Source organism: Pseudomonas sp. 05N36 (assembly GCF_056397385.1).
Genome location: NZ_JBFTNH010000008.1, coordinates 111,749 through 169,261, shown reverse-complemented (window position 1 = coordinate 169,261; position 57,513 = coordinate 111,749). Strand labels below are relative to the sequence as shown.

The 57,513-nt window shown below is 59.8% G+C and carries 47 protein-coding genes and 1 tRNA gene (1 of these 48 running past the window's edge); 24 read left to right on the top strand and 24 right to left on the bottom strand.

All coding sequences use genetic code 11. The features are described from left to right. Positions 1–124 precede the first annotated feature (124 nt). Positions 125–568, bottom strand: coding sequence for an SRPBCC family protein (locus tag AC1DIH_RS13385; RefSeq protein WP_477772021.1), 444 nt, complete (start codon positions 566–568; stop codon positions 125–127). A gap of 272 nt (positions 569–840) precedes the next feature. Between AC1DIH_RS13385 and AC1DIH_RS13380 the strand changes: the two genes are divergently transcribed. Then, a complete protein-coding gene (locus AC1DIH_RS13380; protein ID WP_477772020.1) occupies positions 841–2,247 on the top strand; it encodes a DUF1254 domain-containing protein in 1,407 nt (468 codons plus the stop codon). A gap of 92 nt (positions 2,248–2,339) precedes the next feature. On the opposite strand, the gene AC1DIH_RS13375 is transcribed toward AC1DIH_RS13380, so the two are convergent. Beyond that, complete coding sequence (locus AC1DIH_RS13375; RefSeq protein WP_477772019.1) at positions 2,340–2,834, bottom strand: DUF934 domain-containing protein; 495 nt, start codon at positions 2,832–2,834, stop codon at positions 2,340–2,342. Beyond that, the gene (locus AC1DIH_RS13370; RefSeq protein ID WP_477772018.1) at positions 2,831–4,504 is read right to left on the bottom strand and encodes a nitrite/sulfite reductase; all 1,674 of its coding nucleotides are present in this window, start codon (positions 4,502–4,504) and stop codon (positions 2,831–2,833) included. The genes AC1DIH_RS13375 and AC1DIH_RS13370 overlap by 4 nt, the downstream gene beginning before the upstream one ends. A 446-nt stretch (positions 4,505–4,950) precedes the next feature. Between AC1DIH_RS13370 and ccoN the strand changes: the two genes are divergently transcribed. Both ccoN and AC1DIH_RS13360 read left to right on the top strand, forming a co-directional pair. Next, positions 4,951–6,378, top strand: a complete 1,428-nt coding sequence (gene ccoN, locus AC1DIH_RS13365) for a cytochrome-c oxidase, cbb3-type subunit I (RefSeq protein ID WP_477772017.1) — start codon at positions 4,951–4,953, stop codon at positions 6,376–6,378. 58 nt (positions 6,379–6,436) lie between these two features. Further along, positions 6,437–6,658 carry a cbb3-type cytochrome c oxidase subunit 3 gene (locus tag AC1DIH_RS13360; RefSeq protein WP_477772016.1) on the top strand — a complete coding sequence of 74 codons (222 nt, stop codon included), beginning with the start codon at positions 6,437–6,439 and terminating at the stop codon, positions 6,656–6,658. A 102-nt stretch (positions 6,659–6,760) separates the two neighbouring features. On the opposite strand, the gene AC1DIH_RS13355 is transcribed toward AC1DIH_RS13360, so the two are convergent. Both AC1DIH_RS13355 and AC1DIH_RS13350 read right to left on the bottom strand, forming a co-directional pair. Next, a complete protein-coding gene (locus AC1DIH_RS13355; protein WP_477772015.1) occupies positions 6,761–7,255 on the bottom strand; it encodes a hypothetical protein in 495 nt (164 codons plus the stop codon). A gap of 70 nt (positions 7,256–7,325) precedes the next feature. After that, a complete protein-coding gene (locus AC1DIH_RS13350; RefSeq protein ID WP_477772014.1) occupies positions 7,326–8,096 on the bottom strand; it encodes a helix-turn-helix domain-containing protein in 771 nt (256 codons plus the stop codon). 78 nt (positions 8,097–8,174) lie between these two features. On the opposite strand from AC1DIH_RS13350, the gene AC1DIH_RS13345 reads away from it, so the two are divergent. Continuing rightward, positions 8,175–8,867: an aspartate/glutamate racemase family protein gene (locus AC1DIH_RS13345; protein WP_477772013.1), complete on the top strand. Its 693-nt coding sequence runs from the start codon at positions 8,175–8,177 to the stop codon at positions 8,865–8,867. A 1-nt stretch (position 8,868) separates the two neighbouring features. Here the strand turns inward: AC1DIH_RS13345 and AC1DIH_RS13340 are convergent, their stop codons facing one another. Continuing rightward, entirely contained in the window at positions 8,869–9,390 is a 522-nt protein-coding gene (locus tag AC1DIH_RS13340) for a GNAT family N-acetyltransferase (RefSeq protein ID WP_477772012.1), read from the bottom strand. Positions 9,391–9,577: 187 nt separating this feature from the next. Between AC1DIH_RS13340 and pdxR the strand changes: the two genes are divergently transcribed. From pdxR to AC1DIH_RS13325, 3 genes are all read left to right on the top strand, one after another. Next, positions 9,578–11,011 carry a MocR-like pyridoxine biosynthesis transcription factor PdxR gene (pdxR, locus tag AC1DIH_RS13335; RefSeq protein ID WP_477772011.1) on the top strand — a complete coding sequence of 478 codons (1,434 nt, stop codon included), beginning with the start codon at positions 9,578–9,580 and terminating at the stop codon, positions 11,009–11,011. A 125-nt stretch (positions 11,012–11,136) separates the two neighbouring features. Then, complete coding sequence (locus tag AC1DIH_RS13330; protein ID WP_477768997.1) at positions 11,137–11,430, top strand: putative quinol monooxygenase; 294 nt, start codon at positions 11,137–11,139, stop codon at positions 11,428–11,430. Between the two features lie 268 nt (positions 11,431–11,698). Next, complete coding sequence (locus tag AC1DIH_RS13325; RefSeq protein WP_477772010.1) at positions 11,699–12,406, top strand: ATPase; 708 nt, start codon at positions 11,699–11,701, stop codon at positions 12,404–12,406. A 181-nt stretch (positions 12,407–12,587) separates the two neighbouring features. Here the strand turns inward: AC1DIH_RS13325 and AC1DIH_RS13320 are convergent, their stop codons facing one another. Then, positions 12,588–17,489 (bottom strand): NAD-glutamate dehydrogenase, encoded by a 4,902-nt coding sequence (locus AC1DIH_RS13320; protein ID WP_477772009.1) that lies wholly within the window; start codon positions 17,487–17,489, stop codon positions 12,588–12,590. 504 nt (positions 17,490–17,993) lie between these two features. Between AC1DIH_RS13320 and AC1DIH_RS13315 the strand changes: the two genes are divergently transcribed. Together AC1DIH_RS13315 and AC1DIH_RS13310 are read left to right on the top strand one after the other, a co-directional pair. Further along, on the top strand, positions 17,994–18,350 hold the full coding sequence (locus AC1DIH_RS13315; RefSeq protein WP_145014584.1) for a hypothetical protein: 357 nt from the start codon (positions 17,994–17,996) through the stop codon (positions 18,348–18,350). Positions 18,351–18,424: 74 nt separating this feature from the next. After that, entirely contained in the window at positions 18,425–18,643 is a 219-nt protein-coding gene (locus tag AC1DIH_RS13310; protein ID WP_477772008.1) for a DUF2970 domain-containing protein, read from the top strand. Positions 18,644–18,650: 7 nt separating this feature from the next. Here the strand turns inward: AC1DIH_RS13310 and AC1DIH_RS13305 are convergent, their stop codons facing one another. After that, positions 18,651–19,736: an ABC transporter substrate-binding protein gene (locus AC1DIH_RS13305; RefSeq protein WP_477772007.1), complete on the bottom strand. Its 1,086-nt coding sequence runs from the start codon at positions 19,734–19,736 to the stop codon at positions 18,651–18,653. 521 nt (positions 19,737–20,257) lie between these two features. Here AC1DIH_RS13305 and AC1DIH_RS13300 point away from each other — a divergent pair. Together AC1DIH_RS13300 and AC1DIH_RS13295 are read left to right on the top strand one after the other, a co-directional pair. Continuing rightward, positions 20,258–21,916 (top strand): nitrite/sulfite reductase, encoded by a 1,659-nt coding sequence (locus AC1DIH_RS13300; RefSeq protein ID WP_477772006.1) that lies wholly within the window; start codon positions 20,258–20,260, stop codon positions 21,914–21,916. Beyond that, positions 21,900–22,394 (top strand): DUF934 domain-containing protein, encoded by a 495-nt coding sequence (locus AC1DIH_RS13295; protein WP_019690775.1) that lies wholly within the window; start codon positions 21,900–21,902, stop codon positions 22,392–22,394. Before AC1DIH_RS13300 ends, AC1DIH_RS13295 begins: the two co-directional genes overlap by 17 nt. A gap of 76 nt (positions 22,395–22,470) precedes the next feature. Here AC1DIH_RS13295 and AC1DIH_RS13290 read toward each other — a convergent pair whose 3' ends face one another. Then, the gene (locus AC1DIH_RS13290; RefSeq protein ID WP_477772005.1) at positions 22,471–26,304 is read right to left on the bottom strand and encodes a dermonecrotic toxin domain-containing protein; all 3,834 of its coding nucleotides are present in this window, start codon (positions 26,302–26,304) and stop codon (positions 22,471–22,473) included. A 203-nt stretch (positions 26,305–26,507) separates the two neighbouring features. Continuing rightward, a complete protein-coding gene (gene sohB, locus AC1DIH_RS13285) occupies positions 26,508–27,530 on the bottom strand; it encodes a protease SohB (protein ID WP_477772004.1) in 1,023 nt (340 codons plus the stop codon). Between the two features lie 205 nt (positions 27,531–27,735). Here sohB and AC1DIH_RS13280 point away from each other — a divergent pair, with 205 nt between their 5' ends. The 4 genes from AC1DIH_RS13280 to AC1DIH_RS13265 all read left to right on the top strand — a co-directional run bounded on the left by AC1DIH_RS13280 (position 27,736) and on the right by AC1DIH_RS13265 (position 33,095). Continuing rightward, positions 27,736–28,446: a histidine phosphatase family protein gene (locus AC1DIH_RS13280; RefSeq protein ID WP_477772003.1), complete on the top strand. Its 711-nt coding sequence runs from the start codon at positions 27,736–27,738 to the stop codon at positions 28,444–28,446. Between the two features lie 50 nt (positions 28,447–28,496). Then, on the top strand, positions 28,497–28,811 hold the full coding sequence (locus AC1DIH_RS13275) for an SCP2 sterol-binding domain-containing protein (RefSeq protein WP_008015934.1): 315 nt from the start codon (positions 28,497–28,499) through the stop codon (positions 28,809–28,811). Positions 28,812–29,118: 307 nt separating this feature from the next. Beyond that, positions 29,119–30,966, top strand: coding sequence for an amidohydrolase (locus AC1DIH_RS13270; RefSeq protein ID WP_477772043.1), 1,848 nt, complete (start codon positions 29,119–29,121; stop codon positions 30,964–30,966). 410 nt (positions 30,967–31,376) lie between these two features. Next, positions 31,377–33,095: a hydrogenase maturation protein gene (locus AC1DIH_RS13265; RefSeq protein WP_477772002.1), complete on the top strand. Its 1,719-nt coding sequence runs from the start codon at positions 31,377–31,379 to the stop codon at positions 33,093–33,095. 174 nt (positions 33,096–33,269) lie between these two features. On the opposite strand, the gene AC1DIH_RS13260 is transcribed toward AC1DIH_RS13265, so the two are convergent. Beyond that, positions 33,270–35,894, bottom strand: coding sequence for an MGH1-like glycoside hydrolase domain-containing protein (locus AC1DIH_RS13260; protein WP_477772001.1), 2,625 nt, complete (start codon positions 35,892–35,894; stop codon positions 33,270–33,272). Positions 35,895–36,033: 139 nt separating this feature from the next. Here AC1DIH_RS13260 and AC1DIH_RS13255 point away from each other — a divergent pair, with 139 nt between their 5' ends. Further along, on the top strand, positions 36,034–36,897 hold the full coding sequence (locus tag AC1DIH_RS13255) for a LysR family transcriptional regulator (protein WP_477772000.1): 864 nt from the start codon (positions 36,034–36,036) through the stop codon (positions 36,895–36,897). A 112-nt stretch (positions 36,898–37,009) separates the two neighbouring features. Beyond that, the gene (locus AC1DIH_RS13250; RefSeq protein WP_477771999.1) at positions 37,010–38,164 is read left to right on the top strand and encodes a sterol desaturase/SRPBCC family protein; all 1,155 of its coding nucleotides are present in this window, start codon (positions 37,010–37,012) and stop codon (positions 38,162–38,164) included. Between the two features lie 81 nt (positions 38,165–38,245). Here the strand turns inward: AC1DIH_RS13250 and AC1DIH_RS13245 are convergent, their stop codons facing one another. From AC1DIH_RS13245 to AC1DIH_RS13205, 9 genes are all read right to left on the bottom strand, one after another. Continuing rightward, positions 38,246–38,485 carry an HP1242/YdcH family protein gene (locus AC1DIH_RS13245; protein WP_216742265.1) on the bottom strand — a complete coding sequence of 80 codons (240 nt, stop codon included), beginning with the start codon at positions 38,483–38,485 and terminating at the stop codon, positions 38,246–38,248. 221 nt (positions 38,486–38,706) lie between these two features. Then, on the bottom strand, positions 38,707–39,366 hold the full coding sequence (locus tag AC1DIH_RS13240) for a DUF799 domain-containing protein (RefSeq protein ID WP_427545703.1): 660 nt from the start codon (positions 39,364–39,366) through the stop codon (positions 38,707–38,709). Further along, positions 39,363–39,719: a DUF4810 domain-containing protein gene (locus AC1DIH_RS13235; RefSeq protein ID WP_371917649.1), complete on the bottom strand. Its 357-nt coding sequence runs from the start codon at positions 39,717–39,719 to the stop codon at positions 39,363–39,365. The genes AC1DIH_RS13240 and AC1DIH_RS13235 overlap by 4 nt, the downstream gene beginning before the upstream one ends. A 45-nt stretch (positions 39,720–39,764) precedes the next feature. Further along, complete coding sequence (locus AC1DIH_RS13230) at positions 39,765–40,439, bottom strand: CsgG/HfaB family protein (protein ID WP_162491272.1); 675 nt, start codon at positions 40,437–40,439, stop codon at positions 39,765–39,767. A 203-nt stretch (positions 40,440–40,642) separates the two neighbouring features. Further along, positions 40,643–43,741: an error-prone DNA polymerase gene (locus AC1DIH_RS13225; RefSeq protein ID WP_477771998.1), complete on the bottom strand. Its 3,099-nt coding sequence runs from the start codon at positions 43,739–43,741 to the stop codon at positions 40,643–40,645. Further along, positions 43,717–45,132, bottom strand: a complete 1,416-nt coding sequence (locus AC1DIH_RS13220; protein ID WP_477771997.1) for a Y-family DNA polymerase — start codon at positions 45,130–45,132, stop codon at positions 43,717–43,719. The genes AC1DIH_RS13225 and AC1DIH_RS13220 overlap by 25 nt, the downstream gene beginning before the upstream one ends. Before the next feature lie 7 nt (positions 45,133–45,139). Beyond that, positions 45,140–45,757 carry a translesion DNA synthesis-associated protein ImuA gene (gene imuA / locus AC1DIH_RS13215; RefSeq protein WP_477771996.1) on the bottom strand — a complete coding sequence of 206 codons (618 nt, stop codon included), beginning with the start codon at positions 45,755–45,757 and terminating at the stop codon, positions 45,140–45,142. After that, the gene (gene lexA, locus AC1DIH_RS13210; protein WP_477771995.1) at positions 45,757–46,374 is read right to left on the bottom strand and encodes a transcriptional repressor LexA; all 618 of its coding nucleotides are present in this window, start codon (positions 46,372–46,374) and stop codon (positions 45,757–45,759) included. The genes imuA and lexA overlap by 1 nt, the downstream gene beginning before the upstream one ends. Before the next feature lie 47 nt (positions 46,375–46,421). After that, entirely contained in the window at positions 46,422–47,339 is a 918-nt protein-coding gene (locus AC1DIH_RS13205; RefSeq protein ID WP_477771994.1) for a LysR family transcriptional regulator, read from the bottom strand. Between the two features lie 104 nt (positions 47,340–47,443). Here AC1DIH_RS13205 and AC1DIH_RS13200 point away from each other — a divergent pair, with 104 nt between their 5' ends. Next, positions 47,444–49,189 carry an amidohydrolase gene (locus tag AC1DIH_RS13200; RefSeq protein ID WP_477771993.1) on the top strand — a complete coding sequence of 582 codons (1,746 nt, stop codon included), beginning with the start codon at positions 47,444–47,446 and terminating at the stop codon, positions 49,187–49,189. Between the two features lie 123 nt (positions 49,190–49,312). On the opposite strand, the gene AC1DIH_RS13195 is transcribed toward AC1DIH_RS13200, so the two are convergent. Next, the gene (locus tag AC1DIH_RS13195; protein ID WP_477771992.1) at positions 49,313–50,200 is read right to left on the bottom strand and encodes a Dyp-type peroxidase; all 888 of its coding nucleotides are present in this window, start codon (positions 50,198–50,200) and stop codon (positions 49,313–49,315) included. Positions 50,201–50,519: 319 nt separating this feature from the next. Between AC1DIH_RS13195 and AC1DIH_RS13190 the strand changes: the two genes are divergently transcribed. Together AC1DIH_RS13190 and AC1DIH_RS13185 are read left to right on the top strand one after the other, a co-directional pair. Further along, positions 50,520–52,145 carry an NADP-dependent glyceraldehyde-3-phosphate dehydrogenase gene (locus AC1DIH_RS13190; protein WP_427545677.1) on the top strand — a complete coding sequence of 542 codons (1,626 nt, stop codon included), beginning with the start codon at positions 50,520–50,522 and terminating at the stop codon, positions 52,143–52,145. 30 nt (positions 52,146–52,175) lie between these two features. After that, entirely contained in the window at positions 52,176–53,255 is a 1,080-nt protein-coding gene (locus AC1DIH_RS13185; RefSeq protein WP_477771991.1) for an FUSC family protein, read from the top strand. A 7-nt stretch (positions 53,256–53,262) separates the two neighbouring features. Here AC1DIH_RS13185 and AC1DIH_RS13180 read toward each other — a convergent pair whose 3' ends face one another. Beyond that, positions 53,263–54,156, bottom strand: a complete 894-nt coding sequence (locus AC1DIH_RS13180) for a DMT family transporter (protein ID WP_477771990.1) — start codon at positions 54,154–54,156, stop codon at positions 53,263–53,265. Between the two features lie 133 nt (positions 54,157–54,289). Here AC1DIH_RS13180 and AC1DIH_RS13175 point away from each other — a divergent pair, with 133 nt between their 5' ends. Continuing rightward, positions 54,290–54,727, top strand: coding sequence for an Lrp/AsnC family transcriptional regulator (locus tag AC1DIH_RS13175; RefSeq protein WP_019690796.1), 438 nt, complete (start codon positions 54,290–54,292; stop codon positions 54,725–54,727). 57 nt (positions 54,728–54,784) lie between these two features. Then, positions 54,785–55,114, top strand: a complete 330-nt coding sequence (locus AC1DIH_RS13170; RefSeq protein ID WP_477771989.1) for a YceK/YidQ family lipoprotein — start codon at positions 54,785–54,787, stop codon at positions 55,112–55,114. A gap of 64 nt (positions 55,115–55,178) precedes the next feature. On the opposite strand, the gene AC1DIH_RS13165 is transcribed toward AC1DIH_RS13170, so the two are convergent. Next, the gene (locus AC1DIH_RS13165) at positions 55,179–55,850 is read right to left on the bottom strand and encodes a Bax inhibitor-1/YccA family protein (protein WP_054596977.1); all 672 of its coding nucleotides are present in this window, start codon (positions 55,848–55,850) and stop codon (positions 55,179–55,181) included. Positions 55,851–55,974: 124 nt separating this feature from the next. Between AC1DIH_RS13165 and AC1DIH_RS13160 the strand changes: the two genes are divergently transcribed. Further along, positions 55,975–56,062: transfer RNA gene (locus tag AC1DIH_RS13160), tRNA-Ser, on the top strand. 215 nt (positions 56,063–56,277) lie between these two features. After that, entirely contained in the window at positions 56,278–56,487 is a 210-nt protein-coding gene (locus AC1DIH_RS13155; RefSeq protein WP_477771988.1) for a hypothetical protein, read from the top strand. A 579-nt stretch (positions 56,488–57,066) separates the two neighbouring features. Here AC1DIH_RS13155 and AC1DIH_RS13150 read toward each other — a convergent pair. Continuing rightward, positions 57,067–57,513 carry the 3' portion of a hypothetical protein gene (locus tag AC1DIH_RS13150; RefSeq protein ID WP_477771987.1) on the bottom strand. It continues 285 nt past the right edge of the window, so 447 of the gene's 732 nt are visible here — the last part of the coding sequence; the start codon falls outside the window, past its right edge — the gene reads right to left on this strand; its stop codon occupies positions 57,067–57,069.

The window sequence follows — 57,513 nt, the reverse complement described above, 5'->3', positions numbered from 1 at the left end:
AACCAACACAACACCCTGTGGGAGCGGGCTTGCTCGCGAAGAACGATGACGCGGAAAACCTGATCCACCGCGACGCTCCCTTCGCGAGCAAGCCCGCTCCCACATGGACTGGATATACGCTGCACTATCCCAATAATCGAAGCATATTGCGGTGCCGCGCCTCGAAAATCCGCCGCATGTAGGCATTGACCATCAACCACTCGAAAAGTGCACCGCCAATGGCCGCATAGGTGACGCGATCGGTGTACAGCGTCCCGCCCTCCACCGCCGCGACCCGGTGCTCATGACGAAATGCCGCCATCGGCCCCTTGAGCATTTCGTCGATGAAATGGCTGTCGCTGACCTCGCGAATCGTCACGGTCCAGGTCGCCGGAATACAGCCGAACATCCAATGACGAAAACTGAACTCCCGACCGGCAGCAATGCGCAAGTCGTTCACGTCGATGTTGCCTAATGGCGTCACCCGTTCCGGGAAGATTTTCGGGAAGTTGCTGCCTTCAAGGCAAAAATCGAGAACCTGTGCGGGTGTTTGCCCTCTGATCAGGGTGGAGAGTTCCAGAACAGGCATTGTCAGTGTCCTTCCTTTGAGCACGAATACTGGCAGATTAGCATTCCCCCTTTAACGCATTACAACGCTTTTTACATGCAAGCCTGTGAATAGGCTTATTATTTTGGCGCACGAAATTCAGGTGACTTTATGTACAAAGTGACCAGGTAACGACCCGCAATGACGTGCACCTTTGTTCAGTAACGGAAACTTGTTTCGACAAAAACCGCAAACTCGACGACATTACGCCCGTGAAATAACACCTGAATCGCGCTTATCCATAGGACTGTGCAATGACCATCGAAAAACCGACCCGCCTGTTGCTCGCCGGCCTCTCTTTGCTACTGAGCGCCAGCGCCTGGGCAGATTTCAGCGCCAGCCCCGAAGAAGCCCGGGGGATCGCCAAAGACGCGTATCTCTACGGCTTCCCGGTGGTGGAGATGTACAAGACCCTGTACACCCAGGCGGTGGACAAGAACGGTCCGAACTTCAAGGCACCGCTCAACCACATCGGCAATACGGCCAGGGCATTCACCCCCAAGGACACCGCGGTCGTCACCCCAAACCCGGACACTTCCAGCTCATTCCTCTGGATGGACCTGCGCGCGGAGCCTGTGGTTGTCACCCTGCCGCAAATCGCCGAAGAGCGTTACTACTCGGTACAACTGGTCGACCTCTATACCCAGAACTTTGCTTACCTGGGCACCCGCAGCACGGGGAACAAGGGCGGGACCTTCATGATTGCCGGTCCCAATTGGCAAGGTCAGCAACCGCTGAAGATCGATCGCCTGGTACGTAGCGAAACCAATATTGCCTATGCGCTGTACCGTACCCAGCTGTTTGACGAAAAGGACCTGGAGAAGGTCAAGAAAATCCAGCACGGCTACAAGGTTCAGACGCTGAGCCAATACCTGGGGCAACCGGCACCGGCCGCGGCACCAAAAATTGACTGGCCAAAGCCAACTCCGACCATGAGCGACAGCCCGGAGCTGTTCCGCTACCTGAACTTCATGCTCGGCTTCGCCCCGGCGCAAGACGTTGAAAAAGACCAACTGGCACGCTTCGCGAAAATCGGCATTGTTGCCGGCCAGCCGTACGACCTCAAAACCCTCACCGCCGAACAGCGCAAAGCCCTCGACGACGGGATTGCCGATGCCAAGGCCGAGTACGCAGCGTTCAAGAAAGACAAGATCGATACCCATCAGGTCAGCAACGGTGACTTGTTCGGTACCCGCGACCACTTGAACAACAATTATCTGTACCGCTATGCCGGCGCCAACCAGGGGATCTTTGGCAACTCGGCCGATGAAGCGGCCAAATTCAGCTATTCCGTCGACAGCCTGGGCAAACCGGCCAACGGCGCGCGACACAGCTACACCGTGCACTTTGACAAGGATCAACTGCCACCGGCCGACGCGTTCTGGTCGCTGACCATGTACGACGGCAAGACCAAACTGCTGGTACCCAACCACAAGAAACGTTACCTGCTCAACTCGCGCATGCTGTCCACCTTCAAGCGCGACCCGGACGGCGGCCTGACGCTTTACCTGCAGCACTCCGAGCCGCTCAAGGATCAGCGCAGCAACTGGCTGCCGGCGCCGCACGGCCCGTTCTACGCGGTATTGCGCCTGTACCTGCCGCAGCCTCAAGTCGGTAACGGCCAATGGAAACTGCCGCCGCTGACGCCGATCAACCCGTAAACCCGGGGACCTGCCGTAGAAGTGATACACAAACCGTGTGCACCCACGTAACCGTGGGTGCACACGTCACTCGAAGCCGTCGAACGCGAGGCTCAGCGCCGGCGAAACAACGGCCGTGGCTCGATCGCCGAGCGACCGTAATGCACGCTCATCCCCACCAGCCCCTTGAGGGCATCTTCTGCGCATTTGTCTTCACGCACCGCGAACGCATCGAAACCGCATTGGCGCATATGGCTGAGCTGGTCGCGCAGCACATCGCCAATCGCCCGCAACTCCCCCGCCCAGCCCAAACGCGTGCGCAACAGGTAAGCCTGGCTGTAAGCCCGGCCATCGCGAAAACTCGGAAACTCCAGCGCGATCATGGGGATCAGCTTGAGCCACGGTTTGAGACTTTCGACCTCGTCATCCGGCCCCAGCCACACCGCGTCTCGTGACGGATGATGTTCAATACGGCGCGTCAGCCACAAGGCCAGCGGCAAGATCAGCGGCCCCGTTGGCGGTTCGCTTTCCAGGTCCCTGACCAGCGTCCACGGATCGTCGTCGACCTTAAGCGCAACACCTTCCTCCAACCGCAGCAGATTATTCATGCGACGACCTCCAGGCTCTTGGGATACACGCGCTCCTTGAACGGCTCCAGACCGATGCGCTGCAAGGTGTCGACAAACAGTTCTTCACTCTCGCGATAACGGACAAAGGTCGCGATGATCCGCTCGATCACCTGCGGCACTTCGGCGGCGCTGAACGACGGGCCGATGACCTTGCCCAACGCGCTGTTCTTGCCCTGTGATCCACCGAGGGTGATCTGGTACCACTCGCTGCCATTCTTATCGACGCCAAGGATACCGATATTGCCGATGTGGTGATGACCACAGGCGTTCATGCAGCCAGAGATATTCAGGCTGATATCGCCCAGGTCGTGAAGGTAATCCAGGTCATCGAAGCGTGCCTGGATCGCTTGGGCGATGGGGATCGACTTGGCATTGGCCAGCGCGCAAAAATCGCCGCCGGGGCAGGCAATGATGTCGGTCAGCAAACCGATGTTGGCGCAACCCAGTCCGTGCTCGCAGGCCAGGCACCACAACGTGTACAGGTCAGCCTTGGGCACGTCCGGCAGGACTATGTTCTGTTCATGGGCAATGCGGATTTCTCCGAAACCGAACTGCTCGGACCAGTCGGCCACCGCATCCATCTGCGCGCCTGTGACATCACCTGGAGGAGAGGCCATGCCGGGTTTGGTCGACAGCACCACGCTGGCGTAGCCCGGTACTTTGTGCGGCTGCACGTTACGCGCAACCCAACGTGCGAACGCCGGGTTCTCGGTCAGGCGAGTACCAAAGTCCAGGTCGGTGTCGGCCAGAGGCTCATAGGCAGGCGGCACGAACGCGCTGGCGACACGCTGGTATTCGCCGTCGGTCAACTGCGCCGGGCCGTCCTTGAGGTGTTGCCACTCCTGTTCGACTTCCTGGGCGAAGGCCTCGATGCCCAGCGCCTTGACCAGAATCTTGATCCGCGCCTTGTACTTGTTGTCACGCCGACCGTGGCGGTTGTAGACCCGCAACACCGCCTCGACGTAGGACAGCAAATGCTGCCACGGCAAGCCTTCACGGATCTGCAAGCCGAGGATCGGCGTGCGCCCCAGACCGCCGCCAACGATCACCCGCAGCAACATCTGCCCCGCCGCGTCGCGGTAAAGGTAGAGGCCGATGTCATGCATCATGATCGCCGCACGGTCCTGTTCCGCCGAGCAGATGGCGATCTTGAATTTGCGTGGCAAAAACAGGAATTCGGGGTTGATGGTCGACCACTGCCGGAGGATTTCCGCCAGGGGGCGCGGATCGATCAGCTCATCGGCCGCCACCCCGGCAAACGCTTCGGTGGTGATGTTGCGCACGCAGTTGCCGGAGGTCTGGATCGCATGCATTTCGACCTGGGCCAGGCGTTCGAGGATGTCCGGCACCTGGGCCAGTTCGATCCAGTTGAATTGCATGTTTTGTCGGGTGGTGAAGTGCCCGTAACCCCGATCGTAATCCCGGGCGATGCTCGCCAGCGTACGCATCTGCCGGGCGCTCAGGGTGCCGTAGGGAATGGCCACCCGCAGCATGTAGGCGTGCTTTTGCATGTACAGGCCGTTTTGCAGGCGCAACGGCAAGAACTCTTCCTCACTCAAGGCTCCAGCCATGAACCGCTCGACCTGATCGCGAAACTGCGCAACCCGTTCAAAGACCAGGGCCCGGTCATAGTCATCGTATTGATACATGGTCCTACCTCATCAGTGCTGACCCCAAACCCACAGAACACGTAGCAGCTGCCGAGCCCGCGAGGCTGCGTTCGAGGACGAAGTCCTCGCAAATCCTGTGCACGCGGTTTTCCTGGAAAAAAGCGTTGCCCGACTTTGCGACTGCTTCGCCCGAGCGCGGACCGAGCCGAACGCAGCCTCGCGGGCTCGGCAGCTGCTACGTGTTCTGTGGGTTTGGGGCTCTTGTGTGGTGGTGACTATGCAGTAGCGGCTCAGGTGGTTACAGATTCAGCTAAAGACTAAAAAACCATATCAGGGCGCGGCAGATCACCGCAGGCAGGCCCTGCATCTGATCCGTATTAATGCAGTTTTTCTGAGTCTGTTTTGTTTCGACCAGGGTTCCTACAGTTGAGCGCATGCCAGACCGGGTGGCCTGGCAAGACTTTGCAACCGTGGAAGCATTGACCATGAGCACAGCAGCAATCGGACAGGCCTATAACTACAAGGTCGTTCGCCAATTCGTCGTGGCAACAGTGGTATGGGGTGTTATCGGGATGGCGATGGGCGTGTGGATCGCCTCACAACTGGTGTGGCCGGAGGCGAACCTCGATTTGCCCTGGACCACCTTTGGTCGCTTGCGTCCGCTGCACACCAGCCTGGTGATTTTCGGCTTTGCCGGCAGCGCGCAGTTTGCCGCCAGTTACTACGCGGTGCAGCGCACCTGCCAGGTGCGACTGTACAGCGACAAACTCGCCGCGTTCACCTTCTGGGGCTGGCAATCGGTAATCGTCAGCATGCTGATCACCCTGCCGCTGGGCTACACCACCACCAAGGAATACGCCGAGATCGAATTCTCCGGCGCGGTGTGGATGACGGTGGTCTGGGTCGCCTACGCCATCGTGTTCTTCACCACCGTGGTGCAGCGCAAGACCAAGCACATCTATGTCGGCAACTGGTTCTTCGGTGCGTTCATTGTGGTGATCGCCATGCTGCACGTGGTCAATCACCTGTCGATTCCGGTGGACTGGTTCAAGTCCTATCCGGTGTACTCCGGGGCCACCGATGCGATGGTGCAGTGGTGGTATGGGCACAACGCGGTGGGCTTCTTCCTGACCACCGGCTTCCTCGGGATGATGTACTACTTCGTGCCGAAACAGGTCGGCCGGCCGGTGTATTCCTATCGGTTGTCGATCGTGCATTTCTGGGCGCTGATCACCCTGTACATCTGGGCCGGCCCGCACCACTTGCACTACACCGCACTGCCGGACTGGGCGCAATCACTGGGCATGGCGATGTCGCTGATCCTGCTGGCGCCGAGCTGGGGCGGGATGATCAACGGGATGATGACGCTCTCGGGCGCCTGGCATAAGTTGCGCACTGACCCGATCCTGCGGTTTTTGGTGCTGTCGCTGGCGTTCTACGGCATGTCGACCTTCGAAGGGCCGATGATGGCGATCAAAACCGTCAACGCCCTCTCCCACTACACCGACTGGACCATCGGCCACGTACACGCCGGCGCACTCGGCTGGGTGGCGATGATCACCTTCGGTTCGCTGTACCACATGATCCCGAAAGTCTTCGGCCGCGAGCAGATGTACAGCATCGGCCTGATCAACACGCACTTCTGGCTCGCGACCATCGGCACCGTGCTGTACATCGCCTCGATGTGGGTCAACGGCATCACCCAGGGCCTGATGTGGCGCGCCATCAACGACGACGGCACGCTGACCTATTCCTTCGTCGAAACCCTGGTGGCCAGCCATCCGGGCTTCATCGTGCGTTTCGTCGGCGGTGTGTTCTTCCTCAGCGGCATGTTGCTGATGGCTTACAACACCTGGCGCACCGTGCGGGTCGCCGACCTGAAGATTGCCGAAAGCGAAGCACGGATCGCGTGATCCGGCCCATGACGCAAGCCGCACCGGCTTGCGTCCCTCACCTCAGGAAATGTTCGTCATGATCGAAGTCATGCTGGATCTGTTGGGCGTGGCGTGCCTGTATTTATCGGTGGAGTACTGCTTGCAGCATCAGTCGGCCGAGAGTCTGGACGATGCCAGCCTGATCCCGTTTGCCGATGACCCGGAAGTGGCACGGCGGGTGGAACTGGCGACGGGCAAGACTGTGAAAGCCGTTGCGCCTGAAGAGGCCAGGCCAGGCTGGGGGAACCTGGAGATTTGACGCAGTCCCGTGTGGGAGCGAGCCTGCTCGCGATGGCGGCGTTACATCCGACATTGATGCTGAATGTTATGGCCCCTTCGCGAGCAGGCTCGCACACAGGGTTTAGCTGCGATCGCGCGGTATCAGGCTCTGCAACTGCTGCGCCAGAAAATTCGCGTCGAAAGCAAAGGTGTCCGGGTCTTTCAGGCCGTTGGTCTTGCGCCACTGCCAGTCAGTCGAAGGCGGCTGGCACACCAGCGAGACACTGCCGTAACGCGCGGCGGTCAAACCCATGACTGCCAGCGAAATCAGCCCACCGGCGCCCATCACTTCGGGCACGATTTCCACCGGCTTGCCGGCAATCAGAATGCTCAGTTTTTCGGTCTTGAAGGTCGAGTGCTCGACCGGCACATTCGCCCCGAACGCCACATAGGCTTCGCGGCTCACCTCCAGCAAATGCGGGGCCTTGACCGGCTCCAGCCACTGTTCGATCTGCCCGAACAACTCGCCAATACGCGTCGCCCACACCGCTGATTGGCTTTCAAACAGCTGTTTCTTGTGCGCTTCGCTTTCTGCGTAGTGGCGAAGCATCTCACCCAATTGCTGTACGTCGTCCATTGCTGTGTTCCTTTGGCTGAAGCAGTACTGCGGACATTGAGCATGGCAGATGCACGCTGCCGACGTACGACTAAAAGCGCGAGCGGTATTGGCTCGGGGTCATTCCCAACAGTTTGCGAAAGGCACTGCCCATGTGCGACTGGTGAGCGAACCCACTGTCCTGAGCGATTGCGGCCAATGGCAGCGAGCTGCGCTCGATCAGCCGCCGCGCTGCCTGCACCCGGACTTCGACCAGGTACGCGTGAGGCGTGAGGCCGATGACCCGGGTGAAGTCACGCAGCAAACGCAGTTCAGTCTGGCCACTGGTGGTCGCCAAATGCGCAAGGGTCAACGGTTGATCGAACTGCTCGGCGATCTGCTCCAGCACCCGCGAGAATGTATGGGGTGCCTGGCGTTGAGGTTTATCGATGATCGGCAAACCGACGAAGGCCAAGGCGCACTCCTCCAGTGCAAACCGGTCAGGCTGAGGATCGAGCAGCAAACGCCGGGCTTCACGCCCCAGTGTCAACGCCTGAGCATGGCCGCCAGACTGAACCCGATGAGTGAACAGGGAGCTCGGCTCATCAGCCAACGGTTCGCTCCAGCGCGCCAACAGGTATTCGCCGCCCGTTGCCGACTCGGAAAACACTTCAACACCCGCCGGGGTGTAGGCCAGCACGCCGGGCCAGGTGTCAAAATCCACCCGCCGATCCGAATCGATAGCGTGTACACCCTGCTGACGCTCCAGCGTCACACCGAGGGTTTGCCCGGTTGCCGGATCGCGAGCACTGTAGGCCGCACGCGGCAGGAGCTGGAGGCAGAGTTTTCCTCCCAGCAGCCTCTGACTCAGCGGGCCAGGCATGTGAAATTTCCTGATAGATCGAGCCAATGCGCCACGGGAAACTCGCTTGTACAAAGTCAGCCATCACAGGAGCACACCATGCGCACCATCGGTCTTATTGGCGGCATGAGCTGGGAATCCAGCGCCGAGTACTACCGCCTCATCAACCAGCAGGTTCGTGACCGCCTCGGACCGCTGCGTTCGGCGAAATTGCTAATGTACAGCGTCGACTTCGGGCCTGTCGAACAGGCCCAGCATGCTGGACGCTGGGACGACGCGGCGCTGATTCTGGTGGATGCCGCGCGCAGGCTTGAAGCTGGCGGCGCCGAATGCGTGGTGCTGTGTACCAACACCATGCACAAGGTGGCCGAACAGATTCAGGCGGCGATAACCGTGCCGTTTCTGCACATTGCCGACCCGGCAGGCCAAGCCGCCCTGGATGCCGGAGCGATGACCGTTGGCTTGCTCGGCACAGCCTTCACCATGGAACAGGACTTCCTCAAGGATCGGCTCAAGGCCAAGGGTTTGACGGTTCTGGTCCCGGATGCCGCCGAACGGCAGGCCGTGCACCGGGTCATCTATGACGAACTCTGTGTCGGGGTGATCAGCGACGCCTCACGCAAGATTTACCAGCAGATCATTGACGGGCTGGCAGCGCGCGGCGCCCAGGCGATCATCCTTGGCTGCACGGAAATCAGCCTGCTGATCAAACCCGAACACAGCGAGTTGCCACTGCTCGACACCACCGGGCTGCATGCGCAAGCAGCGGTGGCGTTCGCCCTGGGCGACTGACTCAGCCAGCCTTGAGCAGACGGCGCAAGCGCGCCATGCTCAGGGCATCCACCAGCGCGCCATCGCGCACTGCATACTCGCGAAACAAGCCTTCTGTGTCGAAACCAAACTTGCGATACAGCGCTATCGCCGCTTCGTTATCCGCATACACCGACAGTTCGACTCGCTGCACGTTCATCCAGTTGTCGGCAAGGTCGAGCACCGCCGCGAGCAGCCGGGAGCCAACGCCCTGGCCTTGCCACGCGACCGCCACGCCCATGCCGATGTTGGCGCAATGGCTACGACGAATGCGTGAAACCTGCTCCAGGCCGACGTTGCCAATCACCTGCCCCTGGTGCAGCGCCACCAATTGCACGACGCGCTCGTTCTCCGGTGCCAGGCGCTTGCGCCAGACTTCAGTGGACTGAAACGGCATTTGCAGCACTTGGCGGGCGACCGCCGGATCGTTGTAAAGCGCGGTGATGCCCTCGATATGGGCTTCGCTCATACGCTCAAGGGTGATAACAGGATCGATGGCTGACATGGTGATTCCTCCTTGAAAGTGACATGGCCATCGAGTCTAAACGGATCTTCACCCGAGTGACGACAGCCATAGTGCGGCGAGGCGCGAAGATGGATGCGGCGCAACTTCTTCCCAACACCGCAATACGGGTAATCTGGCGCCATGCACGTCTTCCCAAAACACCAACTGCCGCAGGAGCCTCGCGGGTATGGAACTTCATGTTGTGATCAACGGCCGCAAGGACCTCGCCGGTCAGCTGTATCAGCAACTGCGCAGCGCCATCGAGTCGGGTCGCCTGGCCGCCGGGACACAGCTACCGCCGAGCCGCTTGCTTGCCGAACAATTGGGTATCTCACGCAAGACCATTTCCGATACCTACGCGCAGTTGACCTACGAGAATTTCCTCACCGGGAGGATCGGCAAAGGCACCTACGTCAATGCCCGCCCCTCGGCAATCGTCCGCAAACAGAGCCACTCTGAACTCGCGAGCGCCGACACCCTCGAGCGTTGGCGCAACATGCCGTCGCTCCTGCGCCACCCTACCCTGGAGGGTTCGCTGCGTTACGAGTTCATTGGCGGCGCCACCAGCAAGGGCCAGTTTCCTCAGGATGACTGGCGCCGCTGCACCGCCCATGCGCTGCGACAGATTGCCGGCTCCAAGGGTTTTTACAGCCAGCCGGAAGGCCTACCGGCGCTGCGCAACGCGATCGCCCGGCATATCGCCTTTTCTCGTGGGGTTAACTGCCAGGATGATGACGTGGTGGTGTGCAACGGTGCGCAACAAGCACTCGACCTGATCTCCCGCGTACTGACCGAGCCCGCCAGCCTCGTCGCGATGGAAGATCCCGGCTATCCGCCAGCGCGCCTGTTGTTCGCCTCCCACGGCGCCGAGGTGGTCGGGGTGCCGGTGGATGAACAAGGCATTCAGGTCGAGCTGATTCCCGATGGAACCCGGCTGATCTATGTCACGCCCTCGCACCAGTTCCCGCTCGGCATGCCGATGAGCCAGGCACGGCGTGAAGCCTTGCTGGCAAGGGCGCATGAGCTGGGCGCGATCATTATCGAGGACGACTACGACAGTGAGTTTCGCTACGAGGGCCGACCCACCGACTCCCTGCAGAGCATGGATGAGCGCGGGATCGTTGCCTATGTCGGGACTTTTTCGAAAACCCTGCTGCCGGAATTGCGCCTGGGTTACGCGATTCTGCCGCCGGCCATTCTCGAAGCAGTGATCCGTGCCAAGCAACTGACCGACGTGCACACCTCGACCCTGCCGCAATGGGCGCTGGCCAAATTCATTGCCGAAGGCTGCCTGCTAAAGCACATCCGCCGCTGCCATACGGTCTACGCCGGGCGGCGCGAGCGCATCCTGGCACGCGTTGCCGGGGATTTGTCGCCCTGGCTCAAAGAGGTGCCGACCACTGCCGGCTTTCACATGGCGTTGCTGTGCAAAGTCGAGGTGGATATCCCGCAGGTCATCGCACTGGCGAAAAAACTCGACGTCGGGCTGTATGGCCTGAACGACTTTTACTATCAGCAAACACCGCGAGCTGGACTGTTCATGGGCTTCGGCGCCATCGAAACCCTGGACATCGATGTAGCCCTGGACCGCTTGCGCGAGATTTTCCAGCAAGTCTGTTGAGGTCTATTGGTATGGCGCTTTTACTGCCAATTGGCTGTTGGCCGCTACCCGACACCGGCCTATCCTGCACATGCCTTATCCCACCATGAGCGAGCCTCGTCCGGCTTGATACAGGAGCGTGTGCGATGCCCAACGAAATAATCAATACGGTCCAGGTAAAGGCCGCCGCTGGCCGCTCGGATGAACTGGGCAAGCAATTGCAGAAGATCGTCGAAACATTGCGTGAACTCCCGGGTTGCGACTCCTACATGGTCGACCGCTGCCCGGAGGACGACAATCGATGGACGGTCAGTGCCCGCTGGCAGTCCGAAACCGCCATGCAATCACACTTCTACTGCCCGCAAGTTCAAGGCTTCATCAGCCTGATCGACAGCCGACTGGCCAGCAGCGTCGACTTCAACAGTTTTCCCATCGTTTAATGCGGCGACACGATGAACTACTGACGCTATTGAAAAACTAATACCCGCGCTTCCAGCCATAAGCAACAGGGCCTGAACTTTATATTCAGGCCCTGTTTATTTCCTTAGGAAATCAACTACGCACTTTTAAATCCCTAATAAATCAACTCTCCGACCGGTGGAACTATTGGCTATTTAATTTCCAGCCCACAGGTTTAGTCTGGAACTACGTCGACACGGTTCGACCCCTTAAACTTCCCGACTGAACGTGTTTCACTGGAGACACACCATGAAACTGATTCTGGCAACCAGCGTAAGCCTCACTGCCTTATTAACCGGTTGTTCGGTGCCCACCGCGCCAGAAGAACAAGCCACACTGAGCAACTACTTCACTGCACCGGTCATGCACTCCAGCACCACCCATGTCACCAGCGGTCCGAACGTGTCACTGGGCATTGTCTACAGTCAGAATACCCAGAACAGCCGTGCCTACCTCAAGGACTACCAGGCCAACGCCGGCACCGGTTTCGGCCAGAGCCTGCTGGTGCAACCGATCCACGACGCCTATGTTTCCACCTCCCAACCGGACATGGCGGTGGATTGGGTCAAGGCCTCACTGCAACGGCAGTTCGGCTCGGTGACGGTTTACCCGGACATGCAAAGTCTTAAAGCCGCAAAACCGGATGTCGTGGCGGTCATCGATACCCATAGTCAGCTCATCACTTCCCGCAGTTCCAATGTGCAAGCCGACGTCAGCGCGGCCTTCTATGACGCCAGTCTCAATTACATCGGGACTGCTCAGGGCCATGAGGCAAAAAGTCTGAGCCCGGTGTGGGCCGACTTCAAACCGACAAGCGAGATAGTTTCCGATATCAATGAACAGCAACACATTCAAGTTCGCGCCTTGCAAAAGTTTGACCAGTCGCTCAGCAATTTACTAAGCAGACCATCAGATAAACTTTCGGTGAATAACGACACGACCGTCATCGTTCGGTAGGCAATACCGCAGGCCACGATTATTTGATCTTGCTATTTAAACTAATGTTGCAGAGCAGTTGACGCTGAAAGAACGCAGGCTCCTACATCGACTTGCCCTGTCGGAGCCCGCAATTTTTAACGTCTAAATTGAAAAAGCCCCATCTCTCTCGAGACGGGGCTTTTTATTCAGCGCCTGATGATCAGGCAGCCGGCTCCAGTTCAGCGATTGCAGCAGTCGTGACAGGCACTACCGCTTGACCGCTCAACGCCAGGTCCAGCAGTTCGCGGTTGGCGACCGCGTACATGGCGTAGTCGGTGCCGCTGGCGGCACGGATGTCCACCAGCATGGCGCGCCAGCGCTCGACCATGTTCTCGTTCTGGCCCATCCACAAGGCCAGACGCGTTTCCACATCCAGATCGCCGTTGCCCATTTGCAGGACCGAGATGGTGATCGCCCGTTGCTGCCAGTCGATGTCGTCACGGAACGCTTCACGGGCCAGCGCTTGCCAGTTGTTTTCCACTGGCAGAGCACTGATCTGTTGCAGGTACCAGGTCAGGTCCAGTGCGCTGCCCACGGCGAAGTAGGCCTTGGCCACGTCCGCTGCGTTCTGGCCGGTCACATCCGCCGCTTCGATGATCGGCAGCAAGGTGTACAGGTGAGTAGTGCCTGCAACCATGCGTGCCAGCAACTCAGGTACGCCAGCTGCGACGTAGGCCTGATAGCGGGTCTGCCAGCCTTCGCGGGTCGGGCCTTCCAGCAGTTCGTCGAGCTTGAGACCCAGCGCTGCCAGATGTGGACCGAAGTGTGCGACGTCCCGCGCTGCATTCTGCTCGTTGCGACGGCTGCGCAGGAACCAGCGAGTGGCACGACGGCCCAGACGCATCAGCTCATCCATCAGCTCCAGCTGTACGTCGGCCGACACCTGGTAATCCAGCGCCTCTATCTGCCGGAACCAGTGCGGGAGGTGGAAGATATCCCTCACTATTACATAAGCCCCAGCAACATTCGCCGGGCTCATGCCGGTCGACTCTTTGAGTCGTTGAACGAAAGTGATACCCATGTGGTTGACCAGGTCGTTGGCGATCTGGGTGCTGACGATCTCACGCTTCAGACGGTGACGACGCATGGCCTCGGAGAACTTGCTGACCAGCATCGGCGGGAAAGCGGTTTCCATGTCGCGGGTCAGGTAGTCATCGTCCGGCACCAGGGAGTTGAGCAACTGCTCCTTGAGGTCGATCTTGCTGTAGGAGATCAATACCGACAGCTCGGCACGGGTCAGGCCCTGGCCTGCCGCAACGCGCTCGTTCAGTTGATCTTCCGTCGGCAGGAACTCGATGGCACGGTCCAGCTTGCCACGGCCTTCCAGGTCGTTCATCAGGCGCTTGTACTCTGCAATCCGCACGTAGGCACGACGGGCTGCCAGGGACAGGGCCTGGGTCTGCTTGTAGTTGTTGCCGAGAACCAGACCGCCGACTTCATCCGTCATGCTGCCGAGCAACTGGTTACGTTGCTTCTCGGTCATGTCGCCAGCCTGCACCACTTCGTTGAGCAGGATCTTGATGTTCACTTCGTGGTCGGAGCAGTCCACGCCACCGGCGTTGTCGATGAAGTCGGTGTTGGAACCGCCACCATTGAGACCGAATTCGACACGACCCAGTTGGGTCATACCGAGGTTACCGCCCTCGCCCACGACTTTGCAGCGCAGTTCGTTGCCGTTCACGCGCAGTGCATCGTTGGCCTTGTCGCCGACATCGGCATGGCTTTCGCTGCTGGCTTTGACGTACGTACCGATACCGCCGTTCCACAGCAGATCCACTGGCGCCTTGAGCAAGGCATTCAGCAGTTCGGTCGGGGTCAGCTTGTCGGCCTGAATGTCGAAGCGCTCTTTCATCTGCGGGGAAATCGCGATGCTTTTCGCGCTACGGGAGAAGATCCCGCCGCCTTCGGACATGATGCTGGTGTCGTAATCCGACCACGCAGAACGCGGCAGGTCGAACAGACGCTGACGCTCGGCGAAGCTGTTGGCAGGCTCAGGATTCGGGTCGATGAAAATGTGCAGGTGGTTGAACGCGGCAACCAGTTGCAGCTTGTCGGACATCAGCAAGCCGTTACCGAACACGTCACCGGCCATGTCGCCGACGCCGACCACAGTGATGCTGTCTTCCTGGACATTGATGCCGCGCTCGCGGAAGTGACGTTGTACGCCAACCCACGCGCCTTTGGCGGTGATGCCCATTTTCTTGTGGTCGTAACCGGCCGAGCCACCCGACGCGAAAGCGTCACCGAGCCAGAAGCCGTAGTCGATCGCAATACCGTTGGCGATGTCGGAGAAGGTCGCAGTGCCCTTGTCCGCGGCCACTACCAGGTACGGGTCATCGTCGTCATGACGCACGACGTTGGCCGGCGGTACCAGTGCGCCGTCTTTCAGGTTGTCGGTGATGTCCAACAGACCGGAAATGAAGATGCGGTAGCAGGCGATGCCTTCTGCTGCGATCTCATCACGGCTGCCGCCCAGTGGCAGGCGACGCGGCAGGAAGCCGCCTTTGGCGCCCACGGGCACGATGACCGAGTTCTTCACTTGCTGGGCTTTTACCAGGCCCAGGACTTCGGTACGGAAGTCTTCTTCACGGTCGGACCAGCGCAGACCACCGCGAGCTACGTTACCGAAGCGCAGGTGCACGCCTTCCACACGTGGCGAGTAAACGAAGATTTCGAACTTCGGTACCGGCTTCGGCAGCTCTGGAATAGCGTGCGGGTTGAACTTGAAGCTGAAGTAGGACTTGTTCTGACCGTTGGCGTCGGTCTGGTAGAAGTTGGTCCGCAGGGTTGCCTTGATCAGGTCCAGGTAGCGACGCAGGATCCGGTCTTCGTTCAACACTTGAACGTCGTCCAGAGCGCTCAGAATCGCTTGCTCCAGGCGCAGTTGCTTGTCGTCGAGGTCTTCGCTGGTCAGCTTGCGCGCCAGGTAGAAACGGGTCTTGAACAACCGGGTCAACTCGCGAGCGATGTCGGTGTGGTTGTTCAGGGTGCTGGCGATGTAGCCCAGGTCGAAGCCCAGACGAATCTGCTTCAGGTAACGGGCGTAAGCGCGCAGCAGCGCCACGTCGCGCCATGGCAGGCCGGCGGTCAGTACCAGGCGGTTGAACGCATCGTTTTCGGCGTCGCCGCGAACGATGTGGACGAACGCGTCCTGCAGGGTGTCGTTGAGCTGCTGGATATCGAGTTCCAGACCTTCAGCCGCGGTGAACGCGAAGTCATGAATCCAGAACTCGCGACCGTTGCTGTGGCGCAGGCGATACGGGAACTCGCCCAACACGCGCAGGCCGAGGTTTTCCAGAATTGGCAAGACGTCGGACAAGGCCAGCGGGGTATCGGCGTGGTACAGCTTGCAGTGCAGCTCGCGCTGACCGGACACCTGACCCAACGGCTGATAGAAGCTCATCACCAGCGGATTTTTCTCGCTCAGGCTCAGCAGGTGCTGCATGTCGACCACGGCCGAATGCGCGGCGAAACGCTCGCGATAGCCGGCCGGGAAGCCTTTCGGGAAGTCGGACAGCACATTGGTGCCCTGGGCTTCACCGAAGCTTTCAACCACCAGGCTTGCGTAGTCGTCCTGCCAGCTGCGGCAGGCCTGCACCACTTCTTTTTCCAGCAGCAGTGGATCGATGTCCAGGCGATTCTTCGGGTCGACCCGCAGAATCAGTTGTACACGGGCCAGCACGGACTCGGAGAAGAAGGTCCAGAATTCGCAATCGGTCGCTTTCAGGCGATCCATCAGCACTTGCTGGATCTTCTGACGCACTTCGGTGGAATAGATGTCGCGTGGCACGTAGGCCAGGCAGTAGCAGAAGCGACCGTACGGGTCTTTGCGCAGGAATACGCGAATCTTGTTGCGTTCCTGGATCTGCACGATCGACATCACGGTGCTGAACAGCTCGTCGACCGGAGTCTGGAACAGATCGTCACGCGGCAGTACTTCGAGTACCTGGGCCAGTTCCTTGCCCAGGTGCGCCTTGGCCTGGAAGCCGGAGCGCTGCTCGATGACATCGACCTTGCGACGGATGTACGGAATGACCCGCACGCTTTCGCCATACACCGACGAGGTGTACAGGCCCATGAAACGGCATTCCTTGATGACTTTGCCGTTGGCATCGATCTGGCGGATCGACACATAGTCAGGGTAAGCCGGACGGTGCACACGGCTTGGGTGCGCAGCCTTGGCGAACGACAGCGGCGTCGGTTCGCGCAGGTAGTTCACGGCATAGTCTTCGATACGCAGGTCGTCAGCCGTCAGGCCGGCGCGCAGCAATCGGGTCAGGCCCAGGAACGAGCTCTGGTCGTACTCGATATGGCCGCCATCCTTGTCGTCGCGAACCACGAACTCTTCGTAACCGAGGAACGTGAAGTGGTTGCCCACCAGCCACTCGAGGAAGCCCTTGATCTCGCTCTTTTCTTCGGCATCGACGGCAAACTTGCTTTTGTCGATACCTTCGATCAGCTCCTGGACCTTGGCTTTCATCGGTTCGAAATCGGCGACCGCAACGCGGACTTCACCGAGAACCTGCTCCAGCTCCTTGCTCAATACATTGAGTTCGGCGGTATGGGCGCAACGGTCGATCTCAAGGTACATCAGCGATTCTTGCTGAATGCCTTCGCCCTGGGTGCCTTTAGGCAGGATTTCCAGCAGCTCGCCCTTGGCGCCGCGACGCACGCTCAGCACCGTGGTTTGCAAGGTATGGATGCTGTAACCACGACGGTTCAGCTCGGTGCGCACCGAGTCCACGAGAAATGGCAAGTCGTGGTGCAGCACTTCGACTGCCGTGTGGGTCGACTGCCAGCCGTGACGTTCGTAATCGGGGTTGTAAACGCGCACTTGTGGTTGCGCGTGATCAAAGCGCTCAAGCAGGCGCCAGGCAGAAAGGGTGCAGCCGGCGAGGTCGGACAACCGGCGTTGGGTCAGCTCATCGAGGGAAATAATGCCGAAGAATTGTTCAGCGAACAGCGCCACTTGTGGCAGTGACTGTTCACTGATGTGCTGCGCCAGTGCCGCTTGCAGTTGTTGCTGGAAGTCGGCTTTGCTGGCTGCGGTGAAGAACGCCATCTGTGGTACTCCGCTTGGGCTTGTTATTGATGGAAGCGTCGCGTGCAAAACCCCTGTCGGGGCAATCCGTCACCCAGTTCCTGAATCTCGGGCAGAGGTTAACAGGGTGACAGATGGGTGAAGCTGGACGAGACACTCAGGTCACATTCACCTTCCATGAATGGGCATCTGTAAAAACGACTACCGGGTAGACAAGCAATATCTTTAGAGGTGCCCATTGGTTGCGCAGCTTATCGGGTGCGACAACCTGCCTGCTTGCGATGCTGCGACATATTCGGTCATCGGCACGTAACTCATCGGCAGCGCATCGAACAACACTAGCAGTTGCGTGAGAAAAAGACGGTTTTATGCCCGGATTTACGGCACCTGCGTACCGGAAATGACCGATAACCCCTGTAGTGTTCACAACACATTTTCAGACACACAGCCGAGCAGAAATCCGCTCGGGCTGGCAGAATCGCATTTTGTTGTCTTTATAACGCTCGTTGAGCCAGGAATCGCCCCATGCAACTGACCACCGCCCACCTGATCGCCAACCCGTGCGATGACGAAGAAGACAACCTGGCCATGCTCTGCTGCCACAGCAATCAGGGCGAAATGTTTCTGATGACTCGCTACCCGGACGAAGACGAACTGGAGATCACCCTTGATGGTGAACCGTCGACCCTCGATGGCGTGAAAGTCACCCTCAGCCCTACCCGCCTGCTGATCGAAATAGCCGCCGCTGATGCCGATGCGCTGAATGGTGACGATCATCTGGAAATCCACCACAGCACCGCGCCGGCGGATCTGGCTGAAGTGGAAGAAACGTTGCAGAACATTCTCAAGGGCACGGGCACGTATGTGAGCCAGTTGACCTGACCCGAGCGGGTGGCCTCACGGCCCCCGGGAAGATTGACTATGCTTGCCTCATACACTCCGGTGACGAGGGATTTATGGACGATCCAGTCGACAACAAACCACCCAGCTTCTGGCAAATGCTGCACAGCGTGATGGCGGCGGCGTTCGGCGTGCAAAGCGGGAAGAACCGCGCCCGTGACTTCACGCACGGCAAACCCGCTCATTTCGTGATTTTAGGCATTCTGTTCACCGCAGTCTTTGCGCTGACGCTGTTCGGCATCGTGAAACTGGTCCTGCATCTGGCCGGGATTTAGCCCGACGTCAGTGCATCAGTGCTTGCAGGCTGAACGGATAGCGATAGCTCAGCGGACGATCCTTGGCCGAAAAGCTGCGAAAGTTCACGCCGTAGTTCTGCGTGGCGCCGATGGCCAACAAGCGCCTGGCCTGTTCCCGATCAATCAACTGCAACAGCGGGACTTGCCGGTCACGGCCGCCATATCGTTCGACATGGACGCCCTGGTCATAGTCATGCAACTGCACCAGCGCCCAACCGCCCAGGCTGAAGTGCCCGCCCAGCAATACGCTAAGACGACCATCCAGCAGCGCCTGCAAGGCTGGCGGCGAGGTATTGACGGCGCTGAACAGCGCGCCCTTGCCGGGTATGCCGCCCGCTTCTTCGTAAGCCTGCATCGCGCCAAACGCCATTTCATCGTTGGCCGACCAGATCAGCGAGATCTTCGGATAGCGCTTGAATAGCAACGTCGCCTGCTCATGAACGCGCTGACGGTTCCACCCGCCGTACACCAGTTGCTGCAAATGCACCTCGGGGTGCTCGCGCAACGCCCGCATCAAGCCCTGTTCACGCAACTGCGAGGCCGGTGTGATTTTCAGACCGGCAAACGCCAGCAACTCAAGTTTCTGGCCTGGGGCGACCGGAGGATGCAGGCGGATCAACTCCTTGAGCATCAGGTAACCGCCCTCCTCATCGTTGGGCACCAGGCTACCAAGCCAATCGGGGTATTTTTTCTCGCGATTGCCGAGCAACGCCATCTGATCGGCGTTTAGCGCGCTATTGACGATAAACAGCTTCACGCCGCTGCCCTCGGACAGCCGCAAGATTTCCGGCGCAACATATTGCTCGTTGGCGAACACCAGATAGTCAGGCCGATGTGGGCCTTGCAGGGCTTCACGGGCCTGTTTGATCGTGGTTTCAGGCTCGCGTTCGGAATACTGTATCCGCAGGTCCATGCCCAGGTCGCGGGCGGCGGCCTGCATGAATTGCGAATAGCTGAGCCAAAAGGTTTCCGTAGAAGTGCCGGGGCTCAGGAACAGCACCGACGCTGCTTGCGTACCCGACCCATAGGCCGAGCAAACCGATAGCAATACCCCACAGAGAAACTTGAACATTGAATATCCGAGCCCCGGCAATTAGCCGCGCATTATAGCCAGCGAACTGCTGGCAAATCGCGATTAATCGCCGTTTTGTCCGACAATCATCAGAACAGGGCCCGGACACGCTTACCTATTGATGGCTGACCCAGAACACCGCAGTGCCCACTACCAGGATAATCRGGAACAGAATTGCCCATGCATCGACGGTGCTATCACTTTTCCGTGCTTTGGTTGGGTTGCTCATTGCATCGCCTCTTGTCGGTTTTATCGGTGATTGCAGAAAGACTCGAGCACAGTTAAGTAGAGGATTGCCCGCACCACAAATGTGGGTAAGACAATAACCGGTCTCATTAGTCGATTTGGTTCTTTACATATACTCAAACATCACTTTTGCGCATAAACGCAAACTGGTATCTTGCCTCGGCTCCGTGGGGAGTGCGCGGCCGTGCGCGCAGAATTGCCAAGGCAGTATCGGAATCAAGCGAGCGAAAAACGCAGCTGTTCCTGATTGGCCCAAGCCTGAGAACAGGACCTATATGTACGTATACGACGAGTACGATCAGCGGATCATCGAGGACCGCGTCAAGCAGTTCCGTGATCAGACCCGACGCTATCTGGCAGGCGAGCTGAGCGAAGAAGAATTCCGCCCCCTGCGCCTGCAAAATGGCCTTTACATCCAGCGCTTCGCCCCGATGCTGCGGGTTGCCGTGCCTTATGGCCAACTGACTTCGCGCCAGACGCGAATGATGGCCAAGATCGCCCGCGACTACGACAAGGGCTACGCCCACATCAGCACCCGGCAGAACGTGCAGTTCAACTGGCCGGCACTGGAAGACATCCCGGACATCCTGGCAGAGCTTGCGACCGTGCAGATGCACGCGATCCAGACCAGCGGCAACTGCCTGCGCAACGTCACCACCGATCAGTTCGCCGGTGTCGCTGCCGACGAGCTGATCGATCCGCGTCCATGGTGCGAAATCGTCCGTCAGTGGACCACCTTCCACCCGGAATTCGCCTACCTGCCGCGCAAGTTCAAGATCGCCATCAACGGGTCGACCTCGGACCGCGCAGCCATTGAAGTCCATGACATCGGCCTTGAGCCGGTGCACAACGCCGCAGGCGAACTGGGTTTCCGCGTGCTGGTCGGTGGTGGCCTCGGTCGTACGCCGGTCGTTGGCGCGTTCATCAATGAATTCCTGCCGTGGCAAGACCTGTTGAGCTACCTTGACGCCATCCTGCGTGTGTACAACCGCTATGGTCGTCGCGACAACAAGTACAAGGCGCGGATCAAGATTCTGGTCAAGGCCCTGACGCCTGAAGTCTTCGCCCAAAAAGTCGACGCGGAAATGGAACACCTTCGCGGTGGCCAGACCACGCTGACCGAGGCCGAAGTGCATCGCGTCGCCAAGCATTTCGTCGATCCGGACTACAAAGCCCTGAACGACCAGACGGCTGAGCTGGCTGAACTCGACAAGCAATACCCGGGCTTCGCTCGCTGGCGCACCCGCAACACCCTGGCCCACAAGAAGCCGGGTTATGTTGCCGTGACCCTGTCGCTCAAGCCGACCGGCGTTGCGCCGGGCGACCTGACCGACAAGCAGCTCGATGGCGTTGCCGACCTGGCCGACCGCTACAGCTTTGGCCAGCTGCGCACCTCCCACGAGCAGAACATCATTCTGGCTGACGTCGAGCAGAGCCAACTGTTCACCCTGTGGGGTGAATTGCGCGAGCAAGGTTTCGCTACGCCGAACATCGGCCTGCTGACCGACATCATCTGCTGCCCGGGTGGTGACTTCTGCTCCCTGGCCAACGCCAAGTCGATCCCGATCGCCGAAGCCATCCAGCGCCGTTTCGATGACCTGGACTATCTGTTCGACATCGGCGAACTGGACCTGAACATCTCCGGCTGCATGAACGCCTGCGGTCACCACCACGTCGGCCACATCGGCATCCTCGGGGTGGACAAGAAAGGTGAAGAGTTCTACCAGGTATCCCTCGGCGGCAGCGCCAGCCGTGACGCCAGCCTGGGCAAGATCCTCGGCCCGTCCTTTGCCCAGGACGACATGCCTGACGTGATCTCGAAGCTGATCGACGTGTACGTGGAACAACGTACCGAAGACGAACGCTTCATCGACACCTATCAACGTATCGGCATCGACCTCTTCAAGGAACGCGTCTATGCAGCGAATAATTAAGAACAACGAAGTCATCGACGAAACCTGGCACTTGCTGCCAAAGGACGCGACCTTCGACGGCATCTCCAACTGCGACGACCTGATCGTGCCGTTGGCCCTGTGGCGCGATCACGCTCACGCGCTCAAGGCTCGTGATGGCGGTCTGGGCGTGTGGCTGGATGCCGATGAAGAAGCCGAGGAAATCGGTGACGACGTCGATCAGTTCCAGGTCATTGCCTTGAACTTCCCGGCCTTCACCGACGGGCGCAACTACTCCAACGCGCGCCTGCTGCGTGACCGCTACGGCTACAAGGGCGAACTGCGGGCGATCGGCGATGTGCTGCGCGACCAGCTGTTCTACCTGCACCGCTGCGGTTTCGACGCTTACGCATTGCGCGCCGACAAGGACCCGTACGAAGCCCTTGAAAGCCTCAAGGACTTCTCGGTGACCTACCAGGCCGCCACCGACGAACCGCTGCCGCTGTTCCGTCGCCGCTGATCGAAAAAAACCTTGAGCCCGGCGCCTGTGCCGGGACTCAAGGTTTTTCATTGTGGCTACAGACTCCCCGCCCCACCTATGACGCTTGAGAAGTCTCGCTATCGAGACCGGCTTTTTTCAGAGGCGGCTCCTTGAATAACGTGATTCTGTCTTCCAGTCGCACAAAACCGGCAAACGGGTCATTCCCATCGAGAGGCGGCCATTCCACACCCTCGAACAGGTGTTGGTAAAGTTCCTGCGAAGCATCCATCTCCTCAAGCATCCGCCACACTCGCCGCTGCAAAGGTGCGTAGTCCACCAGGAAATCAGCCGTGCGCGTCAGCGCTTCCAAAATGCCGAAGAAACGATTACTCCCCTCTTTTGCAAACACACGTTCCCAGCGTGCAGTCTGTTGTGCCGCCTGCTCAGGGAGAAGCCCGGTCAACCAAGCGTTTGGGCTGGCAACATCGTGTACCGCTGACCCCATCCATAAATTGATCCCGGTCTGCTTTCGATGGGCTACAACCCATTGCAGACTGTCTACGTCGGTTAGCGGATTGCCTGAAAGCAAGACGTTGCCCTCGACCACCGACTGCTTACGAACCGACTCAGGCACTCGGGCAATCTGGTTATCACGCAGATCCAACCGCTCCAGGCCATGAAAATCGAGAGTAAAGACCGGGCACGACCGAAGCTCTGCCCTTCTCAAATTGAGTTGACGCAATTCGGACATATCAAACACTGCCGGCGAGAGGCCGAGCGGATTTTCGCTTAGATCGAGCTCCTGAAGTCGGGTGAGCTCGGCGAGTTCGCCTACGGTTCCCTCCGTCAGGACCAGCCGGGTCGCTTTCAGGTTCAAGACCTCAAGCCGAGACATCAGGCCGATAGCAGGCGGCAATCGACCAACCGCTATGCCATTCTGGTCAAAAAGTCGTAGATCAACGCCCTGCATATTCAATGTGCGAAGGTTGGGGAAACACTCAAGAAATCCGTTAAGGCTGCCGCGCTGCGTTAACTTGAAATTCGGCATGGTGAGAGAGACCACGTCATTCAACTTTACGTTGAGCTGCGGGAGGTAGTGCATCTGCTCGAAGTCCATGTCCAGATGGAAGCCGATGAACTCACCGCCCCGATAAACCCTGCTGTCCGGCCCGCTACGTTTTTGCCAAATGGCAATCAGTTCATCGGCCAGTTCGTATCGGGTCTCACGTTCAATCTCCATCCATTGTTCTATACGCGCGTCGTTCTCTTCCTCGATCTCGGCGTCGCTCATCCCCTCGGCGCCCTCATCACCCGCGAGCAGAATCTCGATATCCATCTCTTCGACATCATCGGTTACGTCTTCGACCCAATCGGTGATATCGACACGCAGTTGCTCCGCCTGCAACCTCAGCCGATAAAGATCGGCCTGAGCCTGTGCCCCCGCATTCAACAGAAACTCATCCGCTTGTTCAGTCGTAAACGCAGGATAAATCTCCTTAACTTGAAGCCTCATGATCTCTATGGACAGCTCACCGGACTGCGCGGTGTTCGGGAATCCACCACCTCGCAAACCGAGACTCTGAAAGGTCAACCCGGAGTCCATCCTGCGCAACCCGAGCATCAATTCTGAGCGCGGCACGGCGTTCTCCCGAATTTTGAGCAACAAGTCCTGCCATTCATGGCCTGGACGCAAACCGAGGGCCGTGCGTTGTTCTTGCGGCAGAAGCCCCAGCAGCGCTTGATCAAAGCCAGCCGTACCAACCTGCCCGTAGAGCGCCTCGACGCGAGTCGCTTGCGACCAGCCCGGCAGCCGTTCCAGCGTCTGCAAAACGAGCACATCGCTGTCGGCGTTCTCGACCGATTTCAGATAGAGCCCCTCATAGGCGCGGCACAACCGTACATGCTGCTCGTACTGCCGCGCCTTGCCGCTCAACTGCACGAGCACTCGCCTGGTGTCAGCCAGTGTATGAGGCGCAGCAATGTCTGCTCCCGACCTGTTGAGCATTTGCTCCACCGCACTTTTTGGCAAACCCGGGTATTGATGCCGGAACAACCTGACCCAGTCATTATCCGATTGCTGTAGCGCGTCGTAGCGCTGCCTGAACTGTTCGACTCGTGTGCTTTTTAGCTGCTCAGCCTGCGCCGAGCCTTCGGGGAACGCGTCAATGGCACGCTGCAGATCCTGATCGAGCGTGAAACGACTGATGGTGTCCGCCAGCATCGGAGCCGGCGACCGCTGCCCGGTGTGCATCAGGCGTAATACATCATCGTCCACCGGGCTGACATGAGCTATCTGGGCCAGAACCTCATCGCTGAATGCCTGGACACTCGGCCCGATACCTCGCAACAGTTGTAGCCGTTCAGCGCCTGGGGCGGGAGGTGCAACCTCTGCGGCCACGATCGAGGACTCACCGGACAAGGGCTCGTCCACAACAGCAGGTGCAGGACCGGGTTCAGAACCGATGCCGACGGAATGTTCTTGTGCCTTGATGGCCGCCCCTTCCGCGACTAGTGGCAAGGCATTGAGCAAACCGAATACGGTGCGTGTGACACCTGTCGAGCGCTCTTCAGGGGTCTTGCCATCAACCGCCTGGGCCAGCCCATAACCGGCATCGATCAGCCCGGCCAATGCCAATAAACCTTCACCCCCCGGAACGAACAACGCCAAGGGACCAAATTTGTTGATCCAATGCACGATGGGCTCGACCACCGCACTCAAATCATCCCGATTGACCTGGGCATCGTCACGAATCGTTTCAATGCTGGCCTGGGCCGCTTGCTTCATCACCAACACCCACTGCGCGAAGGGATCGGTTGGAGACGTTGCGACCTCGAAGTGAATGTAATCGGCAGGATCCCAGTAACCATCATCGTTGAAAAAACCATGGCCTTTCTTCAAATGATGTTGTTCGGGGTAAATCGCCATGCCATCCAATGCGGTCGACACGCCTGCGTGGAACGTGCCGTCCTGCCGGTCATCTTCAGAAAAATGTGCTGCCAGAGCATCCCGCCGGGCAACGTCCCGACCCACATCGACCACCCATTCGTGTAACGCCTTTTGATCGGCGAACTCGTGGAACGGAGAAGAGTTACTCGGGATATAAAGCAAAATCCGCTCACTGGTTTTCTCTCGAAAGCTCCAGATATCGCTCGATACATAACGGTAGATGACCAGCCGCGCAGCCTCTATGGAAGACTCGGTCGTCGCCCAGGCCTGCAATTGCTCAACCGTCAGTTGTTCCCACGTTTGCTGCGGATCAAACCCGGCAACCTGCAGTGCCAGTTTGAGTCCGTCCTGGGTCAGGCTGTTTTCCTGGTGTTGCAGATAAGCCGCCATGACAAAGGCCGTCTTGACCGAAGTGCGCAGCGGATAACCTTGGGGTGCAAGACAGACCTCGTCGGAAGGCCACGCAGCGTGCACATAAGCGGTGTATCTGTCCTTGAACTCCAGCTCCCACACCCACTTCTTGAACTCTGCCGGCTGCAGCTTCAACTGAGTGCCGGGGCCGTAGCGCTGAGGGTCGGTCTGACGATAGATGCCCTCGTAGTCCTGGAACCCACCGTCTGGATTTATAGACTCATCAATCTCGACAATTCGGACTTCCGGCCCCACGGCAGGAGGCGTGTACAGGCCGAATGCCGTTTCCCCGAAGCGACCCGCGCCCACCGTCTGATAGTTGGACAGCAAGGCCTGTACCAGGCTTTGTGATTTTCTGACCCGGCCTTGCTGCACGTCCTGTTGCGCAGGGTAGCCATAGAAACTGTAATTCAGATCGACCAGCCGAGCGGCCAATGGTACTGCCCCCCAACGCTCCTCAATCAGCTTCGCGGCATATTGGGTCGGGGTCGAGGGCAATACGGCGTCCAGCGCAAGGCTCGACAGCGGTTGTTTTTTCTGAGCGGATAACCGGCTGGTGACAGGCTGGTGTTGACTCTCTAGCGCCATCATTTGCAATCCTTTGCAGTTGATTCGGGAGCCAAGAGCTTATGCATCGCCTGCCGCAAAAAAAGCAGGAAATGTCTTCAAACAGGTGGGAAAACGCGACGGACTCAACAGACCTGAAATGTGAAGGGTGAACACCCGCGACTGAACCTGTTCAGCGCCGAGCATTGCACTCGACGCTGCGATAACAGTGGTTAGTCCCGTGCGCCCTACCAAAAACGCTGCTGGGTGAGACGGCTCCACCAGGTCAACAGTACCCGATCAATCGAACCGCTGGCCGCCAGGCCGACGCGCTCTTGCAGGCTCTTGCGTTCGGCATAATGAAGGTGAAACAGCTCTGCGCCCTTGGCCCGTTCGGCAAGGTATTCATCGCTGGTTTTCAGCTCATCGACCAGTCGTTTTTCCAGTGCGGCAACACCCAGCCAGACTTCACCGGTGGCCACTTCATTGATGGCCAGTTGCGGCCGGTAGCGTGAGACGAAGTTCTTGAACAGTTCGTGGGTCACATCCAGGTCTTCCTGGAACTTCTCCCGGCCCTTCTCGGTGTTTTCGCCGAACACCGTCAGCGTGCGCTTGTACTCACCCGCCGTCAGGACTTCAAAGTCGATGTCGTGTTTTTTTAGCAGGCGATTGACGTTAGGCAACTGCGCCACCACCCCGATCGAACCCAGAATGGCAAACGGCGCGCTAATGATCTTCTCGCCGATGCACGCCATCATGTAACCGCCGCTGGCCGCGACCTTGTCGATGCACACGGTCAATGGCACACCGGCCTGGCGAATGCGCGCCAGTTGCGAGGACGCCAGACCGTAGCTGTGAACCATGCCTCCGCCGCTTTCCAGGCGCAACACGACTTCGTCCTTTGGCGTGGCCAGGGACAGCAGCGCGGTGATTTCGTGGCGCAGGCTTTCAGTCGCCGACGCCCTGATATCGCCATCGAAATCCAGCACGAACACCCGTGGTTTGGCTTCCGGCTTTTTCTTCTGTTTTTTCTCGGACTTGGCTTCGGATTTACGCAAGGCCTTGAGCTGGTCCTTGTCGAGCAGTGTCTGCTCCAGGCGCTCACGCAGTTCCTTGTAGAAATCATTGAGTTTACTGACCTGCAACTGGCCCGCGGACTTGCGCCGGCCTTTGCTGCGCAACGCCGCAAAGCTGGCCAGGACCACCAGAATGGCGATCACCAAGGTAACGGTTTTAGCCAGAAAACTTGCGTACTCGGCAAGAAAATCCACATTGACTCCTTAACGACAGTGCGCCGCAGAACACGCGGGCGCGTATACCTTCAGCATACCCATGCGGCCGCGTTGCGACCAGTCGTGAAACCTTCTGTAACGGGCCTCCAACGAGCATTTCAAACAAGCGTATGTTTTTTCATTGACAGCTCATCGCCATCCTCATAACCTCGCAAAACCTTCAACGTACCCGGATGACGCGGACGTGGGCAGCATCTATTTGATTCGACATGGCCAGGCCTCTTTCGGTGCAGACGACTACGACGTGCTGTCGCCGACCGGTATTCGCCAGGCAGAAATACTCGGCAGTCATCTGGCTGAACTGGGATTGAGTTTCGATCGCTGCCTGTCGGGCGACCTGCGTCGTCAGCAACACACCGCCAACAGCACCCTGGCACAATTCGGCGCTGTCGGCCTGCCGGTACCGCCCCTGGAAATCGATTCGGCTTTCAACGAGTTCGACGCCGACGCAGTGATCTGTGCACTGCTTCCAGACCTGCTGCCCGAAGAACCCGAAGCCCTGAACATCCTGCGCAATGCCGCGCAGAATCGCGGCGAGTTTCAGCGAATCTTTGCTTTAATCATCGAGCGCTGGCTGGTCGGGACGTACGATACACCGGGCCTCGAAAGCTGGCTTGGCTTCGTCGAGCGGGTCCAGGCCGGTTTGCAGCGTATTCTCGAACAGGCCGATAACACCCAGAAAATCGCCGTGTTCACCTCCGGCGGGACCATCACTGCCCTGCTCCACCTGATTACTCAAATGCCGGCCAGGCAGGCTTTTGAACTGAATTGGCAAATCGTTAACACCTCGCTCAACCAACTGAAGTTCCGTGGTCGCGAGGTGGCACTGGCTTCCTTCAACAGTCATGCACATTTGCAGCTGCTGAAGGCCCCGGAACTCATCACTTTCCGTTGAGTCCGGATCACTGTGACCCTTGTTGTAACACTTCATGAAAGGATCGAACCATGACCTCCGTAGCTGACGCCGTACAAGCCATGAAAGCCAAGTTCAACCCAGCCGCTGCTGCCGGTCTGGACCTGGTTTTCGGTTTCCGCATCGACGACACCAAGAACTTCTCGCTGATCGTCAAAGACAGCACGTGCGAGCTGCAAGAAGGCGAGAACCCGGACGCTCAAGTGACTCTGGTCATGGACGGCGAAACCCTGGAAGGCATCGTCGACGGTTCGACCGACGGCATGCAGGCATTCATGGGCGGCAAACTGCGCGCTGAAGGCGACATGATGCTGGCCATGAAACTGTCCGAGCTGTTCCCAAGCTAAGACGATGGCTCCCGTCCTCGGGAGCCCTCTGGCTGCTTGCGAATCCCGCCCTTATGGCGGGATTCGTCGTTTCTGCCGGTCGTAAATGTGCCCGCCCGACACATCGACTGCGAATTTGCCGTCTATATTCTCTGCTGGCCGTATGGCTCGCGCATCCGGCTGCTCGCTCGACCGAATACCTGCGGAGAACGGCGCCATGAGCCCACCTGATGAACACGACGACTTCAACCAGCGCCGCGTACGGCAAGGCCTTCCGGCAAGCACCGTCAGTGCCTGGACCAGTCCTCTGTTTGCGCAGAGCACCAGCATGACCAACTCCCCAGCCGATCTCATCCTGTTCAACGGGCGCATGCACACGGTCGACCGGGATAAACCCCTCGCGAGCGCGGTCGCCATCAAGGACGGGCGGTTTATTACCGTCGGCAATGATTCGGACGTCATGCCCCTGCGCGGCGCCAGCACGCAAGTCATCGACCTGCAAAAACGCACGGTGATCCCTGGCCTCAACGACTCGCACCTGCACCTGATCCGTGGTGGCCTGAACTACAACCTCGAACTGCGCTGGGAAGGCGTGCCGTCATTGGTCGACGCCTTGCGCCTGCTCAAGGATCAGGCCGACCGCACGCCGGCACCGCAATGGGTGCGCGTGGTCGGTGGCTGGACCGAGTTCCAGTTCGCCGAAAAGCGCCTGCCGACTATTGAAGAGCTGAACAAGGCTGCACCTGACACCCCGGTGTTCGTCCTGCACCTGTATGACCGCGCCCTGCTCAACCGCGCGGCGCTGAAAGTGGTGGGTTACGACCGCAATACCCCGAACCCGCCGGGTGGCGAAATCCAGCGCGATGCCAATGGTGACCCTACGGGCATGCTGATCGCCCGTCCGAACGCGATGATTCTCTACTCGACCCTGGCCAAGGGGCCGAAGTTGCCGCTGGAGTATCAGCTCAACTCGACCCGGCAGTTCATGCGCGAACTCAATCGCCTCGGTGTCACCAGCGCCATCGATGCCGGCGGCGGCTTTCAGAATTACCCGGACGACTATCAGGTCATCCAGCAGTTGGCGAAGGATCGGCAACTGAGCGTGCGCATTGCCTACAACCTGTTCACCCAAAAACCCAAGGAAGAGCTGACCGACTTCAAGAACTGGACCAGTACCTCGCACTACGGCCAGGGTAACGATTTCCTGCGGCACAACGGCGCTGGCGAAATGCTGGTGTTCTCCGCCGCCGACTTTGAAGACTTCCTCGAACCACGCCCCGATCTGCCACAAACCATGGAGCAGGAACTGGAACCGGTGGTGCGCCATTTGGTGGAGCAGCGCTGGCCGTTCCGCCTGCACGCCACCTACAACGAATCGATCAGCCGGATGCTCGACGTGTTCGAAAAGGTCAACCGCGATATCCCGTTCGACGGGCTGCCGTGGTTCTTCGATCACGCCGAAACCATCACCGCGCAGAACATCGAGCGGGTTCATGCACTGGGCGGCGGCATTGCGATTCAGGACCGCATGGCCTTTCAGGGCGAATATTTTGTCGACCGTTACGGCGCCAGAGCCGCCGAGCACACCCCACCGATCCAGCGCATGCTCGCCGAAGGCATTCCGGTCGGTGCCGGCACCGACGCCACACGGGTTTCCAGCTACAACCCGTGGACGTCGCTCTACTGGCTGGTCAGCGGCCGCACCGTCGGCGGCCTGGAGCTTTACCCGCAAGGCCTGAGCCGCGACACGGCGCTGGAACTCTACACCCATGGCAGCGCCTGGTTCTCCTCCGAGCAAGGCACAAAAGGCCAGATCAAGGTCGGGCAACTGGCCGATCTGGTGGCGTTGTCTGCCGACTACTTCAGCGTCGACGACGAAGCGATCAAATGGATTGAATCGGTGCTGACCGTGGTCGACGGCAAGGTGGTGTACGGCAGCCTCGAATTCGAAAAACTCGGCCCACCGCGTTTGCCGGTCATGCCCGACTGGTCACCGGTGGTGAACGTGCCGGGGCACTGGAAACCCTTGGCACCGCTCACCGCCCAGATGCATCAATGCGCAGGCGCTTGCGCCGTGCATGCCCACAGCCATGAGCAGGCGCGCTTGTCGAACGCACCCGTCAGCGACTTCCAGGGATTCTGGGGCGCGTTTGGCTGTTCGTGCTTTGCGTTTTGACGAATGCCTTTGACAGTAAGCCCACCAATGGCGGGCTTACTGTAGAGCCGAGCCCGCGCCGGTAGCAACTGCCGAGCCCGCGAGGCTGCGTTCGAGGCGGGCCGCGTTCGGACGCAGTCCTCGCCAATCCTGCGTACGTGGTTTGTCTGAAAGAACGCGCCGCCTGATTTCACGACTGCTTCGCAGCCGAACGCAGCCTCGCAAGCTCGGCAGCTGCTACGAAACGTGTGGCGGTTTAACTGACCACCAGGCTCTCGAACAACTCGTCGCCAGATGAAAAATTTGCAAACACAAGATTGATCTCGATCAGCTAACCCTCGCCGCACTCTCTCTACCCTTGTTCTTCCATCAAAGGCCAGGGACGGCTCAATGGGAGCCTCCGGCCGAGCATTCTCAGGGAAGAGTCATTCATGCGGTCATTGAAGATCATTTTGTTGTCATCGGCGTTCAACGGTTTGACCCAACGGGCCTGGCTGGACTTGCGCCAGTCAGGTCATGAGCCCAGCGTGGTGCTGTTCACTGACGAAGCCTCGGTGTGCCGACAGATCGAAGAATCGGCGGCCGATCTGGTGATCTGCCCGTTTCTCAAGGATCGTGTTCCGCAACAGCTCTGGAGCAACCCGGACCGACCGGTGGTGATCATTCACCCAGGCATCGTCGGCGACCGCGGCGCCAGTGCGCTCGACTGGGCCATCACCCAGCAGGTCAGCCGCTGGGGCGTCACGGCCTTGCAGGCGGTCGAAGAAGTGGACGCCGGGCCGATCTGGTCGACCTATGAATTCAACATGCCCGCCGACGTTCGCAAATCCGAGCTGTACAACGGCCCGGTGAGTGACGCCGCGATCTATTGCATTCGTGATGTGGTGGAAAAATTCGCCAGCGATTTCGTCCCGACACCCCTCGATTACACGCAACCGAACGTCATCGGGCGCCTGAAGCCGAACATGAAACAGGCCGACCGAACCTTCAGCTGGCACGATTGCACGCAGTTCATCAAACGCACCCTCGATGCCGCTGACGGCCAGCCCGGTGTGTTGGCAAGTCTGGCCGGCGGGCAGTATTACCTGTACGACGCCCACCTCGATTCACGTACCGGTACGCCGGGGGAAATTCTTGCCGTGCAGGACGATGCCGTGCTGGTCGCGACCGGCGATCGCAGCCTGTGGATCGGCTCGCTCAAGCGCAAGGCTCAGCCAGGAGAGGAAACCTTCAAGTTGCCGGCACGGCATGTGTTGGCCGGGCAACTCCATGCAATACCGGTACTGGACAGCTCGATCGCCAACCAACCGTTCAATGAGGCGACCTATCAACCGATTYGCTATCGGGAGTCGGGCCACGTCGGTGAACTGACCTTCGAGTTCTACAATGGCGCCATGAGCACCGAACAGTGCCAGCGGTTGGTTGCAGCGCTGCAGTGGGCCAAGGCCCGGGACACCCAGGTGCTGCTGATCAAGGGCGGTCGCGGAAGCTTTTCCAACGGTGTGCACCTCAATGTCATTCAGGCCGCCGAGGTGCCGGGGCTGGAAGCCTGGGCCAATATTCAGGCAATCAACGATGTCTGCCAGGAAATGTTGACGGCCCGGCAACTGGTGGTCAGCGGCCTGACCGGCGGTGCCGGAGCCGGCGGCGTGATGCTGGCGCTGGCCGCCGACATCGTTTTCGCCCGGGCGGGTATCGTGCTCAATCCGCATTACAAAACCATGGGCCTGTATGGCTCCGAATACTGGACCTACAGCCTGCCCCGCGCAGTGGGCAGCGAAATCGCGCACAAGCTGACCGAAGAATGCCTGCCGGTCAGCGCGTTTCAGGCCTGGCAGTTGGGGATGATTCAGGAGATTGGCCCGCGCTGCCCGCGCGAGTTCAGCCAATGGCTGTTGCAACAKGCCAAGGGCGCTTTGACCGATAAAAAGTACGCGGCATTTCGCGCACGCAAAACCAGCATGGACCTTCAGCAGATCGAACACTGTCGCGAGGCCGAGCTGGCACAGATGCAACTGGACATGGTGCACAACCGCCAGCAGTTCGCCGAGAAGTGCCGCAACTTCGTGTTCAAGCGCAAAACCTGCCAGACCCCGCAGCGCTTGATCGCGCCGTGGGCATTGGAGCGCGAGGCAACGCTGATCGCTTGATCGACAGGGCTTTGTAGCAGCTGCCGAAGGCTACGTTCGGTGCGGGCCGCGTTCGGACGTGGCCGTCGTGAAATCAGGCATTGCGGCTTTTCAGCTAAACCTTGCACATAGGGTTTACGACTGCTTCGCAGCCGGACGCAGGCTACGCCAGCTGCTACAGAAATTGCGTGACGTTCAGAGCAACAACGCCACCAGCGCGCTCCAGCCGGTTTGATGGCTGGCACCCAAGCCGCGGCCGGTTTCGCCGTGGAAATACTCGTGAAACAGCACCAGGTCGCAGCTCAACGGGTCGGCCTGGAGCTGCGCGTAGCCGACCATCGACGGTCGGCTACCGTTTTCATCCCGCAAGAACAGTCGGGTCAGACGCTGACTCAAACTGTCGGCTACCTGGGCAAGCGATGCCAGATAACCTGAACCGCTGGGGTATTCGACCGAAAAATTTTCACCGTAGTAGCGATGAAACTCACGCAACGACTCGATCAGCAGGTAATTGATCGGCATCCACAACGGCCCGCGCCAGTTGGAATTGCCACCGTACAACCGCGAACCGGATTCCGCCGGTTCATAGTCGGCACACAGTTTGTTGCCATTGATCTGCATGCCGAACGGATGCTCGGCAAAGGCTTTGGACAAGGAGCGAACGCCGAATTCGGAGAGAAATTCGGCCTCATCGAGCATGCGCTTGAGCAGGTTCTTGGTGCGCTCGCCACGCAACAGCGCGAGCAGTATCCGATTGCCTTTGCCAGGCTCGGTCCAGCGTGAAATCAGACTCGCCAGGTCCGGCCGATGATGCAGGAAGCCCAATAAACGCTCACGCAGCCCCGGCAACCCTTCGTGCTCGTGCTGTTCCAGCACCTGCACCGCAAACAGTGGCATCAAGCCAACGATGGAGCGCAGGCGCAGCGGTTCGTTGACGCCATCCGGGCGGTGCAGCACATCGTAGAAAAACTGATCCTGCTCATCCCACAACCCTTCAGCGGCATCGTCCACGCGGTTGATGGCGCCAGCGATATAGAGGAAGTGCTCGAAGAACTTCACCGCGATGTCGACATACACCGGATTGCGCTTGGCCAGTTCCAGGGCAATCCGCATCAAGTCCAGCGCATACGCCGCTACCCACGCCGTACCGTCGGCCTGATCCAGGTGAAAACCAGTTGGTAACGCGGCCGAACGGTCAAACAGCGCAATGTTGTCCAGCCCGAGAAACCCGCCCTGGAACAGGTTGCGACCTTCGGCATCCTTGCGGTTGACCCACCAGGAAAAATTCAGCAACAGCTTGTGGAAAATCCGCTCGAGAAAATCCATATCGCCGACGCCGGTCAAGGCCTTGTCACGCTGATACACCCGCCAACTGGCCCAGGCATGCACCGGCGGGTTGGCATCGTCGAAACGCCATTCGTAGGCCGGCAGTTGGCCGTTGGGGTGCATGAAGCGATCTTTGACCAACAGCAGCAGTTGATGCTTGGCAAAACCCGGATCGATCAGCGCATAAGCGACGGCCTGAAAGCCCAGGTCCCACGAGGCATACCACGGATATTCCCAGGTGTCGGGCATGGAAACGATGTCGGCGTTCGACAAATGCCGCCAGTGGGTATTGCGGATGTTCAACCGTCCGGGCGGTGGCGAGGGTTGTCCGGGGTCGCCGTCGAGCCAGCGATTGACGTCGAAGTAATACAACTGCTTGGACCAGAGCAACCCGGCCAGCGCCTGACGCTGAACGTTACGTGCGTCCGGGTCCGTCATCTGTGCTTGCAGCACCGCGTAATAATCATCGGCCTCCAAGCGGCGACGCTCGAACAGCGCCTTGGCGTTGACCTTGGGCGCGACGGTCGGCGCAAAGCGCAGGTAGATGCATTTGTGCGCGAGTCCGTCCAGTTCGAGAACGAAATGCGCCGCGACCCGAGTACCGGCGTCACGTCGAATCGCCCCCGCCACACCGTCGACCAGATAATCGTTGATGCCATCCTTGAACGGGCCATTGGCGGGCACGCCGTCGAGTTTCGGATGGTTGGTCTGGTTGTCGCAGAACAGCCACTCACAGCCCTCCTCGCCCCAGGCAGTGAGTTGCCGGTCCGCCAGCGTTGGGTGCTGCGCCAGGACCGAGTCGCCGGCCAGCGTCAGGCTGGGCATGTGCCGGTCACCGCCCCAACTCCAGGTGTTGCGCGCCCACACCTGGGGCAAGACCCGCAGACGCGCCGGCAGATCCGAACGGTTGTGCACGGTGACCCGCATCAACAGGTCGTCCGGGCTGTGCTTGGCGTATTCCACCGTTACGTCGAAATAGCGGTCGTCTTCAAACACCCCGGTATCTAGGATTTCGTACTCGGTATCGGAAAGGCCCCGACGGGCGTTCTCGGCCACCAGGTCGGCATAGGGAAACGCAGCCTGCGGGTATTTATAGAGCATGCGCATGTAGGCATGGCTCGGCACGCCGTCGACATAAAAATACAGCTCTTTGACGTCTTCGCCGTGATTGCCTTCGGCATTGTTCAGGCCAAACAGACGCTCCTTGAGAATCGGGTCGTGCTCGTTCCAAAGCCCCAACCCGATGCACCAGTGCTGGGCCCGGTCGCAGAACCCGGCCAGCCCGTCCTCGCCCCAACGATAGGCCCGGCTGCGCGCGTGCTCATGCGGGAAATAGGTCCAGGCATCGCCATCGGCGCTGTAGTCCTCGCGCACGGTGCCCCATTGCCGTTCACTCAAATACGGGCCCCATTCGCGCCAGCACTCGGCCTCATCGCCAACCAAACGCTGGCCTTCGACGGTGTCGAGAATGTTCGTGACCGACTGCGCTGTCATGGGAACGTCCGTTGTTGTCCGGGATGGTTTGCAGTGTAGAGCGAGGATTCGCCCCCGTGCATGCCGCTTCCTGCTCATTCAGTTCGAGTTCAGGCGCGCTTGCTCTACACTGCGGGGCTCTTCACCTCAGCGACTGCTTATGGACATCGATCTCGCCCGTACCTTTCTGGAAATCGTTCGCTGCGGCAGTCTTGCCGCCGCCGCCGATAAGCTGCACGTCACCCAGACCGCGATCACCGCTCGGGTACAGAAACTCGAAAGCCAGCTCGCCAGCACCTTGTTCGTGCGCAACCGTGCGGGTGCTCGCCTGACCGCGGATGGCGAGGCCTTTGTGGTGTACGCCAATCAGCTGGTACAGACATGGGAAGCGGCGCGCCGGGATTTGCCGTTGCCGGAAGGCTACCGCAATGTGCTGCACATCGGCGGCGAGGTCAGTTTGTGCAACCCGTTGATGCTCAGTTGGGCCCGCGAACTGCGTGAGAAGATCCCCAGTCACGCCTTGCGCACGGAAATCCGCGACGGCGAGAACCTGCTGCGCCAGCTGGAATTGGGCGTACTGGATGCCGCGCTGGTGTTTCAACCCGAGTACTGGCCACAGCTGCAAGTAGAGCAACTGCTGGAGGAGAAACTCATCCTGGTGCGCCTGCCATCCAGGCCCGAGCCTTACGTCTATATCGATTGGGGCAAGGCGTTCCGGCGCCAGCACGACGCGGCGCTGCCGGACAAGGCCAAAGCCGCGGTGAGCTTCAACCTCGGCCCGCTGGCGCTGCAATACATCCTGCAAAACGGTGGCACCGGTTATTTCCGTACGCGGGTGGTTCAGAGCTACCTCGACAGCGGCGTGCTGGAACGGGTGCCCAAAGCCCCGGAGTTCAGTTACCCGACCTTCCTGGTGTACTCGCGGGATCGCGATTCGGCGGTGCTGCAACAGGCGTTCGAGTTGTTGCGGGAACTGGTCAAGACCGACAGCGACTGGTCGCAGCGCTGGGATCCGTTGATCTAAGCAACATCCACACCCGTTCGGCGTGAATACCCACCCATTCCCGACATCCATTGGCTGAATAATTTTTCCGCGACTAGTCTTTTGTTCATAACAACGACAACAGGTGATCGCGGTGAGGCAAACCACGCAGGCGTTTCGTGCCCGTTACCGGGCCGATATTCATCGGCTCTATAACCCGTGGCTGCACGGCGGTTTTGTATTGGCCTTCGGTGCGCTGGGCATCACGCTGTTCTGGAGCACCGTGCACCAGGTGCAACCGCTGGAGTGGCTGGCGGTGCCACTGACGCTGTTGTTTTTCAATTTCGCGGTCTACGTGGTCCACCGCCACCTGGGCCATCACAAGAAGGCTTTTGCGCGGTTGTTCTATGCCCGGCACGCGGGCGATCACCACAATTTTTTCGCCCCCGGCTACATGACCTACGATACGGCGCGCGACTGGCGGGTGATTCTGTTTCCGGCGTGGCTGATTGTGCTGCACAGCCTGGCGATCACCCTGCCCGCCTGGTGGCTGCTCAAGCACCTCAATGGCAACGTCACCGGACTGTTCGCAGGCTGCATGATCCTTGGCTACCTGGCCTACGAGGTGTTTCACGCCTGCGAACATCTGCCGCCGAGCAATCCCGTCACCCGCCTGCCGTGGATTCGCCAGATGCGCCGCCTGCATGCACTGCATCACCGTCGCGAGCTGATGCAGGAGCGTAATTTCAACATCGTTTTCCCGCTGATGGACTACCTGTTCGGCACGTTGTATTGGGAAGCCGAACCCGATCATTCGCACCTTCAAACGAGGCGAGCGCCCATGACTCGCCTGCAACACCGGATCGATATCGCACGCGACCCGATCTCGGTGCTTGCCTACGCCAGCACCGCGACGCGCTGGCCTGAATGGCACCCGTCATCGCTGAAAGTCGACGGCGAGCCAGGACCGCTGCACGCCGGGTCACGTTTTGAAGAGGACATTCATGCGGGTGGACGAGCCGGGCATTTGAGCTGGGAGGTCGACGAGTATTTGCCGGGGCGGCGCTGGAGCGCTCGCGCTCAGGGTGATCGTGGGCTGGAGCTGCTGCTGACTTATGAATGCGCCAGCGAGGGTGGCGGCACGCGCTTCGTGCGTACATTGGAGTACCGCTTCAGCGGACGGCTGATGCGCCTGGCCAATCAACTGCTGCTCAAGCGGCGTATCGAACACGAATCGGCAGCCTCGATGCTGGCCTTGCGTGACATGGCACAACGGACGATCCCGGCCCAGGCAGGGGCAATCGCCTGATACGCAACACTCAACGTTGAATCAACGCTTGCAAGCGGGCAGCCAAACAAGGGGGCGACACGGCGCGCGCCCCCACGTTGGTCACGTTCTGACAGAACCGTTCAAACTCCGGGATATTTCGTCTTTGATTGAAAGGCGCTTTGCCTTGAGCTTCGTCACTTCGTCATCTGCCAGAGCCTGGGCTTCTGCCTTCAGGACCTGCTTGTCGATATCCGAATATTTGTCCAGCAGCGCGTTCAGGTGAGGATCATTGGCACGCTTTTGCTGAATGACTTCCTTTGAGCAGCTCAGGTCCTGATACAGGTCATGATTAACCGGCATGGAACACCTCCGTTTGTTGATCGGTGGCGAACGCCTTTGCGTGCGCTCGCCAGTTATCAGAATGGCCTCGCTCGGTGGTTGCTGTCGACTGTCAATCAGACCAGCGGTGCCCGTTGGTCGGACGTGTCGTTATCGTCACCGCACGGTGTCGGCGCCCTCACCCACCAGAATAGTCTCGTGCCCGCCGTTGTGTTGAGCACCGTGTGTCGGCAACCGGAATATCAGTCGGTGCCGTACTTCGGCGAACGCGGTCCGTACAGCAAGCCCGCCGGGTGTCCCGCCGACAGCAGTCGTGCGCTGGTGATACCGGCAATCGGGTGACCGGCGTCGGTGGAGCTGTTGATGACCTGCTTGACCGCTGCGGTGATCAGCGCACCCAACAATCCGCCTCCACTGTTGTTGTTGCCCTCTTCGCTCGACGCGCTGGCCGAGCCGGTCCACAAGGTCGTGCCCGTCTTGAGGTCCACCAGTTTCGCGCTGGCGGTCACCACGGTTGCACTGGAGATCACCATGTAGCGAGTGCCGTAGTCAGTCACGGTAATGTAGAGCGCAGCATCGGCACCGAAGATCTCTTGCAGTTTGTTGGCCGGCGCCTGGTGGATGTCCGCCGGCGTGGTCAGGCCGTTCTGGTGGAACGTCTCGTCGACCAGCGCGATCGGCAGCACGTAGTAACCGGCTTCAGCCAGCGGGTACGTAACCTGCGAGAGCATGCTGTAGGACGCCTTGACGTCCGGCGAGTTGTTCAGCGGCGGCAGCACCAGAATGGTTTTTGGACGGCTTTGTTTGTAAGCCGAGTAGTCCACGGTCTTGGGGCTGACGCAGCCGCCGAGAACGGCCAGGGCCAGCAAGCCGGCCATCAGTTTCAATGAGCGCGCGATCATTGGGCATCTCCGGTCTTGGCGTTTTTAAGCAGAAAATTCATGTACGGCGTCGACTCGGGAAACAGGGTCTTCTCGGTTCTGAACTGCTGCACCATCTGATCGTCCTTGCCCAGGCTCAGGTACAACAGCCCCAGGTGAGCGTGGTAGCCAGGCGGCGGTGTCTTGCCGGTGGACTTGATCTTTTGCAGGTCGCGCTCCAGCGCCTCGGCCTGAGCTTCCTTGGGCTCTTCGCCTTTGAAATACTCATAAACCTGTGGCTGGTAGCCTTCCCACTGGTAAAGGGTTTTCGGACTGTTGCATCCGGCCAGCAGGCCACTGACCAGCAACATCGACGCCATCGGCGCCCACGACATATAACGCTTGAACATGCTTGTACCGCTCCTTGTCATCGACCTTGATCAGTTGCCCGGTTTCCATGCACCGGAATTCATGCCGTCCACCAGGCGGTTGATCGCCTCGCGCATGGCCAGGTCGAGCACCTTGCCGTTGAGGGTCGAATCGTAGGCAGCGGTACCGCCGAAGCCGATGACTTCACGGTTGGACAAGGCGTATTCACCTGCGCCCTGAGTCGAATAAACGACTTCCGAAGTGCTGATATTGACGATATTCAAGTTGACCTTGGCGTACGCCACCTGGGTCTTGCCACGGCCAAGAATGCCGAACAGCTGGTGATCGCCGGTCTCTTTGCGACCGAACTCGGTAACGTCGCCGGTCACCACGAAATCAGCACCCTTGAGGCGCTGGGACTGCCCCTTGATCGCCGCTTCCTGCTGAATCTCGCCCATGTTGTCGCGGTCCAGCACGCTGAAACGGTTGGTCTGCTGCAAGTGAGTGATCAGGATGGTCTTGGCCTGACCGCCGAGGCGATCCACACCATCGGAAAAGATCCCGCGCATGTAGCTCGAACGGTTGTCGAATTTGCCGACAGCCATCGGCACTCGAACACCGACAAAGGCCTGGCTGGCGCTTTCGACTTTGGCTACCGGCAATGCGCGGGAGCTTTCGGTCGCACACCCGGCCATCGCGCCTAGTACGGCAATCGCTGCCCCTGATACCACCATTCGAGAGATCATTCTCACTGTGCATTCCTTCTGAAAAACGGTTTATCCCGGCATGACAGCGACCCGCCACTGCGGGTTGCGGTGGCGAAAAAGCGATGGGGATTCGAATCGATAAGCGACGTGCAGGACGTCGGCGGGCGGCATTATGCCAAAGTGCCACTATTGATGACAGTATTTATATTTTCTGGCGCCAATATCTTGAATGATCATGGCGACTAGTGAAAATCCCGGCTGTGCACGCTGATACCGTTGAGCAATGGGCTCAGGTCGCTCAAGCGTCCGGCGATCAGGTGCCGGACTTCGCCGACCTTCTCCCAGCGCCCGTCGATCTTGAGCAGTTGCGAGCCGATCAGGGCTTTGCGTTGACGCTCGGCGAGGTCGCGCCAGACCACGACGTTGATGTTGCCGAACTCGTCTTCAAGGGTCACGAAGGTCACGCCACTGGCCGTGCCCGGGCGTTGGCGGCCGGTGACCAGGCCGGCGACGCTGACGTTGCGCCCATGTTCGACCTCCAGCAATTCCCGCGAACTGCGGCAACGTCGGGCACGCAACTCATCGCGCAACAACGCCAGCGGATGCGGGCCGAGGGTCGTACCGACGCTGCTGTAGTCAGCTTGCAGGTCTTCGCTCACGGTCGGTTTGGGCAACACCACGCCAGGCTCTTCCTGGCTCGGCAACCCGGCGAACAACCCCAGTTGTTTCTGCACCCCCGCCACTTCCCAGCGCGCGCGATGACGATCACCGGCCAGCTTGCGCAACGCTCCGGCGTCGGCCAGTTGTTCTTGCGCACGAGCATCAAGCCGGGCGCGCTCGCCCAGGTCGGCAATGTCGATGAATTCACTCTGCAAACGGGCGGCTTCGATGCGGCGCGCATCGTCCTCGCGAAAGCCCTTGATCATGCGCAACCCCAGGCGAATCGCCGGTTGCTCACCGTCAGTCGGCTCGAGGCTGCAATCCCAATTGCTGGCGGTCACGTCCACCGGCCGGATCTGCAGCTGATGCCGGCGCGCGTCCTGGAGAATCTGGTCCGGGCTGTAGAAACCCATCGGCCAGCTGTTGATCAGCGCACAGGCAAACGCCGCCGGTTCATGGCATTTCAACCAGCAGCTGGCATAGGTCAGCAAGGCAAAACTGGCGGCGTGGGATTCGGGAAAACCGTAGCTGCCAAAACCCTTGATCTGCTCGAAGATCTGCGCGGCGAACTCCTCCGTGTAACCGTTTTTCAGCATGCCTTCGCGAAGACGCTTCTGGTGCGGTTCAAGGCCACCGTGGCGCTTCCAGGCCGCCATGGAGCGGCGCAACTGATCGGCCTCGCCGGGGCTGTAGTCGGCGGCCACAATCGCGATCTGCATGACCTGTTCCTGAAACAACGGCACGCCGAGGGTGCGTTTGAGCACGGCTTCCAATTGCACCGAGGGATAGGTTTCCGGCTCTTCCTTGTTACGTCGCCTCAGGTACGGGTGCACCATCCCACCCTGGATCGGCCCGGGACGAACGATGGCCACCTCGATCACCAGATCATAGAAATTCTGGGGTTTGAGCCGGGGCAACATCGACATCTGCGCCCGGGACTCGATCTGGAACACCCCGATGGTGTCGGCGCGGCTGATCATCTCGTAGGTTTGCGGGTCCTCGGACGGTATCGTTGCCAGGCTCAGGTCTCGCCCGCGGTGGTAGCGCAGCAAGTCGAAGCAGCGGCGAATGGCGCTGAGCATGCCGAGAGCAAGAATGTCGACCTTGAGCAGGCCGACCATGTCCAGGTCGTCCTTGTCCCACTGGATGATCGTGCGCTCGGCCATGGCTGCGTTTTCCACCGGCACCAGGCTGTCCAGCGGCTGCTCGGAAATCACGAAACCGCCCGGATGCTGGGACAGGTGCCGGGGGAAGCCGATCAACTGCCGGGTCAGGCTCAGCACCTGGCGCAACACCGGGCTGTCCGGGTCGAAGCCGCCTTCGCGCAGGCGCTCCAGCGGCGGTACATCGTCGCTCCAATGGCCGCAGCAATCGGCCAGCGCGTTGACCTGATCCGGCGGTAAACCAAGGGCCTTGGCCACGTCACGGATCGCACCGGCGCCGTGATAAGTGCTGACCACCGCCGTCAGCGCGGCCCGGGTCCGGCCATAGCGCTGGAACACATACTGCAAGACTTCTTCGCGGCGCTCGTGCTCGAAATCGACGTCGATATCCGGCGGCTCGTTGCGCTCTTTGGAGAGGAACCGCTCGAACAGCATACTCGTCCGGCTCGGGTCGATTTCGGTGATGCCCAAGGCGTAACACACCGCCGAGTTGGCGGCCGAGCCGCGCCCCTGGCACAGAATGCGCTGACTGCGGGCGAAGCTGACGATGTCTTCGACGGTGAGGAAGTAACTCTCGTAACCGAGCTCGGCGATCAGCTTCAGTTCCTTTTCGATCAGCGCCATGACCGTGCTGTCCGGCCCCTCAGGCCAACGCCGGCTCAGACCCTGTTCGGTCAATCGGCGTAGCCAGGAAGTCGGGGTCTGCCCTTCAGGCACCAGTTCACGCGGGTATTGGTAGCGCAACTGACCCAGATCGAAGGTGCAACGCCGGGCAATGACCAGCGTCTCTTCGAGCAACGACGCGGGATACAGCTCGCGCAACGCCTCAAGGCTGCGCAAGTGCCGTTCGCCATTGGGATGCAGGCGCTGCCCGGCGTCGGCGACCCGCACGTGCAGACGAATCGCCGTCATGGTGTCCTGCAGCGCACGCCGACCACGGGCATGCATGTGCACATCGCCGCTGGCCACCGCCGGAATCTGCAAGCGGGCAGCCAGGGCCTGAAAATCCGCCAGACGCCGGGCGTCGTTCTGCCCACAGTGCAGCTCGACCGCCAGCCACAGCCGCTCGCCGAAAATACTTTTTAGCCAGGTGCCGTGTTCCAGTTCGTCGACGGCATCTGGCACCCACAACGCCAACAGTCCGGGCAATGGTTCGCTGAAGTCTTCGCGCAGCACCCGGTACTGGCCCTTCTCCGTGCGACGCCGGGCATGGGTGATCAGCCGACACAAGGCCTGATAACCCTCAAGGTTCTCCACCAGCAGCACCAGCTTGGGGCCGTTCTCGATGCGCATTTCACTGCCGATGATCAACGGCAATTCCAGCGCCTTGGCCGCTTGCCAGGCGCGGACGATACCGGCCAGGGTGCACTCGTCGGTGATCGCCAGGGCCTGGTAACCCTGACGTTTGGCCCGTTCGAACAGCTCAAGGGCACTCGATGCCCCGCGCTGGAAACTGAAGTTCGACAGGCAGTGCAGTTCGGCGTAGTCGGCGCTCATGCGAACCAGCCTTGCAGCCACAGCGGCCCGGCCTCGCCCACCGCACGATAAGCCCAGGCCTTGGAGCCTGCGCGGGTTTCGATCAGGTAGTAATCGCGGCGCACGTCGGCGCCATCCCACCAACCGGACTCGATGCGCTCCGGCCCCATGAGGATGCGCGCCGTGCCTTCATTCACGGGCAATGGTTCGGTCAGCAACCAGCCGGGACGCTGTACATCAGGCAGCGCCGGACAGACCTGAAGCTGTGCATTCGGCAGCCAGGCACACTCCGGCCGGTGATCGGACTGAAAACCCAGGCCCTGTACCGCCTCATCCCCGAGCCGCGCACGCAAGCGCTCGCGCAGTTGCTCCCAGGGCAAGGACTGTTGCGGACGTTCGTCGAACAGCTCCCGGCGCTGCGGGACGAAACTTGGCAAATCCTGCGCCGACAGCCGAAAACCGCGCACCGGCGCTTCGACCTGCACCTGTTCCAGCCGACCGCGCGCGAGTTCGAAGAGCATCGCCGGGTCGCGCTCGGCGCTCAACAGGCCGACCTTGATCAGCGTGTCCGGCAACCCGGCATGCTCCAGGTGCAGGTCAAAGCGCTGCACGCCGCTGTCCCGGCCACAGAGGAACGCCGAAAGATCGCCGGTCAGCCGGCGCAAGGGGAAGAGCAATGCCTGATGGGATTGCACATCGAAATTCAGCTCGATCCGCACATCAAAACGGTCCGGCGGCAGATAAAACCCCAGGGCCAGCGGCCGTTCGCCCAACAAGGTGTCGAGGTGCTTGAGCACTTGCGCCTCGAAGCGTCGGGCCAGGGTTTGACGCGGCAGCGCCTGAACCTGGCCCAAGGTACGCAAGCCCATGCGCGACAGTGCGGTGGCGACCGTTTGCTCAAGTCCGATCCGGTCGACCGGCATCTGCCCGAGCAATTGCCGTAGAGCGTCATTGTCCGGCACCGCCAGACCGTCGTAGGCATTGGCCAGGACCCGTGCGGCCAGCGGGTTGGGCGCCGCGACCAGTCGATGGCGAAACCCCAGTGCCGTGAGCTCTGCGCGCAACCGCGCCTCGAACTGCGGCCAGGGCCCGAACAGCCCCAGGCTCGACTCGATTTCAAACAGCACCGCACGCGGGTAATGCACGCTGACCTGGGAGCTGAAACGGTAGGCCCAAGCGGCGAGAAACTGCTGCCAATGCTCGATTTCGGCCACATCATAATCGGCGCTGACAAAGGCCTTGCTCAAGGCCTGGGCAGCGGTCATCGACTGGCCCGGACGCAGCCCCAATGCCCGAGCCGGTGCATTGACCGCTTGCAACACCCGACGTTGCGCCGGACCGCTCAGCAGCACCAGCGGTTCGTCAGGATCGCTGCGCTGACGCAACACCGCGTCCAGCGCCAGTTGCGGGAAAAGGATACAGACCCAGCGCATGCCAACCTCACTGCCCGGTGGCGAAGGCAATCGGTGCCGAACGGGCCAGCCCGCCACGGCACTTGAGCACCCTTAACTGCGCAGGCCTCGAGTCGATGGCGATGCGCAGGGCCGCCGGCGAAGGGTTGATGGCGTCCTTGATCGAGCGATATGCAAACGCCAGGGTCTGCCCGGTTTCCGCCGCCACCTGCAAACGGCGCAAGGCGCGGTCATCCGCCTGCTGCGGCCAGCACAACACCGCCCCGCAACTGCCTGAGCGCAGGCATTGTTCTGCCGCCCACAATGCTTCGCGGTCACTGGCCTGGATGATCGACAACTGCCGCAAATCCACCCCGGCGTTCTGCCAGGCCTGGGGATACGGCACATACGGCGGCGCTACCAGCACCACTCGCTCACCGGCGGTCGTCAGCCGGGCCAAGGTTGGCCATACCAGTTGCAACTCGCCCACGCCCTGCCCGGCGACAAGGATTTCGCTCAGTGCCGCTTCCGGCCAGCCGCCGCTGGGCAAAGCCGCGTCCAGTGCCGCATGCCCGGTCGGTTGCGGGCTGACGCTCGGCGGCGCGGGCCGGCCTTTCCAGACCTGACCGCCATTGAACAGCGTATCCAGCGCAACGACGGCGCCCATCACCCTTGCCTCACCAGACCACAAAACACCCCTTCAATCGCCAGGTCCTGATCGGCGGTGACCACAATGGGGCTGTAGGCCGGGTTGCGCGGCAGCAACCGCACGCTGTCCCCTACCCGCTCAAAGCGCTTGATGGTGACTTCACCCTCAAGCCGCGCGACGACGATCTGGCCATTCCGCACCTCGGCACTGCGGTGTACGCCCACCAGATCACCGTCGAGGATACCGTCGCCAATCATCGAGTCGCCCTGAACCCGCAACAGGTAGTCCGGCGTACGCGAGAACATCGACGGATCCAGCCACAAGCGGCTGTGCACCTCGGCATCGACGCCCATCGGCGCACCGGCAGCCACCCGCCCGAGTACCGGGATGTCGAGCAACTCGGGGCGACGCGGCTGATTGAGCAAGCGAATACCGCGGGCCTGATGCGGATTGACCTCGATAAACCCGGCCTCGGTCAGCGCCACCACATGTTTGCGCGCCACGCTGCGAGAGGCAAAACCGAACGCCTCGCTGATTTCAGCGAGGCTCGGTGACTGACCTTGCTGCGCGATACGGTCGCGGATGAAGGTCAGAATGGCGGTACGGCGGGGAGTTAAAGTCGTCATGGAGTACATTTGTACTCCTCTCAGGTTTTCCTGACAATAACCGCCAGTCGTAACGCTTAGCCCAGACCGCGCTGGCGCAGAAAAGCCGAAATGAAATCGATGAAAGCCGCCACCTTGGCAGTGGCGCGACGGTGGCTGGGGTACACCGCCAGGATGTGCGAACCGAACGCGTCCGGATCAATCTCGTAGTCGGCCATCAACCGCACCAGCCGGCCATCCGCCAGATACGGCGCGGCACTCCACAGCGGCGCGTGCAGCAGCCCGCGCCCTGCCAGCGCAGCGGCCAACAACAAATCGTAATTGTCGCTTTTCAGGCGCGGCCGCGACGGCTGGGGCAAGCTGAGCCGTTGACCGTCGCGCTCGACCCACCAGAACTCACGGCTCAGGGCCGCATGGTGATAGAGCAGCCAGTGATGCTGATCGAGGGTCTGCGGCGTCACCGGAACCGGGTTGCGCGCCAGGTAATCGGGGCTGGCGCACAGGGCCAGGCGATTCTCACCGATGACTCGGGCGATCTGTCCGGGCAGGTCATCATGACCTTCACGCAATGCCAGGTCGTAGCCACTTTCGAGCAGATCGACGAACTCATCGCACAGGTCGATGTGCAAACTGATTTGCGGGTATTCATCGAGAAAACCTGCGCACGCCTCGTCGAGAAAGGTCCGACCGAAGGCCAGCGGCGCAGTGATTTTCAATGTGCCCTGCAAACCATGCTGCATCTGCAGGATCTCTTCGCCGACCTCTTGCAGGCGCTGCAACACCTGACGCGCGGTCTCCAGATAAAGCCGCCCGACCTCGGTCAACAACGTGCGCCGCGTGCTGCGTTCGAACAAACGCGCACCCAGTTCATCCTCCAGATGACTGACTGCTTTGGTCAGCGCCGATGGAGTTTTGCCCAGTTGCTGCGCGGCACGACTGAAACTGCCGTGCTCTGCGGTCGCGACAAACATTTTCAAGGCACTGAGCGTGTCCATGGTTTTTCCATTCAGGCAAAAGGGTTTTGCTGGTTTCAGGCGTTCTGCCCAGCGTGCCAAGCCACTAGTCTCGCTGCCAGACGAATAAAAACAAGGCACCCCACATGAATAGAGTTATCCCGACACTTCTGAGCTGCGCCGTGGCTTTTGCCTCGATGGAAGCCATGGCCGCCGCCGATCTGGTGTTGATCAACGGCAAGATCTTCACTGCCGATCACGCCCAACCCAAGGTCCAGGCCCTGGCCGTGCAGGACGGCAAAGTGTTGCAGGTCGGCAGCGACGCGCAGATCAAGGCATTGATCGAGCCCTCGACCCGGGTCATCGATCTGGCGGGTAAAACCCTGATGCCCGGCCTGATCGACAGCCATTCACACGCGATCTTCGGCGGCCTCGAACTGGCCTCGGCCAACATGGAAGATGAACAGGTCAGTCTCGATGAGTTGGAAAAACGTCTGCGCGGCTGGCGTGACGACGGCAAGGCAAAACACGGCGATGTGCTGAGTGTGGCCGGCATGAGTTCGACCTACTGGGCTCAAGCCGAAGCCTTTGCCCAGCGTTTCAACCAGGGTGAATGGGCGCAGGTGCCGATCGTGTTCATCGGCAGTGACCACCACACCGCCTGGGCCAACAACGTGATGCTCAAGCGGGCCGGGATCGATGCCGCGCTGATCAACACCCTGCCCGCCGCCGAGCGCGACACCATTGGCCGCCTGGCGAATGGCGCGCCCAACGGTTTTCTGGTGGATGCGGGTTGGGACCGGGTCGCTTCGGTCATGCCCAAAGCGAGTCCGGCGGACCTGTTGCGTGCAGCCCAGGCTGCGCTGCGGTTCAACAACAGTCTGGGCATCACTGCCTGGATGGACCCGGCCGCCAACGCCGCGCCGGGAGAACCGGTGTTCGCCCTCAAGCCCACGGAGAAAACCGTCGGCGTCCTGCCGGTGTACAAGGCGCTGTCTGAAACCGGGGCCATGAGCGCGCACGTCGCCGCGCTGCTGGTGGCCAACCCGCGAAGCCGCCCGGCTGACCTCGACACATTGGACTCGGTGCGCAAGCAGTTCCAGGGCATCCCGAATCTGAGCCTGCCCGGCATCAAGATTTTCGCCGACGGCGTACTGGAATTTCCGGCGCAGAGCGCGGCGCTGATCGATCCCTACAACAACTCGCACAAACAGGGCGAGCTGCTGATCGATCCGGCGCATTTCGGTGAGTTGGTCAGTGCCGCCGACCAACGCGGCTGGTTGGTGCACGTTCACGCCATTGGCGACCGTGCAGTGCGTGAGTCATTGAACGGCATCGAGCAGGCACGCAAGGATCGACAAAGCGGTGTGCCCCACTCGATCACTCACCTGCAACTGATCAACCCCAAGGAGTTTGCGCGCTTCAAGCCACTCAATGTGATCGCCTCGATGCAACTGCTCTGGGCCTCGGCTGACGAGTACACCCTGGACATGATCAAGCCGTACGTCAGCGCACTCGCCTTCCGCTATCAGTACCCGGCGCACTCGTTGCTCAAGCAAGGCGCAACGATTGCCGGTGCGAGTGACTGGCCGGTGTCATCGCCGAACCCGTTCAATGCGATGGCCCAGGCCATCACCCGCGTCGGGCCCAAAGGCGTATTGAACGCCGCCGAGGGCATCGACCGCGAGACGATGTTCTACGCCTACACCGTCAATGCCGCCCGCACCATTGGCCTGGAACAAAAGATCGGCTCGCTTGAGCCCGGCAAGCAGGCGGACTTCATTATCGTCGACCGCGATGTGTTCAAGGTCGATGAAAAAGCCCTGCACGACACTCGGGTACTGAGCACCTGGTTCGCCGGCCGCGAAGTCTATGCCCCCGCCACACAGTAAAAAGCGACTAGCGCCCCCCCCGATCCATAGGAGCAAGCCTTGCCCGCGATGGCGGTATGTCTGATACACCGCGATATCGTTCATCGCGAGCAAGCTTTGCTCCTACGGGATCTGCGTTAGTCTTCAGCCGATGTTCAGCGCACGCAAATCCAGCTGACCATTCTTGAGCGGCGGGCACCAGTAGTAACCACCGGTGATCGGCCGGCTCATGCGGTACAGACCGTCAACGACGCCGTCTTCCAGGCCACTCATGCGGCGCAGTTGGGCTTCGAAGGCGTTGAAGGAATGACCGAAGGCCAGGAACATCAGGCCGGCACGATCACCTTCGATCCACGGCATCGAACGGCGCACGATGAAGGCTTCGGGAGTGAAGCTTTCCTGGGCCGTGCGTTTGACGTGTGCGGAGATCGGCGCGTCGTCGAGTTCTTCGTTGTCGCTCTTGCGGCGACCAATGATGTTGTCCTGCTCATGGGACGGCATCGCATTAAAACCGGTCAGGTCGTGCTGCCACTGCTGGATCGCAGCGAAGCTGCCACCCACCGGACTGTCCTCACCCTCGGCCACCAGCGCTGCGGCAACGGCGGCTTCGTCGTGGGGGTTTTCGGTGCCGTCTTCATAGCCTGTCAGGTCGTGGCCACTCATATGACGGAAGGCTTCGTTCATCTGCACCAGGCGCAAGGCTGGAGCCAGCGCGACTTCAAGGGCGCGACTGCGGTTAAGCAACTCGCCGCGATCCTCACCGTGCAACCAGCACCACAGTGCGTGCTGGGTCGAAGGGTTATCGACGCCAACGCCGATCATCGCCGGGAACGGTCGCAGCCCCGCTACTTTCACGTCCAGTGCATTGACCAGCGACTTGCCAAAACCAACCACTGCCGACTTGCCGTCCACCAGTTTCATCAGGTTGTCGAGCGCAGCCGGCAGAGCTTCGGCGGATTCGAGAGCGAAAAACAAATGACGTGCCTGAGGCGGAACGGGGGTGGCAAGGATGCCCGGCTGGTAGTAACTCATGAGAACTCCTCTGGAAAGGCATGAAGTTTACCCGGCACACGGCAGTTTGTGTGCGTTGAAAGGCGCAAGAGCGGTGCAGACACGAAACTGTGCTGATGTCGCTCAAATCCTCCGTAGCAGTTGCCGAAGCAATCTGATAAAACGATTCAGCAATGCTAATCATGGCGCACATCCTATGCCGAGCCAAAAGCGGCATCAGAATGATGTGTAGCCATCGCCGTCATTCCAGAAAAAGACACGGCTCACAGGTCTTGACCTCGCGGCAGTGTCTGGCGATAAAAACCTTATCCGCATCACCCAATCCAGACGGGGTAGCGACATGAGCACAGCAAACATCCTTGGCAACCTGTTCCCGACCGCCCGCGACATCCCGGAGCAATACCGTCTCGACGGGCAGACCGAGCAACGCGAATACCTCGTCGATGGCGTCCTGAAAATCTGGAACGGCCCTCTGGCCATCGTCCGCAGCCCGGTCTACCTGACCGGCGAAAATGGCGATGAACAAGTCATTCTCGGCAGCACCCCACTGCTCGACGCCGACACTGCATTAACCGCCCTCGACGCTGCCGTCCGTGCCTATGATCGTGGCCAGGGCAACTGGCCAACGATGCGGGTGGCCGAGCGGATTCAGCATGTCGAAGCATTCCTCGCCCGCATGCGTGAACAGCGTGAGGCGGTGGTCAAGTTGCTGATGTGGGAGATCGGCAAGAACCTCAAGGATTCGGAAAAAGAGTTCGACCGCACCTGTGACTACATCGTCGACACCATCAACGCCCTGAAGGAACTTGATCGTCGTTCCAGCCGATTTGAACTGGAACAGGACACGCTCGGCCAGATCCGCCGCGTACCGCTCGGCGTCGCCCTGTGCATGGGGCCTTACAACTACCCGCTGAACGAGACCTTCACCACGCTGATTCCGGCGCTGATCATGGGCAACACCGTGGTGTTCAAACCGGCCAAGCTCGGCGTCCTGCTGATTCGCCCGTTGCTGGAAGCGTTCCGCGACAGCTTCCCGGCCGGGGTGATCAACGTGATCTACGGCAGCGGCCGCGAGACTGTCAGCGCGCTGATGGCCAGCGGCAAGATCGACATCTTTGCCTTCATCGGCACCAACAAGGCCGCCAGCGACCTGAAGAAGCTTCACCCGAAACCGCACCGCTTGCGCGCAGCGTTAGGGCTGGACGCGAAGAACCCCGGCATCGTGCTGCCCGAGGTGGATCTGGACAATGCGGTCAACGAAGCCGTTACCGGCTCGCTGTCGTTCAATGGCCAGCGCTGCACTGCACTGAAAATCCTCTTCGTGCACGAGCAAGTGGTCGACCGTTTCATCGAGAAATTCAACCACAAGCTGGCCTCGCTCAAACCCGGTATGCCGTGGGAAAGCGGTGTGTCTCTGACGCCGCTGCCGGAGTCGGGCAAGGTCGATTACCTGCATGGGCTGATGGACGATGCCGTGAGAAAAGGCGCCAACGTGGTGAACGAGAATGGCGGCCAGGCACGCGGTTCGTTCTTCTATCCGGCGGTGCTGTACCCGGTGACCACCGACATGCGCGTCTATCACGAAGAGCAGTTCGGCCCGGTGGTGCCTATCGTGCCTTATCGTGACCTGGACACGGTGATCGACTACGTCCTCGAGTCGGACTTCGGACAGCAATTGAGCCTGTTCGGCACCAACCCCGCCGAGGTTGGACGGTTGGTGGATATCTTTGCCAATCAGGTCGGGCGGATCAACATCAACGCCCAGTGCCAGCGCGGTCCGGACACCTTCCCGTTCAACGGGCGAAAGAATTCGGCCGAAGGCACGCTGTCGGTGCACGATGCGTTGCGGACTTTCTCGATCCGCACGCTGGTGGCGACCAAGTTCCAGGAGAGCAACAAGGAGCTGATCAGCGACATCATCCGCGGACGGGAGTCGAGTTTCCTGACCACCGACTATATTTTCTAGAACGCACACCGAGGACACTCTGCAAACCCGATGACAGCCCTTCGATCATCCCGATTGCCTCCGTTGCTGCGCCGGCTGCTGCGTCCGCTTCTGGACCCGTACCGGCGCTATCGCAACGCCAAACTGATCCACGCCGTTCGGGTTTCGCTGGGGCTGTTGGCGACGATTCTGCTGACCACCGGGATCCACCTGCCCCATGGTGAATGGGCGTCGGTAACCATGTTGGTGGTCATCGGTGGTTTGCAGCACCACGGCAATATCGGCAAGAAAGCCGCCGAGCGCGCGTATGGCACGCTGATCGGTGCTGGCGTGGGTTTGCTGCTGGTGGCGCAGCAGGCGTGGCTCGGCATGCCGTGGCTGACTTACTTCGGTATGTCGGTGGTCTGCGGGTTCTTCTCCTACCACGCGATTGGCAAGGGTGGTTACACCGCGCTGTTGTCGGCGATCACCGTGTTCATCGTCGCCGGACACGGCGACAACCCGGTGACCGACGGGCTCTGGCGCACAGTCGATATCCTCATCGGGATCGTCCTGGCCCTGGCCTTTTCCTTCGCACTGCCGCTGTACGCGGTCTACTCCTGGCGCTACAAACTCGCCAGTGCCTTGCGCGATTGCGCGAGCATTTACAGCCGGATCATCAGTGGCCAATCGGTCACCGATGACCACTACCTGAAGATGCTCAGCCGTCTCAACGGGATGATGGTGCAACTGCGCTCGTTGATGCCGTCGGTGTCCAAGGAAGTGCGAATGTCCATGACTGAACTCGACGCGCTCCAGCGCAATTTGCGGATGTGCATCAGCACTCTGGAAATTCTCGCCAACACCCGCCCCGAAGCCAGCGACAAACAGGCCATGGCACAAATGCAACTGGCGCTGAAAGCCGAGCACCAGCAGGTTCGCATGTTACTGATTGGCATGGCCCGGGCGCTGCAATCCGGTACGACACAACGCCTGGAGCGCGCGACCGATGAAGCCGCACCGCAGGCCGCCATGGGGACCCCGGTCTACAGCGCGCTCGACGGTTACCGATTACTGACCCGGCAACTGACCGCCAACCTGAATGACATGCGCCAGCGCTTGGTGAAGACTGCGCCGCGCTGGAAAATCTGAGCGTCGGTCACTGCGTCGCGACTTTACGAACGCCGTTGCCCCACCCCTGTTGCATACCGGCAGCGGCCAGCAGAATCGCGACCACACCGATCCACTGCAACAGTTCGAGGCGATGGCCGAAGGCGAACCAGTCGACGAAAATCGCCGCAATCGGGTAGATGAACGACAGTGCACCGGTCAGCGCCGTCGGCAGTTTCTGAATCGCGCCGTACAGCAGCACATACATCACGCCGGTGTGCACGATGCCCAGTGTCAGCAAACTGGCCCAGGCGCTGGGTTGTTGCGGCAACGCGGAAAAATTCGCCCAGGGCGCAAGCAACAGCACGCCGGTGCAGACCTGAATCAATGCGATCAAATGCGGCGGTGTGCCGGTCAGGCGTTTGATGATCAGCGCGGCAAAGGCATAAAGCAGCGCGGCGCCCAAGGCCAGTGCAATCCCCAGCAGGTACTCACCGCCTCCCGCGCCCTGCTCGCCATGCGCACTGACGATTGCCAGCATCCCGAGAAAAGAAACCCCGAGCCAGAACAGCTTTTGTGCGGTGATCTTCTCGCCGAGAAACAACGCCGCCAGACCCACCAACATGAACGGTTGCACGTTGTAGACCGCAGTGCCGATGGCAATCGAGGCCCGGGAATAGGAGGCGAACAACAACACCCAGTTACCGACAATCGCCACCCCGCTGAGCACCGCCAGCAAAAATGTGGTGCGGCTCAGAATGCCCGGGCGCAGAAAGCCGAACACTGCGCAAATCAGCAGCAAGGTCGCAGCGCCGAACACGCAGCGCCAGAACACCACGTCCAGCACAGGCTGGCCGGAAACCAGCACGAACCATCCGATGGTCCCGGAAATAAGCATGGCGGCGGTCATTTCCAACGAACCACGACGCAGTGTTTTATCCATGATCAGGCTCCTCGATATGAGCCCAAAGTATGCCAATCCAGCGCCGCGCCACTCCAGCGTCAAATGCAGGCTAAACTGCCAGTTCACCTTTTTTATCAAGGCGAATTCCAACATTTGCCTAATCGGGGGTTGTATGACTGACGACATTGACCAACTGCTGATCGCAGCCCTCATGGAAGACTCCCGACGCTCGCTCAAGGCCCTGGCACAGATCAGCGGCCTGTCATCACCCAGCGTCGCCGAGCGCCTGCGCCGACTCGAAGAGCGTGGCGTGCTCAAGGGCTACACCGTCGACATCGATCCCAAATGCTTCGGTTATCAACTGCAGGCCATCGTGCGTATTCGCCCGTTACCCGGCCAGTTGCAGAATGTCGAACGGCAGATCCAGGCCATTCCCGAGTTCACCGAATGCGACAAGGTCACCGGCGATGACTGCTTCATCGCGCGCCTGCACGTGCGTTCGATGGAACAACTGGACACCCTGCTCGACCGCCTCAACAGCTATGCCGAAACCAATACTGCAATCGTCAAGAAAACCCCGGTGAAACGGCGGTTGCCGCCGATGGCGTGAGTGCTGTTTTGTTTTGAACCGCGTAGATTGAGGATTTTCCGGCGAAGGATTGGCGGTATGAAAGCTCAGGCAATGTTATTGGCAGCACTGATGCTCGCGGGGTGCGGCACCATCCAGACAGTGGTGCGCCACGACGATGCGGCCATAAAGAGCCTCAAGGAACATAAAAGCTACTGCGGCGCCGTCCCTCGAATCTACAGCGGCGTGACCTACGATTTCTGCACACTGTATGCTCCCCTGCGCTCAGGCGTCGACGCGCAAAAATACGACAACGCCACGATTATCGTCTTGATAGACGCCGTTATTTCCGGTGCTCTCGACACTGTGCTGCTGCCCTACACCATTTACCGACAACAGGCCGATGGCAGCATCATCGTCACCGAGTGAGCCCAGTTCGAATGCCAGACAACAAAAAACCCGCCGTAGCGGGTTTTTTGCTCAAGGCTGGCGATCAGTCATCGCGGCCCATGATGCCGAAAAGCTGCAACAAGCTGACGAACAGGTTGTAGATCGATACATACAGGCTGATGGTCGCCATGATGTAGTTACGCTCGCCGCCATGAATGATGGCGCTGGTCTGGAACAGAATGCAGACCGAAGAAAACAGCACGAAACCCGCGCTGATCGCCAGTTGCAGGCCGCTGATCTTGAAGAACATGCCCGCCAGCGTCGCGCCCAGCAGGACGAAGAAACCAGCGGTGATGAAACCACCGAGGAAGCTCATGTCCTTGCGGGTGATCAGCACATAAGCCGACAGACCACCAAATACCAGTGCGGTCATCGCGAAAGCCGAGCTGACCACTTCAGCGCCGCCTTGCATGCCCAGGTAACGGTTGAGAATCGGGCCCAGCAGGAACCCCATGAAACCGGTCAGGGCAAACGCCGACACCAGGCCCCAGGCCGAGTCACGGAGCTTGTTGGTCAGGAAGAAAAGCCCGTAGAAGCCGATCAGCACCACAAACACGTTCGGGTAGCCGACCCGCATCTGCTGAGCAACGAACGCCATCACACCGCTGAATGCGAGCGTAAGGGCGAGTAAACCATAAGTGTTGCGCAGGACGCGGCTAACCTCTAGCTGCTCAGCCTGCACGCTGTTATTAACTGCGTAATCCTGTTCGCGCATGGCGACACTCCTGTTGGTTTGAAACGTTCAGTCGCAAAGATCATAACAGACGCTCTGTAACAAGCTATGCAGAGAGTTTGACAGTGTGTTTCATTCAGGTATTATGGCGCCCGCAACGCAATACGGAGGTGTGGCCGAGTGGTTTAAGGCAACGGTCTTGAAAACCGTCGACTGTAACAGGTCCATGAGTTCGAATCCCATCGCCTCCGCCATCTTTGTACGTTAGAGCCCTGATTATTCAGGGCTTTTTCGTTTCTGGGGTTTGGTGAAGATCTCGACGCTAAGCATGTGTTCCAGAACTATTTTGGAAGTGTTCCAGAACTAAGCCCGTTTTCAGCCCTTCCGGCGTCCCTTCGACCGCTCCATTTCCCCGTCGTGTAACACAACATTTCCGCTGCTACGCTGACCTCACAACCGAGGAATCGCGATGCCAAACTCAGACCTGCTCCATTCCCTGCTTTTCAAGATCAACGAGAACCAACTCGCCCTTGAGGCTGCCATCATGGAGCTTTCCAACTGGGTCGAGGCGCGGGGCTCAGCCGATGTCGCCGACAACGTTCGCGATGCCTTGGACACCATCGACAAGAACGAGGAGTTCATCAAAATGACGCTTGCGGTGCTGATGACGCCCGAGTGACTGCAATCGGTCAGAAACACCACACTCGACCCCTAGCACCCCATGCTGGGGACATAAAACACCTAACCTATTGTTTTTAAAGGGATACACCCTCTATTTAGTCGGGCAAAATATCCGTACTTTTGTGCTTATGCAAACGAGAAACCGTGGCCTCCAGCGGTGGTTTTGCGCACAACCCTATCTCCGGCGTCCTGCCGACCGCACACCACAAAAACCTACAGCTCGTCGCCTCACCCTCGCCCGACCATCACGCCTCGATTACTGTATATCCAAACAGTACTAAGTAAAGGCGCCTACCGTGGATCCCCTCGACATCGAAGACACCGGCGACTGCGTGAGCTCGTCCGCAGAGCTCAAAAAACCGTGCCCCGCATTCATACATGCTGGATATTGAGGTCGAAGAGCTAAATCAACAGTTACACACAGCATATTCAAACTGGTGGAGATGCACGCCAGCGCAATTGCGGAACGTGACCGCCTCAAGGTAACTGAGTCGTACCTCAGCCACCCGAGTACTTTTTAGGGAGCTAAGAAGAAGGCCCCACACCGTGAGGCCTCATTTGTTACCCAACTGGCGAATTACAACGATTGCAAAGCAATGCTCGCGCTTTGAGAGTTCTGCTGGCTGTCGGCATCCATCCACACATACTGCGTACCGTCACCTTGCATATTGTAAGAAATACTCTGGATCTGCGTAGCAGTGATGGTGACGGCACCTGGTTGCTGAGCAGTAGGCCCAATGTTAGTAACCTGACCTGCGAGCAAGCCGTTCGAGGTTTCATTGACAACGAACACGGTGGCCTTGGCCTCACGGAACTGGCACGAAATGAATTGGGTAGTTTTGCTGGCGATCGTCAGGTTCATCCATTTCGCCGGTGGTACCGCGTAATAACGGGTGTACTTGTTGAACGGATACTGCTCACCGTTAGCCTGTAGCGGAGAGTTGGTCAGGCCACTGGTATTGGTCGGCATACTGGTACTACCCAACCAGATTTCGACCTGAGCGATGCCGCTGTTGCTAGGCAG

What these genes read in the sequence shown, in the direction of transcription:
- AC1DIH_RS13245 (WP_216742265.1), bottom strand. Translation starts at nt 38,485, where the DNA reads ATGCCGGTTAATCATGACCTGTATCAGGACCTGAGCTGCTCAAAGGAA.
- AC1DIH_RS13355 (WP_477772015.1), bottom strand. Translation starts at nt 7,255, where the DNA reads ATGGACGACGTACAGCAATTGGGTGAGATGCTTCGCCACTACGCAGAA.
- AC1DIH_RS13290 (WP_477772005.1), bottom strand. Translation starts at nt 26,304, where the DNA reads ATGATGGCGCTAGAGAGTCAACACCAGCCTGTCACCAGCCGGTTATCC.
- AC1DIH_RS13360 (WP_477772016.1), top strand. Translation starts at nt 6,437, where the DNA reads ATGATCGAAGTCATGCTGGATCTGTTGGGCGTGGCGTGCCTGTATTTA.
- AC1DIH_RS13385 (WP_477772021.1), bottom strand. Translation starts at nt 568, where the DNA reads ATGCCTGTTCTGGAACTCTCCACCCTGATCAGAGGGCAAACACCCGCA.
- AC1DIH_RS13295 (WP_019690775.1), top strand. Translation starts at nt 21,900, where the DNA reads ATGCAGCGAATAATTAAGAACAACGAAGTCATCGACGAAACCTGGCAC.
- AC1DIH_RS13340 (WP_477772012.1), bottom strand. Translation starts at nt 9,390, where the DNA reads ATGTCAGCCATCGATCCTGTTATCACCCTTGAGCGTATGAGCGAAGCC.
- AC1DIH_RS13310 (WP_477772008.1), top strand. Translation starts at nt 18,425, where the DNA reads ATGGACGATCCAGTCGACAACAAACCACCCAGCTTCTGGCAAATGCTG.
- AC1DIH_RS13240 (WP_427545703.1), bottom strand. Translation starts at nt 39,366, where the DNA reads ATGATCGCGCGCTCATTGAAACTGATGGCCGGCTTGCTGGCCCTGGCC.
- AC1DIH_RS13330 (WP_477768997.1), top strand. Translation starts at nt 11,137, where the DNA reads ATGCCCAACGAAATAATCAATACGGTCCAGGTAAAGGCCGCCGCTGGC.
- AC1DIH_RS13170 (WP_477771989.1), top strand. Translation starts at nt 54,785, where the DNA reads ATGAAAGCTCAGGCAATGTTATTGGCAGCACTGATGCTCGCGGGGTGC.
- AC1DIH_RS13320 (WP_477772009.1), bottom strand. Translation starts at nt 17,489, where the DNA reads ATGGCGTTCTTCACCGCAGCCAGCAAAGCCGACTTCCAGCAACAACTG.
- AC1DIH_RS13380 (WP_477772020.1), top strand. Translation starts at nt 841, where the DNA reads ATGACCATCGAAAAACCGACCCGCCTGTTGCTCGCCGGCCTCTCTTTG.
- AC1DIH_RS13275 (WP_008015934.1), top strand. Translation starts at nt 28,497, where the DNA reads ATGACCTCCGTAGCTGACGCCGTACAAGCCATGAAAGCCAAGTTCAAC.
- AC1DIH_RS13175 (WP_019690796.1), top strand. Translation starts at nt 54,290, where the DNA reads ATGACTGACGACATTGACCAACTGCTGATCGCAGCCCTCATGGAAGAC.
- AC1DIH_RS13185 (WP_477771991.1), top strand. Translation starts at nt 52,176, where the DNA reads ATGACAGCCCTTCGATCATCCCGATTGCCTCCGTTGCTGCGCCGGCTG.
- AC1DIH_RS13315 (WP_145014584.1), top strand. Translation starts at nt 17,994, where the DNA reads ATGCAACTGACCACCGCCCACCTGATCGCCAACCCGTGCGATGACGAA.
- AC1DIH_RS13370 (WP_477772018.1), bottom strand. Translation starts at nt 4,504, where the DNA reads ATGTATCAATACGATGACTATGACCGGGCCCTGGTCTTTGAACGGGTT.
- AC1DIH_RS13375 (WP_477772019.1), bottom strand. Translation starts at nt 2,834, where the DNA reads ATGAATAATCTGCTGCGGTTGGAGGAAGGTGTTGCGCTTAAGGTCGAC.
- ccoN (WP_477772017.1), top strand. Translation starts at nt 4,951, where the DNA reads ATGAGCACAGCAGCAATCGGACAGGCCTATAACTACAAGGTCGTTCGC.
- lexA (WP_477771995.1), bottom strand. Translation starts at nt 46,374, where the DNA reads ATGTACTCCATGACGACTTTAACTCCCCGCCGTACCGCCATTCTGACC.
- AC1DIH_RS13260 (WP_477772001.1), bottom strand. Translation starts at nt 35,894, where the DNA reads ATGACAGCGCAGTCGGTCACGAACATTCTCGACACCGTCGAAGGCCAG.
- AC1DIH_RS13165 (WP_054596977.1), bottom strand. Translation starts at nt 55,850, where the DNA reads ATGCGCGAACAGGATTACGCAGTTAATAACAGCGTGCAGGCTGAGCAG.
- AC1DIH_RS13255 (WP_477772000.1), top strand. Translation starts at nt 36,034, where the DNA reads ATGGACATCGATCTCGCCCGTACCTTTCTGGAAATCGTTCGCTGCGGC.
- AC1DIH_RS13195 (WP_477771992.1), bottom strand. Translation starts at nt 50,200, where the DNA reads ATGAGTTACTACCAGCCGGGCATCCTTGCCACCCCCGTTCCGCCTCAG.
- AC1DIH_RS13220 (WP_477771997.1), bottom strand. Translation starts at nt 45,132, where the DNA reads ATGCGCTGGGTCTGTATCCTTTTCCCGCAACTGGCGCTGGACGCGGTG.
- AC1DIH_RS13300 (WP_477772006.1), top strand. Translation starts at nt 20,258, where the DNA reads ATGTACGTATACGACGAGTACGATCAGCGGATCATCGAGGACCGCGTC.
- AC1DIH_RS13190 (WP_427545677.1), top strand. Translation starts at nt 50,520, where the DNA reads ATGAGCACAGCAAACATCCTTGGCAACCTGTTCCCGACCGCCCGCGAC.
- pdxR (WP_477772011.1), top strand. Translation starts at nt 9,578, where the DNA reads ATGGAACTTCATGTTGTGATCAACGGCCGCAAGGACCTCGCCGGTCAG.
- AC1DIH_RS13235 (WP_371917649.1), bottom strand. Translation starts at nt 39,719, where the DNA reads ATGTCGTGGGCGCCGATGGCGTCGATGTTGCTGGTCAGTGGCCTGCTG.
- AC1DIH_RS13305 (WP_477772007.1), bottom strand. Translation starts at nt 19,736, where the DNA reads ATGTTCAAGTTTCTCTGTGGGGTATTGCTATCGGTTTGCTCGGCCTAT.
- AC1DIH_RS13205 (WP_477771994.1), bottom strand. Translation starts at nt 47,339, where the DNA reads ATGGACACGCTCAGTGCCTTGAAAATGTTTGTCGCGACCGCAGAGCAC.
- AC1DIH_RS13325 (WP_477772010.1), top strand. Translation starts at nt 11,699, where the DNA reads ATGAAACTGATTCTGGCAACCAGCGTAAGCCTCACTGCCTTATTAACC.
- AC1DIH_RS13200 (WP_477771993.1), top strand. Translation starts at nt 47,444, where the DNA reads ATGAATAGAGTTATCCCGACACTTCTGAGCTGCGCCGTGGCTTTTGCC.
- AC1DIH_RS13350 (WP_477772014.1), bottom strand. Translation starts at nt 8,096, where the DNA reads ATGCCTGGCCCGCTGAGTCAGAGGCTGCTGGGAGGAAAACTCTGCCTC.
- AC1DIH_RS13270 (WP_477772043.1), top strand. Translation starts at nt 29,119, where the DNA reads ATGACCAACTCCCCAGCCGATCTCATCCTGTTCAACGGGCGCATGCAC.
- AC1DIH_RS13230 (WP_162491272.1), bottom strand. Translation starts at nt 40,439, where the DNA reads ATGATCTCTCGAATGGTGGTATCAGGGGCAGCGATTGCCGTACTAGGC.
- AC1DIH_RS13155 (WP_477771988.1), top strand. Translation starts at nt 56,278, where the DNA reads ATGCCAAACTCAGACCTGCTCCATTCCCTGCTTTTCAAGATCAACGAG.
- AC1DIH_RS13345 (WP_477772013.1), top strand. Translation starts at nt 8,175, where the DNA reads ATGCGCACCATCGGTCTTATTGGCGGCATGAGCTGGGAATCCAGCGCC.
- AC1DIH_RS13180 (WP_477771990.1), bottom strand. Translation starts at nt 54,156, where the DNA reads ATGGATAAAACACTGCGTCGTGGTTCGTTGGAAATGACCGCCGCCATG.
- imuA (WP_477771996.1), bottom strand. Translation starts at nt 45,757, where the DNA reads ATGGGCGCCGTCGTTGCGCTGGATACGCTGTTCAATGGCGGTCAGGTC.